At 64.7% G+C, this 48,937-nt stretch carries 44 protein-coding genes, 1 pseudogene and 1 riboswitch; of the genes and pseudogenes, 17 read left to right on the top strand and 28 right to left on the bottom strand.

What is annotated here, in order from left to right:
* Nucleotides 1-734: 734 nt before the first annotated feature.
* Together A39O_RS0123240 and A39O_RS34795 are read left to right on the top strand one after the other, a co-directional pair.
* Nucleotides 735-1,910, top strand: coding sequence for a toxic anion resistance protein (locus A39O_RS0123240; RefSeq protein WP_020507068.1), 1,176 nt, complete (start codon nucleotides 735-737; stop codon nucleotides 1,908-1,910).
* A gap of 308 nt (nucleotides 1,911-2,218) precedes the next feature.
* Nucleotides 2,219-2,473 (top strand): DUF1640 domain-containing protein, encoded by a 255-nt coding sequence (locus tag A39O_RS34795; protein WP_157640361.1) that lies wholly within the window; start codon nucleotides 2,219-2,221, stop codon nucleotides 2,471-2,473.
* Nucleotides 2,474-2,819: 346 nt separating this feature from the next.
* Here A39O_RS34795 and A39O_RS39105 read toward each other — a convergent pair whose 3' ends face one another.
* The 5 genes from A39O_RS39105 to A39O_RS0123260 all read right to left on the bottom strand — a co-directional run bounded on the left by A39O_RS39105 (nucleotide 2,820) and on the right by A39O_RS0123260 (nucleotide 4,844).
* Nucleotides 2,820-3,059, bottom strand: coding sequence for a hypothetical protein (locus tag A39O_RS39105; RefSeq protein WP_083924847.1), 240 nt, complete (start codon nucleotides 3,057-3,059; stop codon nucleotides 2,820-2,822).
* Nucleotides 3,056-3,253 carry a type II toxin-antitoxin system HicA family toxin gene (locus A39O_RS39110; protein ID WP_083924848.1) on the bottom strand — a complete coding sequence of 66 codons (198 nt, stop codon included), beginning with the start codon at nucleotides 3,251-3,253 and terminating at the stop codon, nucleotides 3,056-3,058. The genes A39O_RS39105 and A39O_RS39110 overlap by 4 nt, the downstream gene beginning before the upstream one ends.
* 141 nt (nucleotides 3,254-3,394) lie before the next feature.
* Nucleotides 3,395-3,712 carry a type II toxin-antitoxin system Phd/YefM family antitoxin gene (locus A39O_RS39115; protein ID WP_245561965.1) on the bottom strand — a complete coding sequence of 106 codons (318 nt, stop codon included), beginning with the start codon at nucleotides 3,710-3,712 and terminating at the stop codon, nucleotides 3,395-3,397.
* Nucleotides 3,713-4,200: 488 nt separating this feature from the next.
* The gene (locus A39O_RS0123255; protein WP_020507071.1) at nucleotides 4,201-4,566 is read right to left on the bottom strand and encodes an HVO_A0114 family putative DNA-binding protein; all 366 of its coding nucleotides are present in this window, start codon (nucleotides 4,564-4,566) and stop codon (nucleotides 4,201-4,203) included.
* A complete protein-coding gene (locus A39O_RS0123260) occupies nucleotides 4,563-4,844 on the bottom strand; it encodes a toxin-antitoxin system TumE family protein (protein ID WP_020507072.1) in 282 nt (93 codons plus the stop codon). The genes A39O_RS0123255 and A39O_RS0123260 overlap by 4 nt, the downstream gene beginning before the upstream one ends.
* A gap of 141 nt (nucleotides 4,845-4,985) precedes the next feature.
* Nucleotides 4,986-5,166: riboswitch (yybP-ykoY riboswitch) on the top strand.
* A gap of 15 nt (nucleotides 5,167-5,181) precedes the next feature.
* Here A39O_RS0123260 and A39O_RS0123265 point away from each other — a divergent pair.
* A complete protein-coding gene (locus A39O_RS0123265) occupies nucleotides 5,182-5,748 on the top strand; it encodes a TMEM165/GDT1 family protein (RefSeq protein ID WP_020507073.1) in 567 nt (188 codons plus the stop codon).
* Between the two features lie 372 nt (nucleotides 5,749-6,120).
* On the opposite strand, the gene A39O_RS0123270 is transcribed toward A39O_RS0123265, so the two are convergent.
* Entirely contained in the window at nucleotides 6,121-7,641 is a 1,521-nt protein-coding gene (locus tag A39O_RS0123270) for a hypothetical protein (RefSeq protein WP_020507074.1), read from the bottom strand.
* A gap of 212 nt (nucleotides 7,642-7,853) precedes the next feature.
* On the opposite strand from A39O_RS0123270, the gene A39O_RS0123275 reads away from it, so the two are divergent.
* The 4 genes from A39O_RS0123275 to A39O_RS0123290 all read left to right on the top strand — a co-directional run bounded on the left by A39O_RS0123275 (nucleotide 7,854) and on the right by A39O_RS0123290 (nucleotide 11,484).
* Nucleotides 7,854-10,247: a cellulase family glycosylhydrolase gene (locus A39O_RS0123275; protein WP_020507075.1), complete on the top strand. Its 2,394-nt coding sequence runs from the start codon at nucleotides 7,854-7,856 to the stop codon at nucleotides 10,245-10,247.
* A gap of 150 nt (nucleotides 10,248-10,397) precedes the next feature.
* The gene (locus tag A39O_RS0123280; RefSeq protein ID WP_040528572.1) at nucleotides 10,398-10,658 is read left to right on the top strand and encodes a BrnA antitoxin family protein; all 261 of its coding nucleotides are present in this window, start codon (nucleotides 10,398-10,400) and stop codon (nucleotides 10,656-10,658) included.
* A 269-nt stretch (nucleotides 10,659-10,927) separates the two neighbouring features.
* Nucleotides 10,928-11,155: a DUF433 domain-containing protein gene (locus A39O_RS39120; RefSeq protein WP_083924850.1), complete on the top strand. Its 228-nt coding sequence runs from the start codon at nucleotides 10,928-10,930 to the stop codon at nucleotides 11,153-11,155.
* Complete coding sequence (locus A39O_RS0123290; RefSeq protein WP_020507078.1) at nucleotides 11,152-11,484, top strand: DUF5615 family PIN-like protein; 333 nt, start codon at nucleotides 11,152-11,154, stop codon at nucleotides 11,482-11,484. Before A39O_RS39120 ends, A39O_RS0123290 begins: the two co-directional genes overlap by 4 nt.
* A 301-nt stretch (nucleotides 11,485-11,785) precedes the next feature.
* Here A39O_RS0123290 and A39O_RS42300 read toward each other — a convergent pair whose 3' ends face one another.
* From A39O_RS42300 to A39O_RS0123325, 8 genes are all read right to left on the bottom strand, one after another.
* On the bottom strand, nucleotides 11,786-11,977 hold the full coding sequence (locus tag A39O_RS42300; protein ID WP_211211697.1) for a hypothetical protein: 192 nt from the start codon (nucleotides 11,975-11,977) through the stop codon (nucleotides 11,786-11,788).
* Nucleotides 11,974-13,284, bottom strand: a complete 1,311-nt coding sequence (locus tag A39O_RS0123295; RefSeq protein ID WP_020507079.1) for a DUF58 domain-containing protein — start codon at nucleotides 13,282-13,284, stop codon at nucleotides 11,974-11,976. The genes A39O_RS42300 and A39O_RS0123295 overlap by 4 nt, the downstream gene beginning before the upstream one ends.
* Before the next feature lie 46 nt (nucleotides 13,285-13,330).
* A complete protein-coding gene (locus A39O_RS0123300) occupies nucleotides 13,331-14,317 on the bottom strand; it encodes an AAA family ATPase (RefSeq protein ID WP_020507080.1) in 987 nt (328 codons plus the stop codon).
* 165 nt (nucleotides 14,318-14,482) lie between these two features.
* A complete protein-coding gene (locus A39O_RS0123305) occupies nucleotides 14,483-15,703 on the bottom strand; it encodes a DUF4350 domain-containing protein (RefSeq protein WP_020507081.1) in 1,221 nt (406 codons plus the stop codon).
* Nucleotides 15,693-17,237, bottom strand: coding sequence for a DUF4129 domain-containing protein (locus tag A39O_RS0123310; protein WP_020507082.1), 1,545 nt, complete (start codon nucleotides 17,235-17,237; stop codon nucleotides 15,693-15,695). The genes A39O_RS0123305 and A39O_RS0123310 overlap by 11 nt, the downstream gene beginning before the upstream one ends.
* Entirely contained in the window at nucleotides 17,227-18,210 is a 984-nt protein-coding gene (locus A39O_RS0123315) for a stage II sporulation protein M (protein WP_020507083.1), read from the bottom strand. The genes A39O_RS0123310 and A39O_RS0123315 overlap by 11 nt, the downstream gene beginning before the upstream one ends.
* A 3-nt stretch (nucleotides 18,211-18,213) precedes the next feature.
* The gene (locus tag A39O_RS0123320; protein WP_020507084.1) at nucleotides 18,214-18,981 is read right to left on the bottom strand and encodes an RDD family protein; all 768 of its coding nucleotides are present in this window, start codon (nucleotides 18,979-18,981) and stop codon (nucleotides 18,214-18,216) included.
* Nucleotides 18,982-19,136: 155 nt separating this feature from the next.
* Nucleotides 19,137-19,781 carry a chorismate--pyruvate lyase family protein gene (locus tag A39O_RS0123325; RefSeq protein WP_020507085.1) on the bottom strand — a complete coding sequence of 215 codons (645 nt, stop codon included), beginning with the start codon at nucleotides 19,779-19,781 and terminating at the stop codon, nucleotides 19,137-19,139.
* A gap of 417 nt (nucleotides 19,782-20,198) precedes the next feature.
* Here A39O_RS0123325 and A39O_RS0123330 point away from each other — a divergent pair, with 417 nt between their 5' ends.
* Nucleotides 20,199-20,393: an alanine-zipper protein gene (locus A39O_RS0123330; RefSeq protein WP_020507086.1), complete on the top strand. Its 195-nt coding sequence runs from the start codon at nucleotides 20,199-20,201 to the stop codon at nucleotides 20,391-20,393.
* On the opposite strand, the gene A39O_RS0123335 is transcribed toward A39O_RS0123330, so the two are convergent.
* Entirely contained in the window at nucleotides 20,372-21,385 is a 1,014-nt protein-coding gene (locus tag A39O_RS0123335) for a L,D-transpeptidase family protein (RefSeq protein ID WP_020507087.1), read from the bottom strand. The genes A39O_RS0123330 and A39O_RS0123335 overlap by 22 nt on opposite strands.
* 20 nt (nucleotides 21,386-21,405) lie before the next feature.
* Between A39O_RS0123335 and A39O_RS0123340 the strand changes: the two genes are divergently transcribed.
* Both A39O_RS0123340 and A39O_RS0123345 read left to right on the top strand, forming a co-directional pair.
* Nucleotides 21,406-23,466 (top strand): elongation factor G, encoded by a 2,061-nt coding sequence (locus tag A39O_RS0123340; RefSeq protein ID WP_026199683.1) that lies wholly within the window; start codon nucleotides 21,406-21,408, stop codon nucleotides 23,464-23,466.
* Between the two features lie 300 nt (nucleotides 23,467-23,766).
* Nucleotides 23,767-26,484 carry a DUF2339 domain-containing protein gene (locus A39O_RS0123345; RefSeq protein ID WP_020507089.1) on the top strand — a complete coding sequence of 906 codons (2,718 nt, stop codon included), beginning with the start codon at nucleotides 23,767-23,769 and terminating at the stop codon, nucleotides 26,482-26,484.
* 2 nt (nucleotides 26,485-26,486) lie between these two features.
* On the opposite strand, the gene A39O_RS34800 is transcribed toward A39O_RS0123345, so the two are convergent.
* The 3 genes from A39O_RS34800 to A39O_RS34805 form a co-directional block, all read right to left on the bottom strand.
* Complete coding sequence (locus A39O_RS34800) at nucleotides 26,487-28,448, bottom strand: nickel-dependent hydrogenase large subunit (protein WP_020507090.1); 1,962 nt, start codon at nucleotides 28,446-28,448, stop codon at nucleotides 26,487-26,489.
* 87 nt (nucleotides 28,449-28,535) lie between these two features.
* Complete coding sequence (locus A39O_RS0123355; protein ID WP_211211698.1) at nucleotides 28,536-29,642, bottom strand: hydrogenase small subunit; 1,107 nt, start codon at nucleotides 29,640-29,642, stop codon at nucleotides 28,536-28,538.
* A gap of 119 nt (nucleotides 29,643-29,761) precedes the next feature.
* Entirely contained in the window at nucleotides 29,762-30,313 is a 552-nt protein-coding gene (locus A39O_RS34805; protein ID WP_020507092.1) for a hydrogenase expression/formation C-terminal domain-containing protein, read from the bottom strand.
* 349 nt (nucleotides 30,314-30,662) lie between these two features.
* Here A39O_RS34805 and A39O_RS43255 point away from each other — a divergent pair, with 349 nt between their 5' ends.
* Nucleotides 30,663-31,619, top strand: a complete 957-nt coding sequence (locus A39O_RS43255; RefSeq protein WP_020507093.1) for a Uma2 family endonuclease — start codon at nucleotides 30,663-30,665, stop codon at nucleotides 31,617-31,619.
* Here the strand turns inward: A39O_RS43255 and A39O_RS0123375 are convergent.
* From A39O_RS0123375 to uvrA, 4 genes and pseudogenes are all read right to left on the bottom strand, one after another.
* Nucleotides 31,599-32,525 carry a DUF1848 domain-containing protein gene (locus A39O_RS0123375; protein WP_020507094.1) on the bottom strand — a complete coding sequence of 309 codons (927 nt, stop codon included), beginning with the start codon at nucleotides 32,523-32,525 and terminating at the stop codon, nucleotides 31,599-31,601. The genes A39O_RS43255 and A39O_RS0123375 overlap by 21 nt on opposite strands.
* A gap of 169 nt (nucleotides 32,526-32,694) precedes the next feature.
* A pseudogene (locus A39O_RS0123380) lies at nucleotides 32,695-33,123 on the bottom strand (HipA domain-containing protein); the annotation flags it as partial.
* An 83-nt stretch (nucleotides 33,124-33,206) separates the two neighbouring features.
* Nucleotides 33,207-33,485 carry a helix-turn-helix domain-containing protein gene (locus A39O_RS0123385; RefSeq protein WP_020507096.1) on the bottom strand — a complete coding sequence of 93 codons (279 nt, stop codon included), beginning with the start codon at nucleotides 33,483-33,485 and terminating at the stop codon, nucleotides 33,207-33,209.
* Between the two features lie 402 nt (nucleotides 33,486-33,887).
* Complete coding sequence (uvrA, locus tag A39O_RS0123390; RefSeq protein WP_020507097.1) at nucleotides 33,888-36,716, bottom strand: excinuclease ABC subunit UvrA; 2,829 nt, start codon at nucleotides 36,714-36,716, stop codon at nucleotides 33,888-33,890.
* Between the two features lie 304 nt (nucleotides 36,717-37,020).
* Between uvrA and A39O_RS0123395 the strand changes: the two genes are divergently transcribed.
* Both A39O_RS0123395 and ssb read left to right on the top strand, forming a co-directional pair.
* Nucleotides 37,021-38,400, top strand: a complete 1,380-nt coding sequence (locus A39O_RS0123395; protein ID WP_020507098.1) for an MFS transporter — start codon at nucleotides 37,021-37,023, stop codon at nucleotides 38,398-38,400.
* Nucleotides 38,401-38,457: 57 nt separating this feature from the next.
* A complete protein-coding gene (gene ssb / locus A39O_RS0123400) occupies nucleotides 38,458-38,946 on the top strand; it encodes a single-stranded DNA-binding protein (RefSeq protein ID WP_040528583.1) in 489 nt (162 codons plus the stop codon).
* A gap of 175 nt (nucleotides 38,947-39,121) precedes the next feature.
* Here the strand turns inward: ssb and A39O_RS37030 are convergent, their stop codons facing one another.
* Genes A39O_RS37030 through A39O_RS0123420 form a run of 4 tightly spaced genes read right to left on the bottom strand, consistent with a single transcriptional unit; the run spans nucleotide 39,122 to nucleotide 43,896 of the window.
* Nucleotides 39,122-40,096 (bottom strand): Gfo/Idh/MocA family protein, encoded by a 975-nt coding sequence (locus A39O_RS37030; protein WP_020507100.1) that lies wholly within the window; start codon nucleotides 40,094-40,096, stop codon nucleotides 39,122-39,124.
* Entirely contained in the window at nucleotides 40,093-41,043 is a 951-nt protein-coding gene (locus tag A39O_RS0123410) for an MDR/zinc-dependent alcohol dehydrogenase-like family protein (RefSeq protein WP_026199685.1), read from the bottom strand. Before A39O_RS0123410 ends, A39O_RS37030 begins: the two co-directional genes overlap by 4 nt.
* The gene (gene ptsP / locus A39O_RS0123415) at nucleotides 41,043-43,304 is read right to left on the bottom strand and encodes a phosphoenolpyruvate--protein phosphotransferase (RefSeq protein ID WP_026199686.1); all 2,262 of its coding nucleotides are present in this window, start codon (nucleotides 43,302-43,304) and stop codon (nucleotides 41,043-41,045) included. The genes A39O_RS0123410 and ptsP overlap by 1 nt, the downstream gene beginning before the upstream one ends.
* A gap of 52 nt (nucleotides 43,305-43,356) precedes the next feature.
* Complete coding sequence (locus A39O_RS0123420; protein WP_026199687.1) at nucleotides 43,357-43,896, bottom strand: RNA pyrophosphohydrolase; 540 nt, start codon at nucleotides 43,894-43,896, stop codon at nucleotides 43,357-43,359.
* 634 nt (nucleotides 43,897-44,530) lie between these two features.
* On the opposite strand from A39O_RS0123420, the gene A39O_RS0123425 reads away from it, so the two are divergent.
* The 3 genes from A39O_RS0123425 (at nucleotide 44,531) to A39O_RS0123435 (ending at nucleotide 46,901) form a co-directional block, all read left to right on the top strand.
* Nucleotides 44,531-45,187: a histidinol-phosphatase gene (locus A39O_RS0123425; RefSeq protein ID WP_020507104.1), complete on the top strand. Its 657-nt coding sequence runs from the start codon at nucleotides 44,531-44,533 to the stop codon at nucleotides 45,185-45,187.
* Nucleotides 45,188-45,594: 407 nt separating this feature from the next.
* Nucleotides 45,595-46,386, top strand: a complete 792-nt coding sequence (locus A39O_RS0123430; RefSeq protein ID WP_020507105.1) for an IPTL-CTERM sorting domain-containing protein — start codon at nucleotides 45,595-45,597, stop codon at nucleotides 46,384-46,386.
* Nucleotides 46,387-46,667: 281 nt separating this feature from the next.
* The gene (locus tag A39O_RS0123435; protein ID WP_020507106.1) at nucleotides 46,668-46,901 is read left to right on the top strand and encodes a DUF433 domain-containing protein; all 234 of its coding nucleotides are present in this window, start codon (nucleotides 46,668-46,670) and stop codon (nucleotides 46,899-46,901) included.
* 134 nt (nucleotides 46,902-47,035) lie between these two features.
* On the opposite strand, the gene A39O_RS37035 is transcribed toward A39O_RS0123435, so the two are convergent.
* Together A39O_RS37035 and A39O_RS0123445 are read right to left on the bottom strand one after the other, a co-directional pair.
* Nucleotides 47,036-47,620, bottom strand: a complete 585-nt coding sequence (locus A39O_RS37035) for an SEL1-like repeat protein (protein ID WP_020507107.1) — start codon at nucleotides 47,618-47,620, stop codon at nucleotides 47,036-47,038.
* A gap of 182 nt (nucleotides 47,621-47,802) precedes the next feature.
* Nucleotides 47,803-48,150, bottom strand: coding sequence for a hypothetical protein (locus tag A39O_RS0123445; RefSeq protein WP_020507108.1), 348 nt, complete (start codon nucleotides 48,148-48,150; stop codon nucleotides 47,803-47,805).
* 482 nt (nucleotides 48,151-48,632) lie between these two features.
* Between A39O_RS0123445 and A39O_RS39125 the strand changes: the two genes are divergently transcribed.
* Nucleotides 48,633-48,937 (top strand): helix-turn-helix domain-containing protein (locus A39O_RS39125; protein ID WP_157640363.1); only part of this gene is annotated, 305 nt, incomplete at its 3' end.

The raw sequence follows: 48,937 nt of genomic DNA on the forward strand, positions 1-48,937 counted from the left end.
GCCTAGCAGCCTGTCGGACTTTAGGCGACTTCCGAATAAGACGCTATCAAGAATCAAGCTCCGTAGGAGCCCGCTTGCGGGCGACGTGACCTGCCGGAATCGCGTCATTGTGCCCCCACCCGTCGCCCGCAAGCGGGCTCCTACGGGTTGGATTTCTCGCGGAAATCACCTTACGTTAGATTGTGGAGCAACAAAAAGCCTTTATGTTGACTCATGCCCTTATCCTAGGGGCTAAGTCCGACAGGCTGCTAGATCGTCGTTCCGGCCGTAGGGTGGACAAGCGCTAGCGCAGTCCACCGAATCCCGCGCCGTCGCTGGTGGACTGCGTTTCGCTTGTCCATCCTACGATGTCCCGTGGTCGGAACCGTGATCGAGGCCGACAAGCGATTCAATGTGCGTGCGAGCAGCCCGATGTCCATCGGGTTTCGATTCGCCACATCGCCTGGGGGGTAAGGAAGGCCGCCAAGCATTTGAAAAGCTTCGGTTGCCATGTCCGGAACCAACGAATCGTTGCGACATTCGCAAAACTCGGACGGCGAAACGACGCGGTACGAGAAAATCCTCGTGGGACTCATCACTTCGATTACGACAACGACAACGACGGCGGCGACAAAGGCGTTACCTAATGGATTTGTTTCACTGATCGGTGAACGGTTCCTAAGCCCCGCCGTTTTGCCCACGTTTGCGGACACATCGCTTTTCACTTGCCCGATCTGTATTCAGGAGTGCCCTCAGTGACTGAACAAACCACCGAATTGGAACCCCGTCCAGATACCCTGGATCGGGCCCTGGCCCGGCGTCCGGAGGCTGGTGCGCTGCAGACCACGACCCCGGCCGCCCGCACCGAACTGGCACCCCAGGTCGCCGCCCTGCTGCGCGAGATCGACCTGACCGACAGCCAATCGGTTCTGTTCTTCGGCGCCAAGGCGCAGGAGCAATTGACCGAGGTGTCGGATCAGATGCTGGAGGGCGTGCGCGCCAAGGATGTCGGCCCCGCCGGTGCCTCGTTGAGCGAGATGGTCACCACCCTCAAGGGCTTCGACGTCGATGCTTTGAACCCCAACCGCAAGCCGGGGTTTTTTGCCAAGCTGATGGGCAAGACGCGTCCGATCGCCCGGTTTCTCGAGGAATACGAGATGGTGCGCGACCAGATCGAGGCGATCAGCCGCGACCTGGAACGCCACAAGACCAAGCTCCTGACCGACGTCACCGCGCTCGACCGGCTCTACCAGGCCAACCTCGACTACTTCCGCGCCCTGGAGCAATACATCGATGCCGGCGAGGCCAAGCTGCGCGAACTCGACGACACCGTCATCCCGGCCCAGGCCGCGCACGTTGCGGCGAGCGACGACATGGTCCAGGCGCAACAACTGCGGGATCTGCGTGCCGCGCGCGATGACCTGGAGCGGCGCGTCCATGACCTGAAACTGACCCGCCAGGTCGCCATGCAGGGCCTGCCCAGCATCCGGCTCGTCCAGGAGAACGACAAGGGCCTGATCAACAAGATCAGCTCCACCCTGGTCAACACCGTGCCCCTCTGGCGCCAGCAGTTGGCCCAGGCGGTCACCATCTTCCGCTCCAGCGAAGCGGCCGGCACCATCCGTGCGGCCACCGATCTGACCAACGACCTGCTGCGCGCCAATGCGGAGAACCTGAAAACCGCCAATGCCCAGGCCCGGCGCGAGATCGAGCGCGGTGTCTTCGACATCGAAGTGGTGCGCCACGCCAACCAGACGCTGATCGCCACCATTGAGGAGAGCCTGCAGATCGCCGACGCCGGCAAGCGCGCCCGCGCCGAGGCCAGTCAGGAGTTGGAGCGGCTGGAGGCGGACCTGCGCCGGACGCTGAGTGCATCCAGCGCCAAGCCGACCGGGGAGGGGGCGGAAGACCGCGGTCGCAGCCGCGTCTAGGCGGTCGGGCGCAATAACGCAGCGTATTGCGCCTCAAGCTTCCGCTGAAACAGACCGGCTCGTTCCCCTCGCGGATTTTGTGGGAGCGGCCTCCGGCCGCGATGGGACCCACCGCGAACTCCGACGCCGCGAGACCGTTCGAGGCCCCGTCGCGGCCGCAAGCCGTTACCGCATTCGTCTCATCCTGTTCTTGTTACAGGAGTTGGGCGAGGCGCATGGGCTGGGCGGGAAGGCCGGCGGCAGAACGGTTGCCGCGGGTCAATCTTCTGTGCCGGGTACACACGAACGAAGAGGAGACTCGCAAGGCCATGCAGGAAAATCAGGCAGAGGCCATTGCCGAGGCCTTCCGGGCGGCGCAGATCGAGGCCGATCCGGTCACCAAGACCGACTTGAGCGCCAATGACACCGACCTGCGGCACGCCTTACAGGAGACCGAGCAGCGCTTCAAGGCGCAGATCGACTTATTGCGCAGCGACCTCACGGGCAAGTTCACCCTGCTGCAATGGATGCTCGGGTTGCTGCTGGCGGGGGTCGCCTCGCTCGTCATCAAGTCGTTCTTTTAGCGCCGTTTGACCGCGACCGCCGCCGAACGACAGTCCTCCCCGCATGGGTAAACCGTCGGCGACGCACATGAAGCTTGGGTCATGATCGCCGCTTTGGCCAAAGCGCTCACCCGGATTTATCCACAGATGCCACAGATGAAGAAAATCTGTGGATGAGATTTCCGGCCTTGATCATCGTTCCGGCCAGCGACGGCCTGTCCGCAACTGGAGGTCGAGGCTTTAGCCGGTGGCGATTCCTGAGATCTCAAATAAAATCAGTGGTGCCTGCGCGCCGGACCGGCTAAAGTCTCGACCTCCAGTCGCCGGAACGACGACCAAGACCAAAGCCAGCCCCGTTAGCGCAACTCTAGGCGACATCTTGCAGCAAGTTTGCGTAATCCTTGCCGGATGTTGGCGATGGCAAAGGTTTATGATCACGCTTGTACAAAATAATCGCCTCATCAACAACTTGGCAAAGCTCATCAAAAACGCGCTTCTCGTTTTCGCCGTGACAGCCCCCAAAAATCAATCCTGGGCAACTCCCAACATAGCAATTGTCTTCTTCTGACCATTCCACGATTTTAGCGTAACGCGCACTATCTTTCATTTTTTTGACTCCGTTATTGCTTTTTCAACTGCTTTAACCAAATACTGTTTCGCATCATCACCGGACTTCCCGGACACTGTAATTGGCTTTGTGACCTTTGGATGGACGAAGTTTCGGTGGCTCCCCTTTCCACCCCGATTCGCGAAGCCTGCCTGTTCCAATTGTTCAATCAAGTCTTTTACTTTCGGTGGCACACGGCCCTCGCTTTTCTATGCGCCGAACGTGAAGCCTAGGTTCGGCTTCTCTGCTTCAGGGTTGCTTGAATTACGTAAACTGTTCCAGGAACCCGAATTCCTTTAGCAGGATCGCCATTAGCGCCGAAGTATCGACCGCGATCATCCGGGCAGACCATCGTCGCCGTAGAGAAAATCCTGGCTACGCGCAGCGCTCGGCCCGGCGGAGGCGCAAGCAGATGCCCTGAGTGTTTCCAACAGCGTCCGCCGGGCCTTGCTGTCCGGCGTTGCCGTGATTGGAACCAGACGAACCCTGGCATGACCGTGGCGGGTCAAGATCACCTCATCACCCGCCTCGGCGCGGCGTACCAGTTCGGTCAATTGCCCTTTGGCATCGGTGACTGAAATTTGCATAGGCTCCTCCAGCAGTGAATCTGCCCTATAATCTGGCAGGTCAGAATAGTCCGGCAGATGGTCCATTATCGCAGAGGTTGCAGATTATTCGATAGCGCCGTCCTGTTGGAAGAAGTGTCTCCGCTCCGTCGCCCCAGAATGCGACCGCTAGACAAATGGGTCGATCGCTCGCAGATTCGTCGAGGATGGCGGCGATGGAGTTGCGAATGTCTTCTGCGGAGGCAACAAACATGGATGGTTCCTGTGACTCCTAACGAATAAACGTTTGCTGCACTCATCCGATCCTGGCACGGTGCCCACTGCGGGCACGGCCTTCTTTAGCAAGAGGGGATTGTATCCCAGAGCCCGGGTTACCGGCCGGTGCCGAGCGGCACCTCATCACTTAGGCAACGGTCGGAGCGGCGCAAAGTGGGCATCCGAGGGGCTGGCAAAAGGACAATTATGGATTGATTGTAGAGCATATTCTGGCATGTGGGCGCGCAGGGTTTCGAGGTGCTGTCAACCGCTGTCGCTGGGGACGAACGTGGTCCGCACTGGGCCGCTGTCGGGTTGCTCTACGCCGCCCCGCGCAGGGCAAAATCCGCGCGGATCTCCGCAAACGGAACGCACAGCCGGCCGTCCGCGTCGGTCTCGATCAGCCCGGTCTCCAAGAGCGCCTGGCAGTCCGCGTCGACACGTTTCGCATCCCGACCCAAGGCGCGTGCCAGGGCACGTATCTCCAGGGGACCGATGGACTGAAGCCGCTCGATCAGTTCCCAGCGATTGGGTGTCAGCACCCTAAACAGTGCGCCCGGTGACTCGAAGACAAAGACCTCACCCTGATAGTCCCCGTGATGCCAAGCCGCCAGGAAGCGCCCGCGCAGATCGGCCAGGACCGCGTCGGTCTCCCGCTGCACGCGAATCACCGCGGTTCTGGTCATGGGCGTCGCCTCCGGACCTCTGCAAAAAAGTCGTCGATCAGCCGCTCGGGGGTAGTGAAGCGATACGGATGCTCGGTTCCGTCAAGGTGGAGATGGTCTCCCTTGCCGCGCTCGTTGTCGAATCCCACCACCCGCTTGCCAGGATAACCATAGAAAAGGCGGTACTTGTAGCTGTGGCCGCAACCGGGCACCGGTTCGGGCACGCGCCAGACAACGGCGTCGAGGATCGCCCCGTCGTCGTAGACCTCCCGGTATCGCAACAAGCGCTCGGCTGGCATGGGTGTGAGTATCGCAAGCAGGGCACAGGGTCAGCAAGGGGGCTGGCTCACGCGGATTTACCGTCGGATCTGCTGCGCGGACCGAGCGCCGATGGGCCGATGGCCGAAACGGCAATACAGTCCGCCAGCCGTGCTATGCTCTGCGCCGTCTTTGGGGAGTAGCCGCCTTCCGCGCCCGCGAGAAGGGTTTGCATCAACAGACTTGGTCTGACCGCGGGGTCGGACCATGGTGCAGACAGCCGCATGTGCCTGGCGAGACCTTTGACCGCGGTGCGCCTACTGGGCTGGCGACGTTCCGTGGTCATTGGCTTTTTTCGCCGGCCCCCGGAGTCTTTGTTTGGAAGCCTTCCTCGTCTCGACCGGTATTGTCGCCCTCGCTGAGATCGGCGATAAGACCCAACTGCTCGCACTCTGTCTCGCCGCGCGCTTTCGCAAGCCCTGGCCTATCGTTTGGGGGATTCTCATCGCCACCCTCGCCAACCATGGGTTGGCCGCGGCGGTCGGTCAATGGGTTACGGTCTACGTCGGGCCGGATGTCATGCGCTGGATTCTCGGTCTCTCCTTTATCGCGATGGCCTTGTGGATGCTGGTGCCGGATGAACTGGACGCGGATGCGGCGCCGGTCGGGCGCACGCTGGGTGTGTTCGGCGCGACGCTGGTCGCTTTCTTCCTGGCCGAGATGGGCGACAAGACTCAGGTGGCCACGGTCGCGCTGGCCGCGCAGTTCGGCAGCTATTTCTGGGTGGTCGCCGGCACTACGCTGGGTATGTTGTTGGCCAATGTGCCGGTGGTGTTTTTCGGCGACCGGATCACCGCCTGGATACCGACACGCGTCGTCCATGGCACCGCCGCGGCGACTTTCATCGTGTTGGGGGTGCTGGCGCTGATCGGGTTTGGTCAATGAGCTAGGATCACGAGGGGTCATGATTGCCGTCCCTGCCACAAGAACGTCGTCGCCTCGATCATCGTGCCGACCGGTGTCCAGGCGTCGCGCACTGGTCGAGGCATTGACCGGACCAAAGCCGCGTAGATGCGATGTCGACCGGCAAACGGCCATGGAAGGAACATCCGTCACCACGGACGATGAATGGCCTCCGTGGGAGCGGCGTCCCGCCGCGATGCGGTGCCGCGGTGATATCGAACGCTGCGGTGACACGCCCGACCCCATCGCGGCGGGACGCCGCTCCCACAGGGTCGCTGCGCGACTTTCACGGTACCTCCAGTGATCTTGCGAGCGGCACGACGATCAAGGTCCGCGCCGTCAGGCGCGACCGGGTTACCGCACCCCCGCCAACGGACGCATCTCGACGTCACAGGTGCCGCCGAGGCGGACGGTGGTGGGGTTGCCGCCGCCGCGGCAAGCCTCGCCCCGGTCTTTGACCCGGCAGGTGACCTCGACCGGCCGGCCGTCGTTGATCCAGCTCGGGGTCTTGCGATAGCGTCCGACCTCTTTGAAGCGGCAGCCGGCCGGGACGCCATAGGGCGGGCAGGCGCTGGGTTGACGCAGTGACACCTTGCGTTTGTCGACACTGAAGCCGGGGTAATTGTCCAGAATCCGGATGGCGTCTCCCTGCGGCTTCTCCTCGAATACAAACTCTTTGAAATCATAACCACCGTCGGCGGCACTGCCGACCTGGATGCGCTTGTCGGCGATCAGGGCAAAGTCGCCGCCGCGGCCGGCAACCGCGCCCGACATGTATTCCACCCGGTCGTGCCGGGGGAAGCATTTGCCCATGGCGGGGGCGTGATAGTAATGGCGCAGTTCAGTGAGGTTCGCGAGCGGGGTGCCGGGGAAGATCTCCTTCAGGTCGGTCTCGCTGCCGTAGAGGATGCGCTCCACGTCGCCGACGTTCTGGGTGTACATGGCCTGGAACTTGGCGTAGGTCTCGTCCTGGGCCAGATCGGGGCGCAGGAAGCAGGAGGTGAGCCCGGAGATCTGCGTCAGGTACTCGTCCCAGATGTTGTACTGGTTCACCGTGGAGGCGGCACCCTGGAAGTCGCCGGGGAACCCGCAGCCCTGATTGCTCTTGCACTGGCCGACGGCGCGGTTGCGGATGGACAGCGCGATGACGTTGCGCTCGCAGGTGCCGTAGGCGTTGCAGCCGCGGCCGATGTGACCCTCGAACAGCGTCGTGCGCATCACATAATCCAGATGTTTGGCACGGGCCAGTTCAGTGTCCGAGCCAAGGCGTGCGTTGGCGCGCGAGAACTCGCCCCAGGCGTTGGCCAGGGCCGCACGCCGACCGGTCAGCGCGCGGTTGGCAGTTTCGCACTGGGGGGAGGCGTGAAAGGCGCGCACGATCTGGTCCAGGGTCGTCGCTCCGGCCGTGCCGCCGCCGTTGCCGCCGGAACGGGGCGGATCGAAGAAGGGTGCCTTCTTCAGGGCGTAGAGTTGGCGCACGTCGATGACATACTTGACGCCCGGCGCGCAGTGATGGTTCTGGACCTGGAGTTGGCCGCGTTCGGCCACCGTGCGTTTGAACCGTTCGGTGTCGGCGCGCGTCGCCTTGCGCGGGTCGACGACGACCTCGAAACCGACATAGGGCGTGCCCTGGCCGTCGGTCAGCGGTTTGCCGTCGCGGATCACCAGGCAGGGGATCAGCGAGGTGCCCTGGCTCAGTGAACCGGCCGGCGAACCGGGGCCGGTGAAGCCCTCCGCCCGGTAGTAGGGCACCGTGGCCGGGCCGTTGAACTTGTAGATGGTCATCACCGGGGTGGCGGGGATGGCCGCCTGGGTGACCTGGGCGGCGGTCAGGAGGACCAGTGCGCTGAACGATCGCTGCAAAAAACGCTGCATGGGTATGGGGCCCTGGGGGTTGATCGTGAATCTGCTCCGGAACCAATCCGGGTGGTCCACCGAGAAGTTGAAGTAAGATTGTGAACCATGCGCCTTCGTGGACTCAACCGTGCCCGCGGGTTCAGTGGGCCGCGGTGCAGATCGAGGCCGCCGGGCGCCCCCGGCGGTTGCTCAGTCACTCTACCTCACCTAAGTTATCGGGGTTCCGTTCGATGAAACGCGACGCACTGTCCGCACGCATCCTGACGCTGAGTTCCCTGGCCCTCGCGCTCAACACCGCGCTGGCTGGAACCAATCTGATTCAGGACGGCGGTTTCGAAGGTCCCTTCCCCGCCTGGAGCAGCACCAAGTCAGCCCTCGCCCTGGATCCCGCCGCCGCGGAGACCGGCACCCAGGGTTTGCGTGTGGACTCCGCCTACGCCTGGTGTCCCTACGGCGCGCTCTATGCCCTGGCCGCCGGTTCTCTGCAGAACGGCACCCTTTATGAGGTAGGTGCCCGGGTCCGCCTGGCGGCGGACGAGACCGGCTATGCCGATCTGGATCTGGGCCTGATCAAGAACAACGGCAGCCCGACCTGGATCGACGGGGAGCAATCGAGCTACGACGGCCGGGCCTATCCCGACCGCTGGACCACCCTGTTCGGCGTCATCAAGACCAACTTCGCCGCGACCGACACGATCAAACTGTGCATCTCCGGCGGTCTGGGTAAGACCGTCTATATCGACAACGCCTACGTCGCCCCCCTGACCCGGGCCGAGATCGGCTACCAGCCCCCAGCGACCCTGGACACCGACGCGCTGGTGCGGGCAAGCGGCAACCGTCTGGTGCTGGGTCCGAACGACGCGCCTTTTGTCCTCAAAGGGACCAACGTCTATCAGTACGATCCAGGCGACAATCTCTCCGCGGCGCTCACCAACTACAAGTTCAAGAACGTCAAGGCCGACTCCTACGCCGAGATCGCCGCCCTGGGCTTCAACAGCGTCCGGCTGATGCTTGCCTACAACGTATTCGAAGATGACACCGCCCCCGGGGTCTACAAGGAAGAGGGCTGGGCCGTGCTGGACCGCCACATCCAATGGGCCGAGGCCCACGGCCTGCGCCTGATCCTGGACATGCACGTTCCCCAGGGCGGCTACCAGAGTGCCGACGGCTTCAAGGGTTTCGGCAGCCGGGCCGACCTCAAGAAGCGCCTGGAGGATCTCTGGGTCGCCATCGCCGGGCGTTACCGCAACGAAACGACCATCGTCGGCTACGACCTGATCAACGAACCCTACGTCAATCATTGGTTTGATTACGCGGCGACGGTCATCGAGAAGATCCGCGCCGTCGACCCCCACCATCTGGTCGTGGTGGAAGTCTCCTTCCATCCCAATGACACCGGCATGTACCGCCTTGCCGACCCCAATGTCCTGTACGACGTGCATTGGTACGAGCCCTGGTCCTGGGCCGGCTCGCACACCAATAACACCCCCTACGTCGGTACCGTCGAGACCTTCAAGCAGGAACTGCGCGACGGCGAGGGCCTGCAGGAATTCTACGACGGCGCGACCGACAGCTTCACTGTCCCCTTCAACGTGGGTGAGTACGGCATTACCTTTGAAAAGTACGAGATCGAGGGTGTCGCCGGGGTCGCCTGGCTGGCGGACGCCAATGCCGCTTTCGACCACTTCGGCATCAGCCGTCAGTTGTTCGCTTACAACGAGGGCAACTTCGGCATCTACCGCGGCTGGAACAGCTATCCCCGTGAGCATACTGCCACCACGGCCGCCCTGCTTGCCGCCCTGCCGGAGGTGAACGGCGCCGAACCGCCGCCACCACCCCCGCCACCACCACCCCCGCCGCCACCCCCACCGGCCCCGGTCCTGGCCGACCTGAACCTCGTGTCGTTGGCCGTGGACAACCCCACCCCGGTGGCCGGCAGCACCGTCAACCTGAGCTTCGCGGTCGGCAACCTGGGCACCGACGCGGCCCTGAACGCACGGGTCTCGCTGCCGCTGCCCGCCGGGGTACAGTGGGTCAGCGGTCCTGCCGACTGCGCCGCCGCGTCCGGCGCTCTGGTGTGCAGCTTCGGCACCCTGGAGCAATCGGGCACCCGCACCCGCAGTGTCGCCCTGCGCCCGACGACCGCCGGCAGCCTCACCCTCACCGGTACCGCCGGCTCCGACACCCAGGACCCGGACACCGCCAACAACGCGGCCAGCGTCGCCCTGACCGTGGCGGCCTCTCCACCCCCTGCCGGGCAGACCGCGGACCTCGTGCTGACTCAGTTCAAGGCCACCAGTCTGACCCCCAAGGCCGGGAGCGCGGCGGAGTTCATTTTCATCATCAAGAATCTGGGAACCGATGCCGCCGCCAACACCCGTTTCGTGCTGCCCCTGCCCGCCGGCCTGAGCTGGGTGTCCGGACCCGCGGAGTGCAGCGTCGCCGCCTCCGAGGTGGTGTGCAGTTACGGCAGCCTGGCGAAGAACGCCTCACGCACCCGGTATCTGTACCTGCGGCCCGCCGCCGCCGGGGCCATGGTCCTTACCGGCAGCGCCCAGGCCGATACGCAGGATCCGGTCCCCGGCAACAATGCGAAGACCCTCAACCTGACCGTTATGCCCTGACCGCCGGAACGACGGGGCCAAGGAAGGCCCAAGGCGCCGCCGCTCGTCGGTGAGCGATGGTCCCAATGGCATCTGTCATGCTGGGCAGCGAATGCCGTGGGCGTGCCGAAGTCGACCGTCCGCCGCTGGTCACTGCGGATGTGCAATTTCATGAACAGACAAGACGATAGCGATCCACTCGATCAGGAGATCGACTTCAGCCAGGCCCGCTGCGGCCCTGTCATCACCCCTGAGAGCGATATGACACGCATTACAATCTCCTTGGATACAGCCGTCGTCGACTGGTTAAGGGCGCAGGTCAAGGAAAATGGCGGCAGCTACCAGACGCTGATCAACGGGGCCCTGAAGATCCACATCCAACAGCAGCAAAGCCGGAATGATCTGGAACAGACACTGCGGCCTTGGTCATAAACCCGGCCACCGTGCGATCTGCGCGGTCGTCGGTCCGCACAGCGGACCCTACAGGTCACGGTGTTACCGTAGGGTCCGCTGTGCGGACGGTCCGCGGCCGGCCGGGACGATGATCAAGGCCGACACTGCGGCGGGTGCTGCGCGAAGAACTCGACGCAAGGCAGGCTGCTTGAGGGCGATGCATTTGAACGCTTACGGTCGCGCCTGGATACGCGCGCCCCAGCCTCAATGTCTTGCATCCCCAGAATGAACCGTTAAAGGAGAAAATGATGGACTACATCGACAGAATCGCAATTGCGCCGGGTAAACGTGGTGGGCGCCCCGTCATCCGCGGGCTTCGCATCACCGTCTACGATGTCCTTGGATGGCTTGCCGACGGCATGACCGCCGAAGAAATCATCGAAGATTTTCCGGAGTTGGAAAGGGCCGACATCCAAGCGTGCTTGGCCTTCGCCGCTGATCGCGAACGCCGCGCTGTCGTTGTTCAAGCGTCATGAGACTGCTGCTGGATGAGAACCTGTCGCGCAGGATGGTGCCATTCCTGCAAGCGCATTATCCGGGAAGCAGCCAGGTTGTACTTGCCGGGTTGGAGCAAAAGAGCGATCTTGAGATCTGGAAGTACGCTAAGGAGCACGGGTTCACGATTGTTACCAAAGATTCGGACTTTCAAGTCCTAAGTTTGCTGAACGGCGCTCCGCCCAAGGTCATCTGGCTGCGGATCGGCAATACCAACAAGGCGAATGTGATTCGCATCCTGACCGAGCGTTGTGACGCGATTGCAAGCGCCATCGCGGATGCACAGGTGCACTGCCTGGAAGTCGGATGACCAGCATCGATTTATCGGATCGGAGAACCGATTGGCAATCGTGGTAAGTGGCCGACTGATACGGGTATTCCTTGATGTATGCGTCCGGCCGTACTTGGGGCGTCGGCAACTCATCCGACGTGAGCCGCCGCCGTCGTGACGCTTGGGCAGTTGCGGCAGAAGCGATGATGGCATTGATCACGGTTCCGGCCATGGGACATCGTAGTCAGTACCCGGTAGTCAGGCGGCCCGCTTCATCATGCAAACGACATGGTGTCAACCGTGTACTCCATTTTCGGCATCAAGGGTCCGGCGGCCGTGGTCATCGGTCCGGCCAGCTTTCGCCGTGGCTCAGGCGTGGAAATTTCATCCACAGATGTCCACAGATGTTCACAGATGAACACAGATGACTTTCTTCATCTGTGGATATCTGTGGCATCTGTGGAAAAATCCGGGTGATCGCTTTGACCGGAACGACGATCGTTGCCGGTTCGGCGACACCGATGCGGATCACAGCAGTCCGGCCCGTTTAATGTCGAAATAGCGGTTCACCAGCGCGATAGGCAGTTGCGCCGGGAGCAGATCCAGCGACTGGATGCCCAGGTGTTGCAGGCGCTCCTGGTGCCGCTGCCGCTGGGCGAGCCAGCCATGGACGGTGTGGAAGCGTAACGCCTCCTCAAGGTTGCCGATCGGCGCCTCCAGTGCCCGATCCAGGGCGGCCTCGCGCAGGTCGGCGACCACCACCAGATGACGGCGGCGCAGGAGTTGCGCGGCCTGCTCCAGGCCTTCCTGATCCTCGTCCCGACTGTTGGTGAGGATCACCACGAGGGCGCGGCGCGGCATGGCGGCCAGCAGGGCGCGGGCCGCGGCCAGCGGGTCCGCGGCTTCCAGGCTGGGTTGCAGGTCGTAGACGGCCTCCAGCAGCCGGTTCACCGTGGCGGGCTCCTTGCGCGGGGCGAACCAGCGGCGCGGTCCGCCATAGGTCATGAGTCCGACCGCGTCCCCCTGACGGACCGCGACATAGGCGAGCAGCAGCAGGGCGTTCAGCGCCTCGTCGAGGTGGCCGCGGCCTTGTCCGGCGTCGCGGTGGCGCATTCGCCGGCCGCAGTCGAGCAGAAACAGCAGGCGCTGATCGCGCTCGTCCTGATACTCGCGGGCGATGACTTTACGCATCCGCGAGGTCGCTTTCCAGTCGATCTGACGCAGTGAGTCCCCCTCGCGATATTCACGCAACTGGTGGAACTCGGCCCCGCTGCCGCGGCGCTGGAGTCGGCGCACGCCGAGTTGGGCCAGTTGATCATTGGCGGCGAGCAGGGTGTAGCGGCTGATCTCGGCGAAGTTGGGAAAGACCCGCAGCGTTTGCGCCGGCGGCAGGCAGCGGGTGCGCACCCACAACCCCAGGGGTGACCGGGTGGCGACTGCGCAGCCCACCACCGGGAAATCGCCGCGGTTGGGTGGGCGCAGGCGGTACTGAACCTCGGTTTGTCCGCCGGGTTGCAGGCGCAGATCAACGGGCAGTCCCTGTGCATCGAACTCGGCCGGGTGGAGGTCGTGGACGCGCAGTCGCAGCGTCTGAGCGGACGGATTGCCGACTTCCAGCCGCACCGGGCTCCAGACACCCAGCGGCAGGGTGCGGCCCATGTGTCGGCGCAGCAGCGGGTCGGGTAAGCGCCGCAGGGCGAACAGGTCGGCGAGCGCGAGCCCGGCGATCAGCACCCCGCCCCATTGCCAGAGGGTCCCGACCCAGGGCTGCCAGGCGGCGGCGATGCCGACGGCGGTCCAGGCGGCGAGGGCGATGACGAGGGGGGGGCGGGGGGTCATGGGGGTAGTAGCGAGTGGGCAGACGGGGCGGTCCGCGCAGCGGACCCTACGAGCGCGGCGCCGGTACGGCCGCCAGCAGGTCGCCGAGGACGTCGTCCGGTCGGTAGCCCTCGATTTCCAGGTCGGCGGTGAGTTTGAGGCGATGGCGCAGGACGGCCGGCGCCATCGCTTTGACATCGTCCGGAGTCACGAAGGCCTTGCCCTCGGCCAACGCATGGCCGCGGGCGGCCCGGACCAGGGCGATGCCGGCGCGCGGTCCCGGGCCGGTGTCGATGCCCTGCCAGTCGCGCGCGGCCCGGATCAGGCGCACCGCGTAGTGCAGCACGCTGTCGTCCAGGCGCAGGCGCGCCGCAACGACTTGCAGCGCGGTGATGTCCTGGGTGTTCAGCACCCGGCCCACCCGCGAGGTGTCGAGTTGGTCGCCGATCTGTCCGTTGGTGACCTGGCGCACCAGGTCGAGTTCCTCCTGCTCGCCCGGGTAGTCGATGAAGATCTTGAGCAGGAAACGGTCGAGTTGGGCCTGGGGCAAGGGATAGGTGCCCTCCTGCTCGATCGGATTCTGGGTGGCATAGACCAGGAAGGGCGCGGGCAGGGGCAGCGGCTGGCCCTCGATGGTCACCTGCTGCTCCTGCATCGCTTCGAGCAGGGCCGCCTGGGTCTTGGCCGGGGCGCGGTTGATCTCGTCGCCCAGCAGCAGGTTGCAGAAGATAGGGCCGCGGCGGATGCGGAACTCCTCGGTCTTCATGTCGAACAAGGCGTGTCCGGTGACGTCGCTCGGCATCAGGTCGGGCGTGAACTGGATGCGCGCGAAATGGCCGCCCACGGCCTGCGCCAGACCGCGCACCAGGAGCGTTTTGCCAACCCCCGGCACGCCTTCGAGCAGACAATGACCGGCCGCCGCCAGGGCCACGACCGACTCCCGGAGCACCTGGCGCTGCCCCACCAGCGCCCGCCCGACCGCGGCCTCCAGGGCTTGCAGGTGCGCGGCGGCCTGGGCGACCGCCTCATCCAATCCAGTCTCCGATTCGCTCATTCACGCCACCTCAGGCGATGTCCCGTCACATTCATCCGATGGATCAAGCCGCCCGCCGCCGGCTTGCGTCTGCTGGAGTTCCAGCGCAATCTGCCCCGAACCCCGAACCCCGAACCCCGAACCCCGAACCCCGAACCCCGAACCCCGAACCCCTCGCCGCCAGGATCACGGGCGCCGCCGCCTGGCCCCGTGCCAAAGCGCCTTGAGGACCTTGGTTTGCTCGATGAAGCCCTGGGCATCATCGGCCTGGGTCGTCAACGCTGCACGCACCTGTTGCGGCAACAATCGGCTGGCCTCGGCGATGCCGGCGATCTGGTCGTGTTGCGCCAGTTGATGCAGGTCCGGGCGGCGCCGTTGCCAGACCGTGAAGACCTGCCGCCGCGTCGCCTCGACCAGTCCGGCGGCGCGCCCATGACGCCACAGGAAGGCCCCGGCGGCATCCAGGTGCTCGAGCAGGTCGCGTCGCCGCCGGTCCGGGGCCTGCTCCAGCGGTCCCAGCCGCGCGCTCAACGACCAGACCCACACCAGGACCAGGATCGCCACCGCGCTGATGCCTGCCGGTGCCGCGGCCCACAGCAGGGTCCCGAGCCAGGGAACCGCGCTGTCGTAGAGCAGCCAGACCTTGCCGCCGGGGGCCGGCTGGACCAGATAGGCGAGAAACAGCGCGTGATCGTGGCGCCCGATCCGGTCGTTGGTGAGGAACAGGTGGTCGCTGGACACCGTGAGCATCCCCGCGCCGACCGGCAGTCGCACCATGCGCGTTCGCCCCCCGGCCGCAACCTCGGTCGCACCCGCGACACCCGCGGCTTCCAGGTACCAGTCCGGATGAAAGGCGACGCTCAGCGGTTCGCCGCCCGGCAGCCAGGGCGCCTTGGCCAGGATTTGATCCCGGTCCTTGCCGGAGGTCCCGTCGGCGTCCTCTTCGGTCTCCCGCAGCCTGATCCCGAAGGTGCCCGGCAGGTCGTCCGGATCCGGCGCGGCGGCCGGAACCGCATCATCGGACGACGCCTCCGCGTCGTCGTCTGCATCGTCCCACAGGTCGACCGCTTCCACCACCAGTCGGCCGCCATCCTGGAGCCAGGCGCGCAGTGCCGCCTGGCGTGCCGTGCTGAGCGGCCCCAGGCCATTGACGACCAGGGTGTCGGTGATGGGTGGGAGTTGCCGCAGCAAACCACGGCCGGCACTGCTTTCCACCGGGATTCCCAGGCGGGTGAGGAAGCGCTCAGCCGCGAGCATGGGATTGCGGCGGGCTGCCGCGGCGGCACCGATCGGGATCTCCTGGGTCCGGCGCTCGAAGTTGGCCAGAAACCAGGCGGTGAAGGCCGCCATGCCGATCACGAGCAGACCGGTCAGCACCAGCGCCAGGGTGCGTCGTTCAGGCGCCATGGTCGGCTCCGTCCGGTCGCGGCGCTGCCGTGTCGGTCCAGCGCAGCCAGGCGGCGAGGTGCGCGTCGATCCGGTCCAGGTCCGGTGTCCGCCGGGCGTAGGCCAGCGCCTCCCAATCGTGGGTCAGGAGCCGTAACGGCGCCAACTCGGATGCCTCCAGATGATGGGCCGCCAGGCGCAGGACCTCGCCTTCGGTGGCGCCCTCCGGGATTGTGACAGCGCATCGCGACAGGTGCGCGATGCTGCCGCGATAGAGCAGCGCCAAGGCGCCGCGCGCATCACCGGCGGCGAGGTGCGCGCGCACCGCGGTGGCCAGGTCGACCGGGGTTGGGTGAGGGTCCGCGGCCGGGGCCGCCGCGCGGATGACCGTCGACGGCTGCCGTCGCCGTCGCGCCGCGGGCCGCCAGTCGCGCAGGATGCGGCGCGCCAGCAGCGCAACCGCGGCGACGGCGCAGATGACCAGCAGCCATTTGAACAGCGGTCCGAGGAGCAGCGCCAGTTCGCCCAGCCACCGCAGCCAGGATGGTGTCTCGGTGGGCATCTCGTCCGGTCCGGTGATGGGCGCCCAGAAGGTGAGTTCCCGGGTGCGGCCGAAGGTCTCGTCGGCGAGGACTTCGGCCATGATCGCGCGCGCCTCGGCAGCGTCCGGCCAGGGTGGCGCGGGCGTTGCGGCCTGCAGTCCGCCGCCCGGCCAGGTCGTCGCCAAGCCGATCAGCAGGGTGCCGACCAGGGCCATGGTCAACGGTCGGCCAGGCCCGAGGCGTCGCTCCCGTTGGCCTGGTGTTCCGGCTCGGGGTGCCGACCCGGTGGTTCCCGCCTGGCGAAAGGCGAGTTCCAGATCCCAGGCTTCCAGTTCAGTGCGGCGGCCGATATAGAGCGCGAAGCCGCCACAGACGTAGAAGGGGGCGATCACCGAGGCGGCGAGCAGGTAGAGCGCGCTGCTCAGCCAGTAGGGCCAGGATTGCCCGTCGGTCACGGCGGCCGCCAAGTCGATGTTCGGCAGGCCCGCGGGGATCAGGAAATACAGGCCGAGCAGCAGTCCGCCCCAGAGGATGGCCTCGAAGTGATAGCAGATCAGGGTCAGCCAGGCGGCGGTTCCGTCGCCCTCGCTCAGCACCCGACGGCGGCTGCGCACGGCCGCCCCGTGCAGCCCTTCCAACAGGACGATGGGCAGATTGAACGAGCGGCCGACACTCAGCCGGCGCCAGAGCAGAGAAGGGAGCAGGCGGCGGGTCCAGGCGGATCTGAAGATGACACCGGCATTGCGCAGCGCCACGGGCTCGCCGAACAGCGCGCGGCTGCTCCAGTACAGCAGCGGGGCCTCATAGAGCGGCTTGAACCACCAAACCAGCACGAGCCACCAGTCGGCCTTCCCGCCGACCAGGGCCAGTGCGAGGAGAGCCGGCGGCAGGGTTCCCAACCACCACAACAGCCAGAGGGTTGGGAACCACTGACGCGCCAGGGTGAACCCCAGATCCACGCCCTCCCAGGGGCGGCGCGGGCGCAGGACAGCGGCGGCCCGGTCAAGCTCCATGACGGTCACCCCGGCCGGCCAGGCTCAGATAGACGGCTACCAGTATCCAGCCCACGGCGCCGACCCCGTACTTGACTTCGGCCGGCGTGCCGCCGGCAGACCAGAAGGCCTCCACCACCGCGGCCAGCAGCAGCATCAGCGCGGCCCCGCCGACCAGCACCACGGCGTCGCGCGCATTGGCGCGCAGGGCGGCCAGGCGGGTGCGGCGTCCGGGGGCGAGCAGCGCCTGGCCGAGCAGGAGTCCGGCCGCCCCGCTGATGGCGATGGCGGTCAGCTCATAGGGTGCGTGACTGCTGACAAAAGGCCAGAAGGTCGACTCGAAGCCCAGCCGGGTCAGGTGGCCGGCCGCGGCGCCGATCGCCAACCCGTTGAACAGCAGAATGATCACGCTGCCGAGCCCCAGCAGCAGCCCGCCGGCAAAGGTGCGGAACCCGATGCCGATGTTGTTCATCACGTAATAGCCGAACATCTGAAAATCGGTGTCCGCCTGGCGCTGTGCGGCGCGCCCGACCTTGCGGTTCGCCGGGTCGTACAGTGCTTCCAGATCGGTCACCTCACTGCTGTCCATGAGGCTGTAAATCAGTTCACCATCCTGATGGCAGGCAACGCCCATGATCGCCATCGGCAGGAACAGCAGGGCCGCGGCCAGCCAGAACGCGGCCGCATGACGGCGCAGGGTGCGGGGAAAACCGGCCGCCATGAAGGCCAGGGTCGGCCCCAGTAACGCCGGTCGACGCTGGTACAGACAGCGGTAGCCGCGCCGGACCAGCGCGTGCAGCTCGGCGATCAGCCCCGGGCTGTAATGGCGGGCGCGGGCCAGGGCGTAGTCGGCACACAGGCGCCGGTAAAGCACCGGGAAACGCACCGGCGCCGGGTCTGGCCGGCGGCGACCGCGGCTTTCCAGTGTGTCGAGGAGTTGACGGTACTCCTCCCATTGGCCGGCTCGGTCGGCGGCGAAGGGTTGTTGTCGCATGGTTCAGCGCCCCCTGGTCAGCCAGCTTGCGTAACCGGCCACCAGTGCCACCGCGGCGGGTCCACTCGGCCAGGTCTGGCCGTCCGCGGCGGGGGGAAACCGGGCGAGCAGGGTTTCGGCGAGTTCGATCCGTCGTGCCGCCGACAGTCGCGCCGCCCGTTCGTCGAAGGCGAGGATCGCCTGCGCGGCGGTCAGCGACAAGCCGGCGGGCGGCGGTCGGGGGGCCGTGTCGCATTGTGCGGCGAGGGCCGCGGCGAGGGCCGCGGGGCGGGCGACGGGGTTGTCCGCATGGACAACCAGGGTGCCGGCCGCCAGATCGCCGAGTCGGCGAAAATCCCGGTCGGCCAGGGTGCAAACCAGGCCGACACCGTAGAACAGCGGCAGAAAATCGACGACTCGCAAGAGGTTGCGGATCAGCGACGCGGGCAGCCCCACCGGGGTGCCGTCGTCGTGGACCACCAGTAATCCCAGCGCGCGTTTGCCGGGGGTGGCCCCGGTCCAGACTTCGAAGACCACCGGATAGAACCATTCGAGCAGGAAGCCGGCGATCAGGATCATCCCGGCCCCGAGACCGGCGAAGGCCGCCAGCGGAGTGAGGGCCAGGTAGACCAGGAGTCGAATGCCGCCGTCGACGGCCAGTGCCACGGCGCGCGCCGTCGGGCCGGCCGGGCGCAGGCCCAGGTCGACACCCTCCGGGGTCTCGTTCAGACGGATGGTGTCGCGGGGGGCTACGACGGCAGGGCGCGCGCGGCCGTGCGTGGCGAAGGGCACGTTGGTCGGGCGTTCCGTCTCATCCCGCCGGTCCGTTGTTGCTGAGAAGTACCGTCCCTGACCCTGGATTCCGGCATCCTGCCGGAATGACGGGGGGTGGTATTCTCGCGACTTCAGGTTGAACGGGGTGCTTGGTGATCCAGTAAACACGCTGTTCAGGCGGGCGGCCGCGGGATGTTTGATGGTTGAACCAGCGGCGATCGTTGCGTGTCGCCTTGAAACAACGCCAGTGCAAAGCGTTCAGTGATGAGGATCACGGGGTGACCGCCGATAATGATCCGATAGGTGCGGAATACCGATTCGCCGACATCCCCTTCCGCGTCCCGGTCGACCCCGACGTCCAGGACCTCCCGATAACTCTCCAGTCCGCTGTCACGGATCAATGCGCCGATGCCGATCTCGCGGTCGATCAGACGGCGGCGAAAGTCTTCGGGAATCAGCTCCGTGCGGATCAGCGACAAGGCCTCGGCGAAGGCGCGCCCGCTATGGACGCCACGCAAGCGGGCATCGCGAACCAGGCACCGGGATCCCGGTGTCAGACCGATCCAGGGCACCGCGGCCTGCGCCGTCTCGAAGCGTTGCTCCAGGGTGTCGACGGCCACGGGTTCCCAAAAATAGGCTTCCAGGATCTTGGTGACGGTTCCGTCGGTGACCAGGAGGGCGCGCAGAAACGGCGGTAGGGCGGCGAGCGGGATCGACTCACCCCGGTCGTCGCGGATCTGGCCTTCCGCGACGTAGCCGTCACAGCGGAACGGCGACATCGACGGGTCGTCCAGCGGACGACCATAGTAGCGGCGCATAAATTAGGACCTCGGCAAACGGCCTGCCTGGATCGCGGGCCTGGATCCCCAGCGTGGACCAAGATTGTGCCCGAGCGCAACCCGGCGCTCGAGCGACATCCGCTGGCCCTGAGGGTGTCGGACGTGAACGTGTTTTCATTACAAACAGGCGTGTCGTCAGGGCGATTCCGGAAATTCCGCGTGGTTTCGCCCTCTCGGCTGTTGCAGTTCGCGTGTTTTTCACGCAAGCTTACACACCGGGTCCGACTCTTTCGGTCAAACCGCTCGCGGTTGGCCAGGAGCGTACAATCGGATCTTGATCCACCGGGCATCCCGCGCATCGTCAGATGTAACGGATGCAGTGTGGGGGATTCGGAAAAACCCGAACCTGTGGTATAAAAAGAGAGCCGATTGGCTCAACCTTTGGAGATTCTACCGATGACCAAGATCGTCAAGCTCGCTTCCCTGTCCGCCGCTGCCCTGATTGGCGCCTCCCTGCTGAGCGCCTGCACCGACTCCACCGCTCGTGAAATGGCTCAGCAAGCCCTGGACGCCGCCAAGGGCGCCCAGGCCTGCTGCGACGCGAACACCGAGCGTCTGGACCGCATGTATCAGAAGATCATGTCCAAGTGAAGCCTGTCGGCTGAACTGCGCCGGCTTCCCACAAGTTGCGGGAGGCCGGTGTTTTCCTTGACCGCTCGTTCCACCGCCTGCCAATCCATCGTCAGCCCATCCGCGTTCGCCACCGACTCCGGTACCACCGAGCGCGCCGCCTTCCGTTTCGACTCATTGTCGATGTGCACCTCCAGATAGAGGTCATTCCCCAGCCAGCCGAGCTTGTAGGGCTGGTCGACGATCGTCACCACCGTACCCTCGCTGACCTGCGGGAACAATTCCTCGATCCCCTCGTTGTTCATGCGGATACAGCCATGGCTGACCTGCATCCCCAGACCCCAGGGTTTGTTGGTGCCGTGGATCAGATAGCCGGGAACGGACAGCCGCATGGCGAACTGCCCCAACGGATTGTCGGGACCGGCAGGCACCACCGCCGGCAGGATGTCTCCATTGGCCGCGTGCTCGGCCCGAATCGAGGCCGGCGGCGTCCAGGTCGGGTCTTTGACCTTCTTGGTTATCGAGAAAGTCCCGAGCGGTGTGCTCCAGCCCTCACGTCCGATGCTGATCGGGTAGCTCTGAATCTCGTCCGGGTTGTCGGGCGGATAGTAGTACAGGCGCATCTCCGGGCGGTTCAGCACCAGACCCCGGCGCGGGGTGTTGGGCAGCACGAAGAAGGTCGGAATCAACACATCGCTGCCGTCGCCCGGCACCCAGATGTCGACCTTGGGGTTCGCCTGGTCCATATCCTGATAACCCAACTGGTTCTGCCGACCGATATCGAGCAGAGTGTCGTGATTGCGGCTCTTTACATAGAAGGGCACGCCGATCACGCTATCGCCCGGGTGCGCCAGCCGGAAGGTATCGGCCTGAACCGCGGGCGCCCAGCCGTGGCCGAGGCCGAGACCCAGCGCCGTCGCGGCGGCCAGCCAGCGCCCGCCCCGGGTCTGGGCGGGTGCCGAAGCGCGCGGTCGATCCCGGTCGTTATGCTTGTTTATATTCAGCTTTATCACTCTGTTACCTCGTAAGCATGATGAAGAAATTGTCGCGATTGTCGCACGTCCGCAATATCGGGGTCGCGGCCCATGTGGATGCCGGCAAGACCACGCTGACCGAGCGCATCCTGTTTTACACCGGCGCTTCCTACAAAATCGGTGAGGTTCATGATGGGGCCGCCCACATGGATTACCTGGCCGAGGAGCAGCGTCACGGCATCACCATCACCGCGGCGGTCACCAAGGCGCCGTGGCGCGAACACCTGATCCAGGTGGTGGATACCCCCGGTCATGTCGACTTCACCATCGAGGTGGAGCGTGCCATGCGGGTGCAGGACGGCTGCATCCTGGTCCTCGACGGGGTGCGTGCCGTCGAACCCCAGACCGAGACCGTGTGGCGCCAGCGTGCCCGATTCAATCTTCCGGCGCTCTTTTTTATCAATAAGATGGATCGCCCCGGTGCCGACTATCGGCAGGCATTGGCCGCCATCAGGCAGCGTCTCAAGGGTGAACCCGCGCCGATCACGGTCCCGCTGCCCGACGCACAGGCCGTGGTTCATTTGATCGACCGGACGCTGATTCGTTTCATGGGCGAGCAGGGCGAGTTGCTGGAGACGCAACCCTGCCCCGACGCCCTGTGGGCGCAGCTGGCCGCCGACCGGGAGGCCCTGGGCCTGGCCGCCGCCGAGTTCGATGAGTCCCTGATCGAGCCGGTGCTGGCCGGCGAGACGCCGGAGCCCGCGGCCCTGCGCGCCGCCATCCGCCGCGGGACCCTGGCCGGGCGCTTGTTTCCCTGTTACGGCGGCAGCGCCCTGCGCAACCTCGGTGTCCAGCCGCTGCTGGACGGGGTGATCGATTTCCTGCCGGCCCCCCCCGACCGCCCGCCCGCCATCGGCCGCCGCCCCGACGGCAGCAGCGAGGAGGTGGTGCTGGGCGGGGACGGTCCGCTGGTCGCTCTGGCCTTCAAGGTGCAGCTCTGGGATGGACGGCGCCATGTGTTCGCCCGGATTTATCGCAATACCCTGAAAGCAGGCGACCCGGTGGAATTCGTCGGACCGGACGGTCAGACCCGCCATGAGCAGGCCGCCCGCCTGTTCGAGGTCGACGCCGGCAAGAAGACTAAGGTCGATCAGGCCGAGCCGGGTCAGATCGTCCTGATCGCCGGTCTGCGCTTCGCCACGACCGGCGATACCCTGTGCGCTCCCGGACACCTGATCGGCCTGGAACGGATCGAGGCGCGCGCCCCGGTCCTGGGTCTGGCCATCGAACCGGGCGCCGGGACCGATGAGGAGCGCCTGCTGGAGGTCCTGGACAAGGTCACCCAGGAGGATCCCACCCTGGCCGTGGAAGAGGACCCTGAGACCGGCCAGCGCCTGCTCAAGGGGATGGGCGAACTGCACCTGCAGATGGTCCTGGAGCGGTTGGGGCGTGAGTTCGGCGTGCAGGTGCGCAGCGGGCGCCCCGCCGTGGCGGTGCGCGAGACCATTCGCCGCGGCGCGGCGGCGGACGCCTTGTTTACGACGCCGCCGCTGCCCGACAGCAAACACCTGGACCTCATGGCGCGGGTCGCGCTGGCGGTAGAGCCGCTGACCCGCGGTGCCGGTACCCGTGTGGACGTGACGCCACGGGTGCTGCCCGAGGGCGCTGTCCTGAGTGACGAGCAGCGCCGGGCCATCGCGTCGGGTCTGCGCGGCGCGCTCGAATCAGGCCCGCTGCAAGGCGCCGCGCTCATGGATCTGGCCGTCCAGGTCCGCGAGGCCGAGTTGTTCGGCCCAGGCTCCACCCCGGAGGCACTGGCGGCGGCGGCCGGCAAGGCGTTGCGCAAGGCACTGGAGGAAGCCCAGCCGGTTCTGATGCAGCCGGTGATGGCACTGGAGGTCATAGTCCCGGAGGTCAACCTGGGGGCGGTCCTGGGCGATCTGCAGGCGCGTGCCGCCCTGATCCTGGAAACCCGCACCGGCGACACCGCCGACGGCAATGCCGCGATCCGTGCCGAGGCGCCGCTTGCCGCGCTGCTCGGCTATACCACGACGCTGCGCAGCCAGACCCAGGGCCGCGGTCAGTTCAGCATGGAGTTTTTGCGGTTCGATGTCCCCTGACGGGTGAGCGCCGCACCAAAAAAAAGCGCGACCTGAGTCGCGCCTTAAAGTTACCACCAAAGGAGGATGGAGGAGTGCACCGAAGCGCGGTCGCTTCAGTACATCAACAGTTTCTTATATACAGGTTCCCTTGTCAAGTCCTCCAGAGTCTGATAATGCGCGCGCGGGCACATTTTCAGTTCAGCGTGCAGTCGGGTGTCGGCGTGACTTTTTCGGTCATGGCAACACTTTAGTTTAGTTGGTTTTTCCTGCGTTTCGTCAGCCCGCGGGTGCCGTCTGTCGGAACTGGAGTGAGTCGCGATGCTGCCCGTCTTGTTTGCACTGCTCGGGATCGCGATCGGCGGGCCGCTGTTCGGTGACTGGTTCGCCTCCGCGCTCGCCGGTCTTGCCCTCGGTCTGATCCTCGATCTGCGTCGGCGGGTGGCGGCCCTGGAGCTTGAGCGTGCGCTCAGACGCTTGCGCGAGAGCGTGCCGGCACCGCGGCCGCTGACTGAACAGACCACTGAACGGACGGCCGAACCGGATTCGACACTGCTGTTCTCGCGGTCCGTGCCGCCGACCCGCGCGGTCACGACCGCGCAGACCGCTGCCGCGTCGGAGATCGACATCCTCGCCGAGTGGGACAGGCCGACCGGCCGGGCCGGATCCGCGCGCGCCGACGCCGCGGCCACCGGCGCGGCCGAGCCCTGGTGGGTCCTGGCCCGCAACTGGCTCCTGGGCGGCAACCTCATGGTGCGAGCCGGCGTGGTGGTGTTGTTCTTTGGTGTCGCCTTTCTGCTCAAGCTCGCCGCGGAACACGCCTTGCTGCCCATCGAGTTGCGGTTGAGCGCGGTCGCCGTCGGCGGCCTGCTGCTGCTGTCGCTCGGCTGGCGCCTGCGGCAGTCCCGGCCGCTCTACGGGCTGGCGCTGCAGGGCGGCGGGGTCGGGTTGTTTTATCTCACCGTGTTCGCGGCGCTGCGGCTCTATGCCCTGATTCCGCCCGGCCCCGCCTTCGCGGTCCTGGCGGTGGTGGCCGCCGGTGCCGCCGCCCTGGCCGTGCTCCAGAACGCCCAGGTGCTGGCGGTACTCGGTGCTGTCGGCGGCTTTCTGGCACCGGTGCTGACCGCCGCGGGGACCGACAGTCATGTCGGTCTCTTTTCCTACTATCTGGTGCTCAATCTCGGCATCCTGGTGATCGCCTGGTTCCGCCCCTGGCAAGCGCTGAACCGGGTGGGTTTCGTCTTCACCTTCGTCATCGCCTCCTTATGGGGCTATCGGTTCTATCGGCCGGACCAGTTCGCCGGCACCGAGCCCTTCCTGATCGCCTTCGCGGTCCTGTACGTGGCCGTGGCCCTGCTGTTCGCGCGCCGCCAACCGCCGGAGTCGCGCGACCAGGTGGATGCGAGTCTGGTGTTCGGTGTTCCGCTGGTGGGGTTCGCGCTCCAGGCGGGGCTGGTGCAGCGGTATGAGTACGGTCTGGCCTGGAGCGCGTTTGCCGCGGCGGTCTTCTATAGCGGTCTGGCCGGCCTCGGGTTCGTGCGCCGCGGCGCCGTGCCGCGACCGCTGACCGAGGTCTTCCTCGCCATCGGAGTGGTCTTCGCTACCCTGGTCGTGCCCTTGGCCCTGGATGCCCGCTGGACCGCGGGGTTGTGGGCTTTGGAAGGTGCGGCCATGGTGTGGGTAGGCGGTCGTCAGGGCCGGCTTGAACCCCGCCTGTTCGGTTATCTGCTGCAGATCGGGGCGGCACTGGCCTTGCTCCTGGCCGTCTGGGAGGCGCCGGCGGAATTGCCCGTGCTGAACGGTCTCTTCGTCGGCGCACTCTGCGTCGCTCTTGCCGGGGTCTATACCGCGTGGCATCTTCAGCGTCACCCGGAGGCGGTTCCCTGGGAAACGCTGCTGTATCGGCCGTTCCTGGTTTGGGGGCTGCTGTGGTGGTACGGCGCCTGGATCACCGAGATCGCCGACCAGGTGGGCCAGGCGCAGCCGCTGGTCACCGCGTTGGCGCTCTGTTTCACCGCGTCCGCACTGCTCGCCGATCGGCTGCGCTGGACGCTCCCCTGGCCGGATTTGCGTTGGCCGGCCCGCGCACTGCTGCCCCTGCTCTATCTGCTGTTGCCGCTGGCCGGCTGGTTACTCGACCATCCATTCACGGGCTGGACGCTGGCCGGGTGGGGAGCCGGACTGCTGGGCCACCTCTATCTGCTCCGCCGGGAGGAGGACGGCGTGGCGTCCGAACCGGCGCTGCTCGCCCTGCTGCATCAGGCCGGGTTCTGGCTGGTCCTGATCCTGCTCTCCTGGGAGTCCGCCTGGCGGCTGGATCACTGGATGCAAGGTGCCGACACCTGGCCGTCCCTGGCCTGGGCACTGATCCCGGCGGCCGGGATGCTCACCTTGCGGCACCTGGGCGGACGCCTCCCCTGGCCGGTGTCGGCGCACCCGCGGGTGTATCGGGAGCAGGCCCTGGTGCCGGTCGGCTGCTTCCTCTGGGGCTGGGTCCTGGTGTCCTGTCTCGTCAGTCGGGGCGACGCCACTCCCTTGGCCTATCTGCCGCTGCTGAATCCGTTGGACATGGGTATCGGGCTCGCCCTGCTGGTGCTGGCCGATTGGCTCTATCGGGTCGGCCTGGACGGCGCCGCCGCGGCACCGGACCGACCGGCCTGGCGTTGGTCCTTCGCCCCCTGGGCACTGGGGCTCACCCTGTTTCTCTGGCTCAACAGCGCCTGGTTCCGGACTGCCTATCACTGGCTGGGTGTGAGTTTCTCGCCCGCGGCCATGCTCGGCTCCCAGACCGTCCAGGCGGGGCTGGCTGTACTCTGGGCCTTGGCCGGGCTGATCTGCATGGTGCTGGGCCACCACCTGGCGCAACGCCGGGCCTGGTTCGCGGGCGCCGCGCTCATGGGTGTGGTGGTGCTCAAGCTGTTCCTGGTGGACCTGTCCAGTTCAGGTACCCTGGCACGTATCGTCGCCTTCCTGTCAGTGGGCGTGCTGCTCCTGGTCGTCGGCTATTTCGCGCCGCTGCCGCCGCGCGCGAAGGCGTGATCCTAGGATGCGCAACGCATGTCCGACACTCGGGTGGTCGAACAGACGCCATGATTCACATCCACCTGGACCAACGGCTTGCCGTCCGGGTCGACGATATGGACTGCGCAGCCGATGCAGGGGTCAAAACTGTGAATCGTCCGCAGCACTTCCAGCGGCTGCTTGAGATTGGCCAGGACATGGCCGCGCAAGGCCTCTTCATAAGGCCCGGGCACGCCGACGAGATCACGCGGTCCGGCATTCCATTGACTGGCAACGACACATTGGTAGTTATCGATCAGGCCTGAGACACGATTGAGCTTCACCCAGTGACCCAGAGCTCCGCGCGGTGCTTCGGTGAAACCGAACCCCACCTGCACGGGCCACAGATTAGGCTGTTGAAGGCGCGTAAAGGTGTTGGGATTCCAATAGGCACCCGCTTTGTTGTTGTAATAAAGCTGATACCATCCGGCGTAGGCTGCGGTACCCGCCGCCGTGTCGGCCGCCCGACCGGCGATCTGGTCGGCGATAATCTTGGTCTCCAGTACGCGGCAGAAGATTCGCCCCAGAGTGGAATTCAGCTGCGTGAAAGTAAGCCCCAGACCGCCCTGCGCCGTTGGATTGATCCAGAGTTGCTGCACATACTTGCGGACCAGCTTGTCCGTGGGTTGGGCGTTCGCGGTGCCGCCCCGTGCGTGCATCGTCAAAATATGCGCCAGCGGCCCGACTTCCATCGGCTGATCGTCGTAGCGGGGTGACTTGATCCAGGAATACCTGGCATTTTCATCAAGCATGTATTTTGAGGTGCCATCGGGATTACGGCCTTGATCAGGCAAGGGCCCGTCGTAATACAGCTCGGTCTCGCCAACGGACGGATGCTCACCGGTATCCGAGCCCAAATACCAGGCATGGGCGACATTCTCGGTCACCATTTTCTCATCGAAGGGGGTCAGCGTCGTCGGCGCATCTGCCCAGATCACGCCTTGGGGAATAATGTAACCGGCAGGATAGTCGATCGCGCCATCAGTGAACTCCCGCTTCACCAGTGCCGGGTCCGGGAACTCGCCGTAGCACAAGAAATTACCAGCGGTTGCACCAAAATTTGCCCACTCCTTATAACGCTTCGCCACCAAGATCACGTCGGGCAGATAGACCTGATCGACAAAGGCCTTCATCCTCGTCACGGCGGTCTTGATAGTCGCCAACCCCTCGGTGTTGAGCGAGGTGCCCCCCTTTTCATCATTGACCGTACCGGTGTTGCTGCTGAGGGTGCAGGGCATGCCGCCTACCACCAGATTGGGATGGGGGTCCTTACCGCCGAAGACCGAATGCAGCTTGACCACCTCCCGTGCCCAGGCCAGCGCCTCGAGATAGTGGGAGACCAGCAACAGGTTTTCTTCCGGGCTCAGTTTGTACGCGGAGTGACCCCAATACCCATTGGCGAAGAGGCCAAGCTGACCCCGGCTCACCAGGTTGTTCAGCTTGTTCAGGACAGTCTGAAAATAGGCGGCGTTCGGGAGCGCGCCGTTGTTCGGCTTATAAGTGCCATTGTTGATCCTGGCCAAGGCGGCGGTCCTGGTCGGATTCGCTTTCATCGCACTGACCACATCCACCCAGTCCAGCGCGTGGAGATGGTAAAAATGCATCACATGATCGTGGACATACTGTGCGCCGATCATCATGTTGCGGATGTAGTCGGCATTCTTGGACACCTTGATACCGATCGCGTGCTCTACGGCGCGCACCGAGGTCAATCCATGTACTACGGTACAGACGCCGCAGATCCGCTGGGTGAAGGCCCAGGCATCCCGAGGGTCGCGGCCCTGGAGGATTTTCTCCAGCCCCCGTACCATCGTACTGGCGCTGAGTCCGGGGTCCGTAATGGTGCCGCCGCCCATGCCGTCCGGCACGGCATGCGCTTGGATGCGCAAATGACCCTCGATGCGGGTAACGGGATCGATGATAACGTTCGGGGTGGCAGCCATTCGCGTTCTCCTGGCATTTCGTATCTGTTTATGGTCGCGGTAGGAATGGTAAGGGACCCATCCGACCGATGGCCCCTGGCGGTTGCTCTAGTCGTCATCACCACCGATATCGTCATGACAGGTGTTGCACGGAAGGCCGCGAGTATGGCCGGATCCCGCGGCGATCGGGATGTAGAACCCTTTTTCATTTCTCCGGTTGGGACGATCCCAGAAATCCGGCTCTGAGCACCCGATGCACCCATGTCCGGACATCATCGGGAAACTGGTGCCCTGGTTCCAGCGGATACGTGAGCAGGCGTTATGCGTGACCGGACCTTTGCACCCAAGCATATACAGGCATTTGCCTTTGCGGGAGTTGGCATCATCGAAGGCCCATGCCAACGGACCCTCCTCAAAGGATTCTTTGCGATAGCAATCCTCATGAACCGTATCGCCATAGAACACGGTGGGACGGCGCAGTGAGTCAAGCGTCGGCATCCCTTGACTCAGGTAGTACAGAATGACGCCGGTAATCACCTCGGGAATCGGCGGGCACCCCGAGATGTTGATCAATGGCTTGGAAATTCCGAGGTCAGCCATCAGATCGCCGATCGAAAGTGCATCAGTCGGATTGGGGTCGGCCTTGGGCAGACCGCCAAAACTCGCACAGGTCCCGACGGCGACGATCAAAGCCGCATTCTTGGCGGCATCTCGAAAACGGGCGACGCCGCTGCGTTCGCCACTGATAAAGTAGCCGCTATCCCAGCGGGCAGGGATGGACCCATCCACGACCAGGACATAATCTGACTGGTCGGTGACCGACAGGAGTCGTTCCTCCGCCTGATCGCCTGCCGCCGCCATCAGCGTTTCCTGGTAATCCAGCGAAATCATGTTCAGAATCAGATTTTCGATGGTCGTGCCGCCGCTGAAGGCAAAAGAGTTGACCATGGACTCCAGGCAGCCCGTGCATTCCTGAAATGACATGTAGACGACCGAAGGCAAGGTCGTCGAAGTGGCGGCCTGTGCCAGTCGCGGCACCATCGATTGCGGCAGCGCAAGCAGCGACGCCAGTCCCGCGCAATAGGACATGAAGCGTCGCCGGCTGATGCCGAGCTGCAATAGCCGCTCCACCGTTGCTTCGTCGAACGTGACGCCGTCGCTCGAATCCGCCTGCATGTGTGAGTGATCCGATCTGCTCGGTAAATCGGTGCTCATGGTCGTATCTCCGCATTTTGTGTTTTGCGCGGAGGTGATGACTGCCCACCCCCGCCGTAGGCCTGCCGGGCTCAGTCCCTGGATGGCCGGACAGGTCCTGTCGATGACGTCGCCATCCCCTAAACCGGTGAGGGTTCCGCGAGCGTCTGTCGAAGACGCAGTAATCCGGCACGCATATCGATAACATGGGTTTTCAGGATGTCCGGAACTTCCGTGATTTCGATCAGCTCCGTCACGATACCGCCCTGCTCGTTGCGATGCGTTACCCACCAAACGCCAGGATATTGCGTTTCTCTGATCTCAACTGTGACATCGCTATCAACCGTGGCGCTCACCTCGCCCGCGGACAACGCATCCTTAAGCGACTGATAAGTGGCCGCGTCCATCTGCGGCATCGCTCGCAGATCGATGACGGTAGCGAGTCTTGATTCAAGGAATTGCGCGAGGGTGTCCGCAACGTTATTCAGAACTGCTGTCACCAGGGGCGACGCGTTGCCCCGGCTTTCGCCAGGATCGGCCTGTACCGGAATGTCACTCAAGCGGGTCATGGGGTCGGGGTCGATGCAGTTAGGGGTATTGGACAAGGCATCATACGCCTTGGAAGCTGAAAGATACCTTAACGCCTGGACCCGCAGCCGCTGCGGTGTAGGGCCACCGAGGGCCTTGGTCATCAACCCGGCCCCCCGTCCGTGCCCGGCTCACGAGCAACATATTTTTCAGTGGCTTAAGGCTGTATACGAATATAAACTGCGCGGTTCTATCCGGTATTTCGATCAAGGCTGTCGCCGGCCTTGATCGTAATCCCGATCGGGGGTATGCGTAGTCAGGGCTTCCAGCCCTGACGGTGTCAGGCCAGGATGGCCTGACTACGCACACGGCGCGCCCAAGTGACCGGAATACTGAAGCGGGAAGGCGGGGGAAAAGGCGCGCGAGATGGTATAGGATTTGACGAAAATCGCCTGACCGCCGACGTGAACACCAAGTCGCCGGCGCGGCGCCCGGACCTCACTGGAGCACGCAATGTCCAACACTGCCCTGCGGATGCCGAGCCTGCCCACCGAGGACGACCTGCCCTGCGACGACGGAGAGCCCATGGAGACCTTGCGCCACCGGTTGCAGATGGAACTCCTGATCCACTCGCTCGACCCTTGGGCCCAAGCGCGCGGCGACTGTTTCGTCGGCGGCAACATGTTTCTCTATTTCAGCAGCGAGCAAGTGCGCGGCAAGGACTTTCGCGGCCCGGACTTTTTCGTCGTGCTCGGCGTGTCGCCCCGCGAACGCAAGAGTTGGGTGGTCTGGGATGAAGAGAAAGGGCCGGACCTGATCGTCGAACTGCTCTCCGAGAGCACCGCGCACACCGACAAGACCGAGAAAAAGCGCATCTACCAGGACCGTCTGCGGGTCGCCGAGTATTTCTGGTACGACCCCTGGACTCCGGAGGACTTCGCCGGCTTCACCCTGACGGACGGGCGGTACCGACCGCTGCTGCCGCGCACCGTGGGGCGGATACCCAGTCCACTGCTGGGGCTCGACCTGTGCTGGTGGGACGGCAGTTACGGCGGTGTCGAGACCCGCTGGATTCGTTGGTCCACGCCGGATGGTCAACTGCTGCCGACCGCGGCCGAGGCTGCCATTGCCGCGGCTGAAGTGGCCCGGTTGGAGGCTGATGCGGCAAAAGCAGGGGCCGAAGTGGAGAAATCGAAGGCCGAAGTGGCGAAGTCGGAGGCTGAATTGGCGAAGTCAGAGGCTGAAGTGGCAAAGGCGAAAGCTGAATTGGCAAAGTCGGAGGCTGAAGCCGCCAACTCAGCGGCCGAAGCTGCCAAGTTGGAAGCCCAAGCGGCCAAGTCGCAGGCCGCAACCGCTATCCGCCAACTCGACGCCGAGGCCGAGCGCGCGGCGGCGGCCGAGGCCCGCGCCCGCGCTGCCGAGGCGGAGCTGGCACGGCTGCGGATGCGCCTACCGGACTCCGCTCGCTGAGCTGCCGGAAACGGCCTTGATCATCGATGCCGATTCCGGATCGCGCGCCGCGTGATTCGCCCCGGCAGCCTTGAAGCTGCGCGTGGCGTAACAATAGGCGCAGCCGAAGAGACAGGAATCGTACATACCGATATCACGGCTTTCGACACAACCGCAGGCCTGGCGTTGTCCCTTGTCCTTGGTGTGGCTGACATCAATCCCAAAGGTGTCCCGGATCAACTGGTCATCAATACACTTGCCGGGCGCAATGCCGGCCGCGGTCAGATCAATCGTCTCGGCGCAACTCTGGATTCGCAATGAATGCGCTTGCGCGATCTGCGCCAGTTGTCGCATCAGTGGTTCGTCCCCTGCGGCAGCGTAAGCCCGGTACCGGAACTCAGGCTGTTCTTCTCCCAAGCGACCCAGCCGCCGGGCCGCCTTGGCATAGGGATCGAGGATGCTGATCACGACACCGCGGGTGGCGCCGTCCAGCGCCTTCGCAATGCGTGCGAAGTTCTCCAGATGAAAGTGGTGATCCGTTGTGCTGGACAGCAGGATCGGATCATAACGCCAGACCACCCGCTCAGGACCGATGGCGTCGGCAAGACGGCGAAAGGCAGCGGCAGCCCGGTCCAGGGGCGGCGAATGGGGATCGATGGCCGCGGGATAGTTGACCAGGGTGTACTGGAAATAAAAGCGATAGCCGCGTCCCTTCAATTCCGCGACGGCTTTCAGGAAGGGGGCGGCCCAGCGTGTCCAGAAGACCAGCAGGGTCCGCTCCGGACTCAACGCGACCCGCGACACCTGCTTGCTGTTGAATGGATTGGGCACGGCGCACCAGCCGGCGCGCACCCGGCGCATGAACCACTGGCCGTAGAAGGCCGGAATGTCGGTGCGGCGGCTGGTGCTGATGATGTGGGTGTTCATGAAAGGCGGTCGTGTGCTTCAATTATATCGTGGAACAGATATTGCTTTTGGACGTGATAACCGGACGTAGGGGCGGGTTTCAAGCCCGCCCCTACACGAAGGTCTGTCTGGATGTCAGGTGCGAACGCTATACAAGCTGAGCGTAAACGGAGGGTCGGCGTGGTCTGGATCAGGCTGATGGCCTTGTGTCCGTTCTGGCGTACGCCAAGCCGGTTTCCCACGCGGCGCTGAGCTTCGTACGCAGCGTTGATGCGATGCGGTCATCGTTTTTCGCTTGCTGCAATGTTTCGGTCATGGCTTGGGCGATGTGCTGAATGACAACCGCTGGGTTGGCAACGCCGCAAACACGCCGTCCGAACGCCATGAGCGCTTCGTTGGTCGGATAGGCCTTGGTTTGATGACGACCGCGCAGCAGTTTCAGCGCCATGGTCCTGTCTTCCAGCTCGGGACCGCCTTCGTAGCGGGTGTAGCGGTAAATGGCGGTGGTGACGACATCGAACATTGGCGCCAGCCAGGCATCGCGGGCCGAACGATACAGCAGCCCAAAGTTTTTCAAATGAGCATCGCCATTGCGCACCATCACCGAAAAGGCGACCTGCTCGAAGAACCGAGAGGGAGCGCTTCAGCAACTGGCCGGCACTGCGATCGTCGCCGATGGCAACCTCCAGCAACGGGATTTTGTCAGGCAGCATCCTCGTCGTCCTCGTCCAGCCTGAACCGGTCAGCAACTTCCTGCATGGTCGGGAGACCGGCTTTTTCCAGCCGCATCGCGAGACCCAGTGCCGCGAGCACCGCCATCAGCGAGGAGAGGGTGATGTCTTCGCCGCTCTCGAGGCGATAGATCACTTCACGCACCTTGCCGGCACGTTGCGCGAGATCTGTTTTTGACAGGCCGAGGGCTTGACGCCGTGCACGTATCTGCGCGCCAAGCTCATCAGGCAGGCGGATCCTGTCAGTCATAGCTTACAGTCTTGGACGAAAGGCGTCATTTTGCAAGTTATAACTGACAGGACGCGTCGAAATTGCGCATCAGCTGGGTGAGTGCCCGACTAGCAGCCTGTCGGACTTTAGGCGATTTCCGAATAAGACGCTATCAAGAATCAAGCTCCGTAGGAGCCCGCTTGCGGGCGACGTGACCTGCCGGAATCGCGTCATTGTGCCCCNCCCGTCGCCCGCAAGCGGGCTCCTACGGGTTGGATGCGTCATTGTGCCCCCACCTCCTACGGGTTGGATTTTTCGCGGAAATCACCTTACGTTAGATTGTGGAGCAACAAAAAGCCTTTATGTTGACTCGCACCCTAATCCTAGGGGCTAAGTCCGACAGGCTGCTAGGAAACTTCAGTTCTCCGGTGATAGGGGACCTCACCACCCCCGCTCCAGCAACGGCATCAAGAACCGCCCCGTATGTGATCGCGAATCGGCGGCAATCTGCTCCGGCGTACCGACCGCGATGATTTCACCGCCCTTGTTCCCGCCCTCCGGTCCCAGATCGATGATCCAGTCGGCGGTCTTGATAACGTCCAGGTTGTGCTCGATGACGATGACGGTGTTGCCGTGGTCGCGCAGGCGGTGCAGGACGTCGAGCAATTGCTTCACGTCGTGGAAGTGCAAACCGGTGGTCGGTTCGTCCAGGATATAGAGGGTGCGGCCGGTATCGCGCTTGCTGAGTTCACGGCTGAGCTTGACCCGCTGCGCCTCGCCGCCGGAGAGGGTGGTGGCGCTCTGGCCGAGGGTGACGTAGGACAGGCCCACGTCGACCAGGGTCTGGAGCTTGCGGTGGATGAGCGGCACCGGGGCGAAGAAGGCGAGGGCGTCTTCGATGGTGAGGTTCAGCACCTCGTCGATGGTCTTGCCCTTGTAGCGGACTTCCAGGGTTTCGCGGTTATAGCGGCGGCCCTTGCAGGTGTCGCACTGGACATAGATGTCCGGCAGGAAGTGCATCTCGACCCGGATCAGTCCGTCGCCCTTGCAGGCTTCGCAGCGTCCGCCTTTGACGTTGAAGCTGAAGCGGCCGGGGCCGTAGCCGCGCGAGCGCGCCTCCGGGACCATGGCGAAGAGGTCCCGCACCAGATTGAACAGGCCCGTATAGGTCGCCGGGTTGGAGCGCGGGGTGCGGCCGATGGGACTCTGGTCGATGTCGACGATCTTGTCGAAGTGGTCAAGGCCCTCGATCGCCCGATGGGGTGCGGGGCTCGCGCTGGCGCCATTGAACAGCCGGGCGGCGGCCGGGAACAGGGTGTCATTGATCAGGGTGGATTTGCCGGAGCCCGAGACGCCGGTGACACAGCAGAAGGTACCGACCGGGATGGCCGCGTCCACACACTTCAGGTTGTTGCCGTCGGCGCCCAGGATGCGCAACTGGCGCTCGGGGTCCGGCGCAGTCCGCGGTGACGGGATGCGGATGCGCAGGTCTCCGGACAGATAGCGTCCGGTCAGCGACTCGGGGTTGGCGGCGATCTGCGCGGCGGTGCCCTGGGCGACCACCGCGCCGCCATGGACCCCGGCGCCCGGCCCCATGTCCACCACCAGATCGGCGGCGCGGATCGCTTCCTCGTCATGTTCGACGACGATCACGGTGTTGCCGATGTCGCGCAGGTGGGTGAGTGTCTTGAGCAGCCGCGCGTTGTCGCGCTGGTGCAGGCCGATGGAGGGCTCGTCCAGGATATACATGACGCCGACCAGGCCGGCGCCGATCTGACTGGCGAGCCGGATGCGCTGAGCCTCGCCGCCGGAGAGCGTCTCGGCGCTGCGCTCCAGGGTCAGATAGTCCAAGCCCACGTCGGTGAGGAAGCGCAGGCGGGTGGCGATCTCGCGGGTGATGCGGGCGCCGATCTCACCGCGGCTGCCGGGCAGGCTCAGGGTCTCGAACCAGGCCAGGGCGTCGCCGAGCGGCAGCGCCGAGAGCGTCGGGAGGTTACGGTCGGCGACGAAGACATGGCGCGCCGACTCATTCAGCCGGGCGCCGCCGCAAGCCGGGCAGGGTTGGTGCGAAATGTAGCGGGCCAGCTCCTCGCGTACCGCGCTGGAGTCGGTCTCGCGATAGCGCCGCTCCAGGTTGGGGATGATCCCCTCGAAGGGGCGCAACTTACCGCTGCCGTGCTCATGGGGCAGCTTGAGTTTGAGCTTGTCTGTGCCGGAACCGAAGAGCACCACCTGGCGCGCCTGCTCCGGCAGGTCGACCCAAGCCGCCTCCAGTTCGAACCCAGAGTGTTCGGCCAGGGCGCTGAGCATCTGGAAATAGTAGCCGTTGCGTCGGTCCCAGCCGCGCACGGCGCCGTCGGTCAGGCTCCGGGCCGGTTGGGCGACGACTTTGGCCGGATCGAAGAACTGTTCGACCCCAAGGCCGTCGCAACTCGGACAGGCCCCGGCCGGGTTGTTGAACGAGAAGGTGCGCGGTTCCAGTTCGGCGATGCTGTAGCCGCAGACCGGGCAGGCATAGTTGGCGGAGAAGGTGATCTCCGGTGCGGCGCCGTCGGCGTCCATGGCCGCCACCCGCGCGGTGCCGCCGGAGAGGGCGAGCGCGGTCTCGAAGGACTCGGCCAGGCGCAGTTGCAGGTCGGCGCGCACCCGGAAACGGTCGATGACGACCTCGATGTCGTGCTTCTTCTTCAGATCCAGGTCGGGCGGGCTGTCCAGTTCATACAAGGCGCCGTCGATGCGCGCCCGCACGAACCCCTGGGCGTGCAGTTCGGCGATCAGACGCTGGTATTCGCCCTTGCGCGCCGATACCACCGGAGCCAGGAGCATCAGCTTCTCCCCCTCCGGCAGGGCGAGCACCTGGTCGACCATCTGCGAGACCGTCTGCGCCTGGAGGGGCTCGCCGTGCTGCGGGCAGCGCGGGATGCCGACCCGGGCGAACAGCAGGCGCAGGTAGTCGTAGACCTCGGTGATGGTGCCGACGGTGGAGCGCGGATTGTGTGAGGTGGTCTTCTGCTCGATGGAGATGGCGGGGGACAGGCCCTCGATGTGGTCCACATCGGGCTTCTCCATCACCGACAGGAACTGACGCGCGTAGGCCGAGAGCGACTCCACATAGCGGCGCTGGCCTTCGGCGTAGATGGTGTCGAAGGCGAGCGAGGACTTGCCCGAGCCCGAGAGCCCGGTGAGTACGATAAGCTGGCCGCGCGGCAGATCCAGGTCCAGGTTCTTGAGATTGTGGGTGCGGGCGCCGCGGATGCGGATACTGTCCATGAGGGGGCTCGATCGGCTGGGCTGAGGGCGGGATTCCTATTATGCGGAGCGGGGGCCGGCTGGCGCAAAACTGCGCTGACGGTCATGCGACGGCGAGGACCTACCCTGCCAGACGAAGGTCTCCCGTGGGAGCGGCCTCCGGCCGCGATGGGGTACCGCGGTGAATGTCGATGGTCGCGATCTCGTGAGGCCTATCGCGGCCGGAGGCCGCTCCCACGGGATCTCCAGGCCGTGTTCTGCTTCCCGCCGGGTGAAACTGGTATCATGCAAGACACTGTTATCTCCACGCACTGTTGCGTTGCCCGTGAAGCCTGCCAAACCCGAGATCATTCCCCTGACTCCAGACGAGCGCCGCGCCTCGGTCGGCCTGGCTGGTATCTATGGCCTGCGCATGTTGGGCCTGTTCCTGATCCTGCCGGTCTTCGCGCTCTATGCGGGCGGGGTCAGCGGGGCGACGCCCTTGCTGATCGGGCTCGCCATCGGGGCTTACGGACTGACGCAGGCGCTCCTGCAGATTCCTTTCGGGATGCTCTCCGACCGCATCGGGCGCAAGCCGGTGATCTTCGGCGGGCTGGCGATCTTCGTGCTGGGGAGTGTCATCGCCGCCCTGTCCACGACCATCGAAGGCATCATCATCGGGCGGGTGATTCAGGGGGCCGGGGCAGTCTCGGCGGCGGTGACCGCGCTGGCCGCCGACCTGACCCGCGATGAGGTGCGCACGCGCGCCATGGCCGGGGTCGGGGCGAGCATCGGCATCGCCTTCGGGCTCGCCTTCATCCTGGGGCCGGCCATCGCGCAAATCTGGGGGCTCGCCGGCGTCTTCTGGGCGACCGCGGTGTTGGCCTTCGGCGGCATTCTGGTCCTGTGGTTGGTCGTGCCCAACCCGCGGCGCCGTTCAGTCCACCGCGACGCGGAGCCGGTCGCGAGCCAACTCGGCGGAGTGCTGCGCGACGGCCAGTTGCTGCGGCTGAACTTCGGCATTTTCTCGCTGCACCTGATGATGACCGCCATGTTCCTGGTCATCCCCCCGTCCATCGTCGCGGCCGGCGTGGCCGCCGCCGATCATTGGGAGGTCTATCTGCCGGTGCTGCTGGTCGGTCTGGGCGCGATGGTGCCTTTTATCATCATCGCGGAAGGGCAGGGACGGGTGAAGCAGGTCTTTCTCGGCGCCATCGCCGCGGTCGGGCTGGCCGCGCTCGGTTTCTCGTTCTGGGCGACCAGCCTGGTGCCGCTCTTGATTCTGCTGGCACTGTTCTTCACTGCCGTGAACGTGCTTGAAGCGCTGCTGCCGTCCATCATCTCCAAGATCGCCCGCGCCGGGGCCAAGGGCACCGCCATGGGCGTCTACTCCACCTCCCAGTTCATCGGCGCCTTCCTGGGCGGCATGACCGGGGGGCTGGTCCATCAGTCCTTCGGAACGCCGGCGGTGTTCCTGTTCGCCGCGGTCTCGGCCCTGGCCTGGATCCTGGTGGCCGCAACCATGGCCGCGCCGGAGCGGGTCAGCAATCAGATGATCCGCCTGGGGTCGATCGACACGGACGGGATCCTCGCCCTGGAGCAGCAATTGCTGGCCGTGCCGGGGGTGCGCGATGCGGTGGTGGTGCCGGAGGAGGGGGTTGCCTATCTCAAAGTGGACAGCCGGGCGCTCGATTCGGCAAGATTACAAGCCTTTGCCGCGGCCTGAGGGCCGCGGCTAATCGATCAGTTATTTTTTGCCCGCTTGGGCGGGTGCGAGGAGATCATGTCCAGAGGCGTCAACAAAGTCATCCTGATCGGCAATCTCGGCAACGAGCCGGACGTGCGCTACATGCAGAGTGGCGACGCGGTCGCCAATGTCAGCATTGCCACCAGCGAGTCCTGGAAGGACAAGAACACCGGCGAGACGCAGGAGCGCACCGAGTGGCATCGGGTCGTGTTCTTTGGCAAGCTCGCGGAGATCGTCAAGCAGTATCTCCACAAGGGCTCCAAGATCTATGTCGAGGGCCAATTGCGCACCAAGAAGTGGCAGGATAAGGAGGGGCATGATCGCTATACGACCGAGGTCATTGTCGGCGTCGGCGGCACCATGCAGATGCTTGACGGTCGCCCCGGCGGCGGCTCGTCAGTTCCCTACGACGATGCCCCCCGTGCCCAGCCGGCAGCGGGCGGCGCCCGCCCGGCGCCCGCGTCTGCTCCCGCTGCCCCCGAGCAAGGCGGCGGTATGCCTTTCGACGACGATATCCCCTTTTAAATCAACGCAGCGCTTCACTTCTGTGGGAGCGGCCTCCGGCCGCGATGAGGTGACGTGCGCAACCCCGATGGTCGCAATCCCGCGAGGCCCCATCGCGGCCGGAGGCCGCTCCCACGGGATCGCGGCGAAACAGGCTGAGCAACTGAAGCTGACGGTGCTTCAACGATCACCGTGCTCAGTCAAGGTTCATTGAGACTGGCCGGGTCCCCGTCGCGGCGGACCGGTAGCAGGCCTCCGCCATCCTGAGCGCGGCAATCCCATCCGCGAGCGGCACCGGGCAGGCGCCGCCCTCATCGAGCCAGCGGCAGAAAGCGGCCAGGGTCGGCGGCAGGGTCGGCCGATCGCCGGGCTCGGCGATGACCCGCCGCTCCCGCCCTGCGATCCACTCCACCCGGCCGGCCAGATAATCCACCCAACATTGACCCCGGGTGCCGACCAACTCCAACAGGGCGCTGCGGCTGTGCGAGAACTTGGCGACCTCACAGGTGGCGATGAGCGGCCGGTCGGCGTACTCGAAGCGGGCCTCGAACAGATCCTCGAACGGGTGCCCGAGCAGTGCGCGGGTGCAGGCACTGACCCGATCGGGCGTCGCCCCGGCGAACCAGCGGACCAGATCGAACCCGTGGACCCCGGTCAAAATCACCGAACCGCCGCCTGCCAGCGTCCGGTCCCGCTGCCAGGCAATGGCATTCGGCTCCAGCCGTTGCGCGACGCGGATGCGGTGGAGTTCGCCCAGGTCCGGCAGCCGTGCGCGGGCGCCCAGCAGCGCCGGAGCGTAACGCAAGGTGTGGGCGACCATCACGCGCGCGTCCGCGGGCAGCGCGGCGGCCAGGGCCAAGGCGTCCGCCAGGTTCGCCGTCAGCGGCTTCTCGGTGAGCACCGGCTTGCCCGCCCGCGCCGCCGCCAGAATCGGCGCGGCATGGGCGCCCGGCGGGGTGGCGACGATGACCGCGTCGACCGCCGGGTCCGCGATCAGCCCGGACCAGTCGCGGTGCGCGCGCACGCTATAGCGTCCGGCCAGCGCCGCCGCAGCGGTCTGGTCCTGCCGCCAGAGTGCCGTGGGCCGCGCGCCGGGCACATCACCCGCCGCCAGATGTCGCAGGTAGCGCTCGCCGTGGGCGCCGCAGCCGAGGATGGCGAATCCGATCATGTCCCGATCAGCACCTTGAGCACCCCCCGCTCGCGGCTGCGCGCAAAGGCGGCGAGTCCATCCGCAAGCGGGTAGACGGAGTCGATCAGATAACCCAGGTCGATGCGGCCGGAGGCCAGCAGCGCCAGGGCCGCGGGGAAGGGGCCGCAGCGCGAGCCCAGGATGCGGATCTCGTCGACCACGATGCTGCTGAGGTCGATCGTCGCGTTGCCCTGGTAGGTGCTCTTGAGGACGAGCGTGCCGCGCGGGCGCACCGCCTGGCGGGCGAGGGCGAAACCGGCGGCGGAGCCGGTGCATTCGATGACGATGTCGCAGTCGGTCGGTGCCGGGTCTGGTTGGCAGCGGGTGGCGATGTCGAGCCGTTCCAGATGGGCAAGCTTGTCCGGATGACGGCCGAGTACGGTCAGCCGACAGCCGGTGGGCCGCAGTGACTGGGCGATGAGTTGGCCGAGTTTGCCGTCGCCGACCACCAGGACCCGATCGTCCGGGCCGATCTGCATCTGCTCCTGGATCTCCAGGGCCGCGGCCAGGGGCTCGGTGAAGACTGCCTGTGCGGGGGAGACGCTGTCCGGGACCGGATGCAGGTTGGCGATGGGGACAGCCAGCCGTTCGGCGAAGGCGCCGGGGCGACCGCGGATGCCGATGACCTGCCGGTTGGCGCAGTGGTTGGCGAGCCCGGCCAGGCAGCGCGGGCAGTGTCCGCAGGCCAGGTTGATTTCGGCGACCACGGTACGGCCGAGCAGGTGCGGCGGACCGGACTCGACCACGCCGACGAACTCATGACCGGGGATGCCGGTGAAGGGGTAGAGCCCCTGCACGAGCTGGTGGTCGGTGCTGCAGATGCCGCGCAGGATCGGCCGCAGCAGGCACTCGCCGGGGCCGGGCACGGGCTCGGGGAGGTCGCCGTGCAGGGTGAGTTGCCGGTTTTCGAGCCAGAGCCCCAGCATCACCGTCCCGGCCGCACCAAGCCCGCCAGGCCCAGGGTGTCGAGTGTATTGAACAGCAGTCGGCGTACGGAGGCCGCGTCTTCGCATTGGAGCGCGGCTTTGAGGACTTCGCGCGCGCGCCCGCGGCTGATGCTGCGGATGACCCGCTTGACCCGCAGCAGGCTGCTCGCGCCCATGCTGAGGCTGTTCACACCCATCCCCAGCAACAAGATCGAGGCCATCGGGTCGCCCGCCATCTCGCCGCAGATGCTCACCTCGCGGCCATGCACACGGGCGCCCACCAGCACCTGCATCAGGGCGCGCAGCACGGCCGGGTGGAGATCGTCGAACAGCTTGGCAACATGCGGATTGTTGCGGTCGACCGCGAGCAGATACTGGGTCAGATCGTTGGTGCCCACCGAGAGAAAGTCCACCCGCCGGGCGATGGCCTCGGACTGGTAGACCGCGGCGGGAACCTCGATCATGGCCCCGATCGGCGGCATCTTGACCTGATAGCCTTCTTCCAGCAGTTCATCGTGGGCGCGCTGGACCAGGGTCAGGGATTCGTCGATCTCACTCACGGTGCTGATCATCGGGAACAGCAGTTGCAGATTGTCGAGCCCGATGGCGGCACGCAGGATGGCGCGGATCTGGGTGATGAAGATTTCCGGATGGTCGAGGGTGATGCGGATGCCGCGCCAGCCCAGGAAGGGGTTGGCCTCGTGCATCGGGAAATAGGGCAGGGGTTTGTCGCCGCCGATGTCCAGCGTGCGGATGGTCACCGGCCGCGGGGCGAAGAGCTCCAGCACCCGCCGGTAGTTGGACATCTGCGCCGCCTCGCTGGGGAAGCTGTCGCGCACGATGAACGGCAGTTCGGTACGGTAGAGTCCCACGCCGGCGGATTCCTCGATCCCCAGCGGGCGGCTCTCCGAGACCAGACCGGTGTTCAGGTACAGCGGCAGCAGATACCCGTCGGTGGTCTCGGCCGGCAGATGGCGCAGGGACTGGAGTTCGTGCGTCATGGCCCGATCGTCCTCGGCCATGCGCTGATACTCGGCGCGCACCGCGGGGCCGGGGGCAACATAGACCCGGCCGCGGTAGCCGTCCACCACCATATCGCGGCCTTCGACCCGCCCCACCGGCAGGTCCGCCACGCCCATGGCGGCGGGAACACCCATGCCGCGTGCCAGAATGGCGACGTGCGATGACCCGGAGCCGCCGGTGGAGACCATGCCGACGAAGCGCTCGCGCGGCACGTCCGCGATCTGCATCGCCGAGATTTCCTCACCCACCAGGATGGTCTTGAGCGGATATTGAATGGGCGCGGCGGTGAGGTTCTGCAGCCGCGTGAGGATGCAGCGGCCCAGGTCCCGCACGTCCGTGCCGCGCTCGCGCAGGTAGGCATCTTCCATCGCATCGAAGACCCGGGCGTGTTCGGCGATGGTCGCCCGCAACGCCCCCGGTGCCCAGTTGCCGGCACGGATGCGCGTCAGAGTGCCGTCGATCAGGGTGTCGCTCTCCAGCATCAGGCGCCAGGCGTCGAACAGGGCCATGTCCTCGGCGCTGAGGTTGGTCGCAGTCCGCAGGGCCATGCGGTCCAGGTCCTCGGCCACGTCCTGCACCGCGTTCCGGAAACTTTCCTCTTCGACCTCGGGGTTGTCGATACGCCGGTCGGGGATGGCGTCCAGATCGGCCGGCGGGTAGACCACCACCGCGGTGCCGATCCCGATGCCGGGCGCGGCGGGCAGGCCGGGCAGGAAGCGCTGCGGGATGCCTTCGTCCTGCAGGCGCGCCAGTTCGCCATTGATGCGGGCGTAGGTGATGGCGCCCGCGAGTTGCGAGGCGAGGGTGACGACAAAGGTGACTTCTTCTTCCTGGTAGTGCCGCTGCTCCAGTTGGCGCAGCACCAACACCCCCAGGACCTTGCGGTTCTGGATGATGGGCGCCCCCAGAAAGCCGTGAAACCGCTGTTCACCCGTGTCGGTAATGCAGAGATAGCGCGGATGGGCGGCGGCGTCGTCCAGGTTGATGGGCTCCGCGCGTTCGCTCACCAGTCCAACCAGGCCGCGCCCCAATTCGATGCGGACCCGACCCACAGCCGCCTGGCGCAGACCGTCGGTGGCCTGGAGGATGTGGCGGCGGTTGTCGTAGTCGTTCAAATAGACAGAGCAGACATCGGCGCCCACGGCCTCCTTGACGCGGCGGACGATGATCGCCAACGCCTGCTCCAGGTCGGGGGCGTTATCGACCTCGTGGACGATGCGACGCAGGGATTCGAGCATGCGGATCATGGTCGAGCGAGACTTCCTTTAACCGAGAAAATGCAGTTCCGGATCAGCGACGCCGCTGACGCAGAAAACCAGTGGCACGGGGCGGCAGCTCGTTGCGGTCGGGCACCCCGTCCGGGTACAGCAGGGGCGCGAGTTCCTCAAGCGCCAGCTCGTAGACCCGGCGTTTGAAGTAGACCACCTCGTGCAGCGGTTGCCAATAACGCACCCAGCGCCAGGCGTCGAATTCCGGCTTCTCGGTCTTGTCGAGGCAGAACGCATCCTCGCCGCAGTCGACCCGCAGCATGAACCAGATCTGCTTCTGGCCGATGCAGGTCGGGCCGCAATGGCGGCGGATGTAACGCTTGGGCAGGTGATAGCGCAGCCAGCCTTGGGTGCAACCGAGGATCGTGACATGTTGAGACTGGAGGCCAACTTCCTCCTCAAGCTCCCGAAACATGGCCTGCGCCGGGGTTTCGTCGCAGTTGATCCCCCCCTGAGGAAACTGCCAGGCGTTCTGACCTACCCGCCGGCCCCAAAAGAGGCGGCGTTCCTGGTTCGTTAGAATAATGCCCACATTGGGGCGGAAACCGTCGCGGTCGATCAAGGAACCGTACCCCGCCTTGTTGTGGCTTTCATTCTTCCACATTCGGATTAGGGCGGGCAAGCAAGAGATTTGCATAAGCGATTGCCGTTGCACGGCTTTCCACGGGTCGCGCTGCGTTGCGCGGGCGCACTCGGGCGCGGGTGGTGCCAACCGCCTCCTGCCGCGGGTCCGGACGGCGCAGGTTTCGCGTCCGGCTCGTGACTCCGGAGAACGCCACCTGTCCCTAAAAAAGTGAGAAAAAGCAATGGAATTGGTCCTGGTTGCGGACGCTGACGGTGGCCGCGCGGCGGGCCGTCCGCGGTGTGCGAACACCTGGTATCGCATTCGGACGTGATAACCGGACGTAGGGGCGGGTTTCAAACCCGCCCCTACATCAAGGGTTCAGGTACAAAGGCTATATCGCCTTCATACCTGAGATCCGGACAGCGCCTTGGCGGCGGTGCGGGCTTAAAACCCGCTCCGATATGCGGTTATTGTGCTTGGCGCCGATAACACCGTGTCTGTTCGTTGTTCATTCGCGCTGTTCGGGCAGGACGGTGTTACTTCGGGTTGAACCCTTGGTCAGATCAGGCACAATGCGGCCAACGACGCGTCGTGCCGGTGTCCGGGCACGAACCGGAACAGGAATTACAGTATGGCTTTGGCGATCTTCGACCTCGACAACACCCTGCTCGCCGGGGACTCCGACCACCTGTGGGGGCAATTTTTGGTCGCCCAGGGGCTGGAAGACGGCACCGAGTTCGCGCGCACCAACGACGCCTTCTATCGCGACTACCAGGAAGGAAGCCTGGACATCGACGCCTTCCTGCGCTTCTCCCTGCGCCCGTTACGCGATCATCCGCCGGAACTCCTGGAGTCTCTGCGTGCCCGTTTCGTCCGCGAATGCATCGAACCGCTGATGCTGCCCGCCGCCCGCGCACTGATCGACCGCCATCGGGCGGCCGGGGACACCCTGCTGATCATCACCGCCAGCAACACCTTCATCACCGCGCCGACCGCGGCGCTCTTCGGCGTCCCGCACCTGATCGCGACCGACCCGGAAGTGCATGACGGCCGCTTCACCGGCGCGGTGTCCGGCATCCCGTCCTTCCAGGCGGGCAAGGTCGCCCGGCTGGAGGTCTGGCTCGCGGCCCAAGGCGAGTCCCTGGCGGGCAGCAGTTTCTACAGCGATTCACACAACGATCTGCCGCTGTTGGAGCGGGTCGATCGGCCGGTGGCGGTCGACCCGGACGCGGTCTTGCGTGAGGCGGCACTGGCGCGCGGCTGGGACATCCTGTCCTTGCGCGGCTGAGGGCACGGCGACCAAGCCGCCGCCAACGCGCACGGGGTCAGGCGATTCTCAGGAATCAAGCTCCAGCCTGCGCATGCCTGCAAGGTTCTTAGTGCGATAGGCGCGACTGTAGGGGCGATTGGAGGGGCGACTTTAGTCGCCCCGCCACCTCGGCCTCGGTCGATCCTCTCCCTCACCTTATCCCTCCCTATACCGAAGCGGCCTGGTTGGACCCCGTAGGGCGTCCGGCGGTCCAGGAGACTTTGAAGGCGGAGGGGCTGGCTGGTTAATCGCGGTGGGAGCGAACCGTCAGGGGCAACGCCGGTCCGCACAGTGCCGCAACGAACCTCCTTGTTTTTCTCAGAAGATTGATCTAAGCTTTTTCGATTTACTTTTTGTGTAATTTTTTCCGATTGCATGGGGGAGAAATGCCCTTCGCTGTACGCTTCATTCTCGGGTTGCTCGCGTTTGGCAACGTCGGCAACGCGCTGGCGGCACTGACCGCCGATTATCAGTTCCAGCACACACTGACGAGCACGGTCGGGGCGGCCCCCGCGCTGACCGATGTTGGTCCAGGCACGAATGGATTCGCCATCGAAACCGTCGATGGCAAGAACCGCACCGTATTGACGTTTCCGAGGGGCAATGGACTCCAACTGGCGCCGACAACCGGCGTCACGACCAGCTCCACCTATACGATCGTCCTGCTCGCCCGACTGCTCGACACCACCAATTTTCGTCGGTATATCGATTTCAAGAACGGATCATCCGACACGGGACTGTACAACTCCAGCGGCCGTCTGGTTTTCTATGATTTTGCTCAGGGCGCTGGCACCCCGATCACCGCGAATTCCTACCGGCAGGTGGTAATCACGCGCGATGTCACCGCAACTGTCGTCGGCTATGTTGATGGTGTGCAGCAGTTCACTTTCAACGACAGTGGCGGCGGCGGGATCATCACGGCTAACACGTTGCGTTTCTTTGTCGATGATGCTACCGTATCTGGTGAGGACTCAGCGGGCGCGGTCGCGCGCATCCGGGTCTTCGATACCGCGCTGACGCCTGACCAAGTCGCAGCGCTTGGCCGCGCTCCCGCTCCCGCACCGGCGGGCGCCGTGGTGCCGGTTCCGACGCTTTCCCCGATCGCGCTGTTGGTATTGATGCTGCTGCTCGGTGCCGTGGTGCTGGCCGCAGGTCGAGCGAGGCGGTCGCCCCGCTAGCTGATATGGGTCGGCGCACCTGCCGAACATCGTTCAAAGTGGAAGCAATGCGTCCAGATGCGCCGCCGTGCACAAGGGCGGCACCGCACCCGGCGGGGCACCGGGATCATCCCCCGTGTGCAAGAAAATCAGCAGGCCCTGCACCGTTCGACTTTCAACGTTTCAACGTGCACACTCGTGGTTTCCCGGCTACGATATTATGTTACGTTCGCAACGATCTTTCACCCATTTGCCGCAAGGCCAGACTTAGGTAAACCCTCGTCGCTGTCGGAGTCAAAGTCATGACAACGAACGACCGAATACTGATCGATCCGGCCATCTGCCACGGTAAACCGGTCGTCCGGGGCACACGGGTGCCGGTGTCCATCGTCGTTGGGAGCCTGGCTGGCGGCATGGGTTTTGAGGAGGTCCAGCGCGAGTATGACCTGACCCAGGAGGAGATTCGCGCGGCGCTCGCCTTTGCGAGCGCGTTGGTTAACGAAGAATCCTTCCACCTGCTGCGCGGCGCGGCATGAGATTCCCGCTCGATGCCAACATGCCAAGATCGGCTTTGGCCCTGCTCGTGCAGCACCTCGCCGAAGCGCTCGATGTCGGCTTTGCTGACAAATCCCTTCCAATCGGGGACTCACTCCAGCAGCGGCCGAACGGCCTAATGACAGCGCCTTTGCTCATTAGGTCCGGCTGCCGCCGCCCAGGCGGCGCACTCCTCCGCTGATTCGAATTGCCCGGCAGCCTGACCTCCGGGAAGTGGATCGCCAAAGTGACGGTAAACGGCTTGATCGATGCGCTTTCTCCGATCGATCAGTTCCTGGACCGGTTGCTGATTCCCAGCCATCCGATCGCAACCGACGTCCGATAGCGGCGCCATCCGAATCTGTCGGCGGTCACAGGTCCAGAGCTCGACCGCCTCGCCGTCTTCGCACGTCTGTTCCGCGACACAGTGCTTTGTCTGTTCGACCAGGACCTTGGCATCCTTGTGGCCCAACCTTGCCGCGTCGATGAGCATTTGCAGCGCCTTGTCCGGGGCTGTTTCACCAGCCAGCCCCTGATCCAATATCCGGCCAACCAGGTACTTCGCCTCGACATTGCCCGACCTTGCGACCGGATACAACAGCGCGTAGGCATCCGCGTACCGACCGCTGCGGAACGCGTCAATCCCATCGGTCGCCATGTCCCCGGAAAGCGCGGGCACGATGCCCGCGAACGCCAGCGCGAAAAACAAGCTGCGTGTCATGTTGCCTCCTAAATGCATCTGACCGATCCAACCCAATAAAGTGGAAATAGAGCAAAACAGACGGCGCCAAGAGAGATGCTATCCGATGATACGGTAAGGCATCAATGGACCAGGATCAAATCTCCGGCCGCCATCCTGGGACCGCGGGCCGCCGGCCTGCACGCAATCGGAACACCCAGGCCCTATCGGCGTCGAACGTCCCCCGTCACTTTCTGAACAATCGATAAATACGTCCGTTCATTGGCGAAAGCCGCGAAAACAAACAGTACGATGGCCATCGCAAGGAACAGACAGGTCAGAACCACGATCGGCAACAAGGCTGTCGAGAGAGCCATCGTCGATTGAGGAATGGAATCGTCTTGCAGGCGAGTCAATACCGTGAATGGATTGGCCAGCAAAGGCACGAACCAGAACAGCGCGCCCGCAAGACTCGCCACACCGAACAGAAGAACGACGCCGACATAGCGCCAAGCGTTCGCCAATCTTGTTCGGTTTGCCAGGAACCGCACCTCTTGCTCACTCAAGTCCATGTTTGCTCCGGTATAAAGCCTCAGCTGTAGGGATGCCGGTTACCCGTCGCGCGCGCATTCACAGTGACCAGTGACCCGCTATAAGCGCCCAACGAAATAACTGTATGTAGGGGCGGGTTTCAAACCCGCTGCTAAGCCAACGCGGCCTTGATCTTCGTTCCTGCCGCAAGCAAACTAGAGGTCGAGGCTTTAGCCGGTCGATATCGTGTCTGCGCGACCCTGGTCCGGCTAAAGCCTCGACCTCCGGTCTGCGAGGCCTAGGTACTGGCCGGACCTATGATCAAGGCCAGTGGAAGGTTGTACTTGTATATCACTTCCATGATCTGCTCGCATAATTCCACAAGGAAATTTGCTCTTTTTCCCTAATTATAGCGCCCTAATGTGATATCTGGACAAATCATTGGTTCTCTGGAATTTTTTTCATATTGAATTGTCGTATATGTAGAAGCAACCGAGTTCTCAATAGAGGTTGGAGGTTTATCATGAAACGGGATTGGATGTCTGATGCGCGTCAAATTCCAGATGAAGTTATGACCTATTTACGTCAAATTGCTGTCTGCGCCGTCAATGAAAAGAACTATCATCCTGATGATGTAAGCAATGTGTTAGGAGTCAGTCGCAGTTCTGTTTATGATTGGCTACGCCGCTTCACCATTGATGGCTATGACGGGCTGGAAACACAGAAAGCCCCGGGAATGCCACCTCTCGTAACAAAGGAAATGGATCAATGGTTGAAAGACACGGTCGTCGAAAAAACGCCAGAGGATTTTGGGTACGAGACGCCGCT

Source organism: Lamprocystis purpurea DSM 4197 (assembly GCF_000379525.1).
GTDB lineage: Bacteria > Pseudomonadota > Gammaproteobacteria > Chromatiales > Chromatiaceae > Thiodictyon > Thiodictyon purpureum.

Excerpts from the sequence above, each read along its gene's own strand:
- A39O_RS34795 (WP_157640361.1), top strand. The coding sequence starts at position 2,219 with ATGCAGGAAAATCAGGCAGAGGCCATTGCCGAGGCCTTCCGGGCGGCG.
- A39O_RS39105 (WP_083924847.1), bottom strand. The coding sequence starts at position 3,059 with ATGAAAGATAGTGCGCGTTACGCTAAAATCGTGGAATGGTCAGAAGAA.
- A39O_RS39115 (WP_245561965.1), bottom strand. The coding sequence starts at position 3,712 with ATGGACCATCTGCCGGACTATTCTGACCTGCCAGATTATAGGGCAGAT.
- A39O_RS0123255 (WP_020507071.1), bottom strand. The coding sequence starts at position 4,566 with ATGACCAGAACCGCGGTGATTCGCGTGCAGCGGGAGACCGACGCGGTC.
- A39O_RS0123260 (WP_020507072.1), bottom strand. The coding sequence starts at position 4,844 with ATGCCAGCCGAGCGCTTGTTGCGATACCGGGAGGTCTACGACGACGGG.
- A39O_RS0123270 (WP_020507074.1), bottom strand. The coding sequence starts at position 7,641 with ATGCAGCGTTTTTTGCAGCGATCGTTCAGCGCACTGGTCCTCCTGACC.
- A39O_RS0123275 (WP_020507075.1), top strand. The coding sequence starts at position 7,854 with ATGAAACGCGACGCACTGTCCGCACGCATCCTGACGCTGAGTTCCCTG.
- A39O_RS0123280 (WP_040528572.1), top strand. The coding sequence starts at position 10,398 with ATGAACAGACAAGACGATAGCGATCCACTCGATCAGGAGATCGACTTC.
- A39O_RS39120 (WP_083924850.1), top strand. The coding sequence starts at position 10,928 with ATGGACTACATCGACAGAATCGCAATTGCGCCGGGTAAACGTGGTGGG.
- A39O_RS0123290 (WP_020507078.1), top strand. The coding sequence starts at position 11,152 with ATGAGACTGCTGCTGGATGAGAACCTGTCGCGCAGGATGGTGCCATTC.
- A39O_RS0123295 (WP_020507079.1), bottom strand. The coding sequence starts at position 13,284 with ATGACCCCCCGCCCCCCCCTCGTCATCGCCCTCGCCGCCTGGACCGCC.
- A39O_RS0123300 (WP_020507080.1), bottom strand. The coding sequence starts at position 14,317 with ATGAGCGAATCGGAGACTGGATTGGATGAGGCGGTCGCCCAGGCCGCC.
- A39O_RS0123305 (WP_020507081.1), bottom strand. The coding sequence starts at position 15,703 with ATGGCGCCTGAACGACGCACCCTGGCGCTGGTGCTGACCGGTCTGCTC.
- A39O_RS0123310 (WP_020507082.1), bottom strand. The coding sequence starts at position 17,237 with ATGGAGCTTGACCGGGCCGCCGCTGTCCTGCGCCCGCGCCGCCCCTGG.
- A39O_RS0123315 (WP_020507083.1), bottom strand. The coding sequence starts at position 18,210 with ATGCGACAACAACCCTTCGCCGCCGACCGAGCCGGCCAATGGGAGGAG.
- A39O_RS0123325 (WP_020507085.1), bottom strand. The coding sequence starts at position 19,781 with ATGCGCCGCTACTATGGTCGTCCGCTGGACGACCCGTCGATGTCGCCG.
- A39O_RS0123330 (WP_020507086.1), top strand. The coding sequence starts at position 20,199 with ATGACCAAGATCGTCAAGCTCGCTTCCCTGTCCGCCGCTGCCCTGATT.
- A39O_RS0123340 (WP_026199683.1), top strand. The coding sequence starts at position 21,406 with ATGAAGAAATTGTCGCGATTGTCGCACGTCCGCAATATCGGGGTCGCG.
- A39O_RS0123345 (WP_020507089.1), top strand. The coding sequence starts at position 23,767 with ATGCTGCCCGTCTTGTTTGCACTGCTCGGGATCGCGATCGGCGGGCCG.
- A39O_RS34800 (WP_020507090.1), bottom strand. The coding sequence starts at position 28,448 with ATGGCTGCCACCCCGAACGTTATCATCGATCCCGTTACCCGCATCGAG.
- A39O_RS0123355 (WP_211211698.1), bottom strand. The coding sequence starts at position 29,642 with ATGAGCACCGATTTACCGAGCAGATCGGATCACTCACACATGCAGGCG.
- A39O_RS34805 (WP_020507092.1), bottom strand. The coding sequence starts at position 30,313 with ATGACCAAGGCCCTCGGTGGCCCTACACCGCAGCGGCTGCGGGTCCAG.
- A39O_RS43255 (WP_020507093.1), top strand. The coding sequence starts at position 30,663 with ATGTCCAACACTGCCCTGCGGATGCCGAGCCTGCCCACCGAGGACGAC.
- A39O_RS0123375 (WP_020507094.1), bottom strand. The coding sequence starts at position 32,525 with ATGAACACCCACATCATCAGCACCAGCCGCCGCACCGACATTCCGGCC.
- A39O_RS0123385 (WP_020507096.1), bottom strand. The coding sequence starts at position 33,485 with ATGACTGACAGGATCCGCCTGCCTGATGAGCTTGGCGCGCAGATACGT.
- uvrA (WP_020507097.1), bottom strand. The coding sequence starts at position 36,716 with ATGGACAGTATCCGCATCCGCGGCGCCCGCACCCACAATCTCAAGAAC.
- ssb (WP_040528583.1), top strand. The coding sequence starts at position 38,458 with ATGTCCAGAGGCGTCAACAAAGTCATCCTGATCGGCAATCTCGGCAAC.
- A39O_RS37030 (WP_020507100.1), bottom strand. The coding sequence starts at position 40,096 with ATGATCGGATTCGCCATCCTCGGCTGCGGCGCCCACGGCGAGCGCTAC.
- A39O_RS0123410 (WP_026199685.1), bottom strand. The coding sequence starts at position 41,043 with ATGCTGGGGCTCTGGCTCGAAAACCGGCAACTCACCCTGCACGGCGAC.
- ptsP (WP_026199686.1), bottom strand. The coding sequence starts at position 43,304 with ATGCTCGAATCCCTGCGTCGCATCGTCCACGAGGTCGATAACGCCCCC.
- A39O_RS0123425 (WP_020507104.1), top strand. The coding sequence starts at position 44,531 with ATGGCTTTGGCGATCTTCGACCTCGACAACACCCTGCTCGCCGGGGAC.
- A39O_RS0123430 (WP_020507105.1), top strand. The coding sequence starts at position 45,595 with ATGCCCTTCGCTGTACGCTTCATTCTCGGGTTGCTCGCGTTTGGCAAC.
- A39O_RS0123435 (WP_020507106.1), top strand. The coding sequence starts at position 46,668 with ATGACAACGAACGACCGAATACTGATCGATCCGGCCATCTGCCACGGT.
- A39O_RS37035 (WP_020507107.1), bottom strand. The coding sequence starts at position 47,620 with ATGACACGCAGCTTGTTTTTCGCGCTGGCGTTCGCGGGCATCGTGCCC.
- A39O_RS0123445 (WP_020507108.1), bottom strand. The coding sequence starts at position 48,150 with ATGGACTTGAGTGAGCAAGAGGTGCGGTTCCTGGCAAACCGAACAAGA.